55 protein-coding genes, 1 pseudogene and 1 riboswitch (1 of these 57 only partly in view) are annotated in these 54750 nt (G+C 71.0%); of the genes and pseudogenes, 34 read left to right on the plus strand and 22 right to left on the minus strand.

All coding sequences use genetic code 11. From position 1 onward, the window contains the following. The 12 genes and pseudogenes from infB to H8B08_RS13510 all read left to right on the plus strand — a co-directional run. A partial coding sequence (infB, locus tag H8B08_RS13455) for a translation initiation factor IF-2 (RefSeq protein WP_187450715.1) occupies positions 1–2047 on the plus strand: 2047 nt, incomplete at its 5' end. Between the two features lie 105 nt (positions 2048–2152). After that, entirely contained in the window at positions 2153–2332 is a 180-nt protein-coding gene (locus tag H8B08_RS13460) for a hypothetical protein (RefSeq protein WP_187450716.1), read from the plus strand. An 88-nt stretch (positions 2333–2420) separates the two neighbouring features. Next, a complete protein-coding gene (locus H8B08_RS13465) occupies positions 2421–2972 on the plus strand; it encodes a hypothetical protein (protein ID WP_187450717.1) in 552 nt (183 codons plus the stop codon). Positions 2973–2991: 19 nt separating this feature from the next. Further along, positions 2992–3708 carry a DUF2459 domain-containing protein gene (locus tag H8B08_RS13470; protein ID WP_187450718.1) on the plus strand — a complete coding sequence of 239 codons (717 nt, stop codon included), beginning with the start codon at positions 2992–2994 and terminating at the stop codon, positions 3706–3708. Between the two features lie 133 nt (positions 3709–3841). After that, entirely contained in the window at positions 3842–4270 is a 429-nt protein-coding gene (gene rbfA, locus H8B08_RS13475) for a 30S ribosome-binding factor RbfA (RefSeq protein WP_187450719.1), read from the plus strand. Beyond that, positions 4270–5229: a tRNA pseudouridine(55) synthase TruB gene (truB, locus tag H8B08_RS13480; protein ID WP_187450720.1), complete on the plus strand. Its 960-nt coding sequence runs from the start codon at positions 4270–4272 to the stop codon at positions 5227–5229. The genes rbfA and truB overlap by 1 nt, the downstream gene beginning before the upstream one ends. 10 nt (positions 5230–5239) lie before the next feature. Then, positions 5240–5509 (plus strand): 30S ribosomal protein S15, encoded by a 270-nt coding sequence (gene rpsO / locus H8B08_RS13485; protein WP_187450721.1) that lies wholly within the window; start codon positions 5240–5242, stop codon positions 5507–5509. Positions 5510–5821: 312 nt separating this feature from the next. Next, the gene (pnp, locus tag H8B08_RS13490) at positions 5822–8083 is read left to right on the plus strand and encodes a polyribonucleotide nucleotidyltransferase (RefSeq protein ID WP_187450722.1); all 2262 of its coding nucleotides are present in this window, start codon (positions 5822–5824) and stop codon (positions 8081–8083) included. 99 nt (positions 8084–8182) lie between these two features. Then, a complete protein-coding gene (locus H8B08_RS13495; protein WP_187450723.1) occupies positions 8183–8398 on the plus strand; it encodes a hypothetical protein in 216 nt (71 codons plus the stop codon). A gap of 253 nt (positions 8399–8651) precedes the next feature. After that, positions 8652–8861 (plus strand): cold-shock protein, encoded by a 210-nt coding sequence (locus tag H8B08_RS13500; RefSeq protein ID WP_163262547.1) that lies wholly within the window; start codon positions 8652–8654, stop codon positions 8859–8861. Then, positions 8862–9077: pseudogene (gene infA / locus H8B08_RS13505) on the plus strand (translation initiation factor IF-1); the annotation flags it as partial. It abuts the gene before it with no gap. Positions 9078–9147: 70 nt separating this feature from the next. Further along, the gene (locus H8B08_RS13510) at positions 9148–9363 is read left to right on the plus strand and encodes a hypothetical protein (RefSeq protein WP_187450724.1); all 216 of its coding nucleotides are present in this window, start codon (positions 9148–9150) and stop codon (positions 9361–9363) included. Between the two features lie 74 nt (positions 9364–9437). Here the strand turns inward: H8B08_RS13510 and H8B08_RS13515 are convergent, their stop codons facing one another. Together H8B08_RS13515 and H8B08_RS13520 are read right to left on the minus strand one after the other, a co-directional pair. Then, complete coding sequence (locus H8B08_RS13515; protein ID WP_187450725.1) at positions 9438–12242, minus strand: [protein-PII] uridylyltransferase; 2805 nt, start codon at positions 12240–12242, stop codon at positions 9438–9440. Between the two features lie 31 nt (positions 12243–12273). After that, on the minus strand, positions 12274–12693 hold the full coding sequence (locus tag H8B08_RS13520; protein WP_187450726.1) for a helix-turn-helix domain-containing protein: 420 nt from the start codon (positions 12691–12693) through the stop codon (positions 12274–12276). A gap of 74 nt (positions 12694–12767) precedes the next feature. On the opposite strand from H8B08_RS13520, the gene H8B08_RS13525 reads away from it, so the two are divergent. Continuing rightward, the gene (locus H8B08_RS13525) at positions 12768–13613 is read left to right on the plus strand and encodes a class I SAM-dependent methyltransferase (RefSeq protein ID WP_187450727.1); all 846 of its coding nucleotides are present in this window, start codon (positions 12768–12770) and stop codon (positions 13611–13613) included. A gap of 69 nt (positions 13614–13682) precedes the next feature. After that, the gene (locus H8B08_RS13530) at positions 13683–14048 is read left to right on the plus strand and encodes a VOC family protein (protein ID WP_187450728.1); all 366 of its coding nucleotides are present in this window, start codon (positions 13683–13685) and stop codon (positions 14046–14048) included. Positions 14049–14051: 3 nt separating this feature from the next. Here the strand turns inward: H8B08_RS13530 and H8B08_RS13535 are convergent, their stop codons facing one another. Both H8B08_RS13535 and mutS read right to left on the minus strand, forming a co-directional pair. Continuing rightward, a complete protein-coding gene (locus tag H8B08_RS13535) occupies positions 14052–14489 on the minus strand; it encodes a hypothetical protein (RefSeq protein ID WP_187450729.1) in 438 nt (145 codons plus the stop codon). 58 nt (positions 14490–14547) lie between these two features. Next, on the minus strand, positions 14548–17229 hold the full coding sequence (mutS, locus tag H8B08_RS13540) for a DNA mismatch repair protein MutS (RefSeq protein ID WP_370545476.1): 2682 nt from the start codon (positions 17227–17229) through the stop codon (positions 14548–14550). Positions 17230–17343: 114 nt separating this feature from the next. Then, positions 17344–17578, plus strand: a riboswitch (cobalamin riboswitch). A gap of 138 nt (positions 17579–17716) precedes the next feature. Between mutS and H8B08_RS13545 the strand changes: the two genes are divergently transcribed. Beyond that, a complete protein-coding gene (locus tag H8B08_RS13545; RefSeq protein WP_187450731.1) occupies positions 17717–19585 on the plus strand; it encodes a TonB-dependent siderophore receptor in 1869 nt (622 codons plus the stop codon). Here the strand turns inward: H8B08_RS13545 and H8B08_RS13550 are convergent. Then, on the minus strand, positions 19569–20480 hold the full coding sequence (locus H8B08_RS13550) for an aldo/keto reductase (protein WP_187450732.1): 912 nt from the start codon (positions 20478–20480) through the stop codon (positions 19569–19571). The two genes, H8B08_RS13545 and H8B08_RS13550, sit on opposite strands and share 17 nt — an antisense overlap. Beyond that, on the minus strand, positions 20480–21592 hold the full coding sequence (locus tag H8B08_RS13555) for an aminotransferase class III-fold pyridoxal phosphate-dependent enzyme (protein WP_187450733.1): 1113 nt from the start codon (positions 21590–21592) through the stop codon (positions 20480–20482). The genes H8B08_RS13550 and H8B08_RS13555 overlap by 1 nt, the downstream gene beginning before the upstream one ends. Before the next feature lie 317 nt (positions 21593–21909). Here H8B08_RS13555 and H8B08_RS13560 point away from each other — a divergent pair, with 317 nt between their 5' ends. From H8B08_RS13560 to H8B08_RS13570, 3 genes are all read left to right on the plus strand, one after another. Next, the gene (locus H8B08_RS13560; RefSeq protein WP_187450734.1) at positions 21910–23859 is read left to right on the plus strand and encodes a methyl-accepting chemotaxis protein; all 1950 of its coding nucleotides are present in this window, start codon (positions 21910–21912) and stop codon (positions 23857–23859) included. Between the two features lie 277 nt (positions 23860–24136). Beyond that, entirely contained in the window at positions 24137–26047 is a 1911-nt protein-coding gene (locus tag H8B08_RS13565) for a methyl-accepting chemotaxis protein (protein ID WP_187450735.1), read from the plus strand. A 7-nt stretch (positions 26048–26054) separates the two neighbouring features. Then, positions 26055–26624 (plus strand): hypothetical protein, encoded by a 570-nt coding sequence (locus tag H8B08_RS13570; RefSeq protein ID WP_187450736.1) that lies wholly within the window; start codon positions 26055–26057, stop codon positions 26622–26624. Between the two features lie 37 nt (positions 26625–26661). On the opposite strand, the gene H8B08_RS13575 is transcribed toward H8B08_RS13570, so the two are convergent. After that, the gene (locus H8B08_RS13575) at positions 26662–26835 is read right to left on the minus strand and encodes a hypothetical protein (protein WP_187450737.1); all 174 of its coding nucleotides are present in this window, start codon (positions 26833–26835) and stop codon (positions 26662–26664) included. Between the two features lie 183 nt (positions 26836–27018). Here H8B08_RS13575 and H8B08_RS13580 point away from each other — a divergent pair, with 183 nt between their 5' ends. The 4 genes from H8B08_RS13580 (at position 27019) to H8B08_RS13590 (ending at position 31762) form a co-directional block, all read left to right on the plus strand. Then, positions 27019–28521, plus strand: a complete 1503-nt coding sequence (locus H8B08_RS13580; RefSeq protein WP_187450738.1) for a CoA-acylating methylmalonate-semialdehyde dehydrogenase — start codon at positions 27019–27021, stop codon at positions 28519–28521. Then, positions 28521–28649: a hypothetical protein gene (locus H8B08_RS19295; RefSeq protein ID WP_255500840.1), complete on the plus strand. Its 129-nt coding sequence runs from the start codon at positions 28521–28523 to the stop codon at positions 28647–28649. Before H8B08_RS13580 ends, H8B08_RS19295 begins: the two co-directional genes overlap by 1 nt. A gap of 87 nt (positions 28650–28736) precedes the next feature. Then, a complete protein-coding gene (locus H8B08_RS13585; RefSeq protein WP_187450739.1) occupies positions 28737–29807 on the plus strand; it encodes a hypothetical protein in 1071 nt (356 codons plus the stop codon). A 113-nt stretch (positions 29808–29920) separates the two neighbouring features. Next, positions 29921–31762: a DUF885 family protein gene (locus H8B08_RS13590; RefSeq protein WP_187450740.1), complete on the plus strand. Its 1842-nt coding sequence runs from the start codon at positions 29921–29923 to the stop codon at positions 31760–31762. Positions 31763–31829: 67 nt separating this feature from the next. On the opposite strand, the gene H8B08_RS13595 is transcribed toward H8B08_RS13590, so the two are convergent. Further along, complete coding sequence (locus tag H8B08_RS13595; protein ID WP_187450741.1) at positions 31830–33038, minus strand: multidrug effflux MFS transporter; 1209 nt, start codon at positions 33036–33038, stop codon at positions 31830–31832. 127 nt (positions 33039–33165) lie between these two features. Between H8B08_RS13595 and H8B08_RS13600 the strand changes: the two genes are divergently transcribed. Further along, on the plus strand, positions 33166–34671 hold the full coding sequence (locus H8B08_RS13600) for an MFS transporter (protein WP_187450742.1): 1506 nt from the start codon (positions 33166–33168) through the stop codon (positions 34669–34671). 87 nt (positions 34672–34758) lie between these two features. Here the strand turns inward: H8B08_RS13600 and rplS are convergent, their stop codons facing one another. The 3 genes from rplS to htpX all read right to left on the minus strand — a co-directional run bounded on the left by rplS (position 34759) and on the right by htpX (position 37040). Beyond that, a complete protein-coding gene (gene rplS / locus H8B08_RS13605; RefSeq protein WP_187450743.1) occupies positions 34759–35151 on the minus strand; it encodes a 50S ribosomal protein L19 in 393 nt (130 codons plus the stop codon). 10 nt (positions 35152–35161) lie between these two features. Beyond that, positions 35162–35887: a tRNA (guanosine(37)-N1)-methyltransferase TrmD gene (gene trmD / locus H8B08_RS13610; RefSeq protein WP_187450808.1), complete on the minus strand. Its 726-nt coding sequence runs from the start codon at positions 35885–35887 to the stop codon at positions 35162–35164. Between the two features lie 223 nt (positions 35888–36110). Next, on the minus strand, positions 36111–37040 hold the full coding sequence (htpX, locus tag H8B08_RS13615) for a zinc metalloprotease HtpX (protein ID WP_187450744.1): 930 nt from the start codon (positions 37038–37040) through the stop codon (positions 36111–36113). A 98-nt stretch (positions 37041–37138) separates the two neighbouring features. Here htpX and H8B08_RS13620 point away from each other — a divergent pair, with 98 nt between their 5' ends. Then, positions 37139–37369, plus strand: a complete 231-nt coding sequence (locus H8B08_RS13620; RefSeq protein ID WP_187450745.1) for a DUF1674 domain-containing protein — start codon at positions 37139–37141, stop codon at positions 37367–37369. Positions 37370–37546: 177 nt separating this feature from the next. Next, positions 37547–37936, plus strand: coding sequence for a hypothetical protein (locus tag H8B08_RS13625; RefSeq protein WP_187450746.1), 390 nt, complete (start codon positions 37547–37549; stop codon positions 37934–37936). 27 nt (positions 37937–37963) lie between these two features. Here H8B08_RS13625 and H8B08_RS13630 read toward each other — a convergent pair whose 3' ends face one another. Further along, positions 37964–39247 (minus strand): hypothetical protein, encoded by a 1284-nt coding sequence (locus H8B08_RS13630; RefSeq protein ID WP_187450747.1) that lies wholly within the window; start codon positions 39245–39247, stop codon positions 37964–37966. Positions 39248–39379: 132 nt separating this feature from the next. Here H8B08_RS13630 and H8B08_RS13635 point away from each other — a divergent pair, with 132 nt between their 5' ends. Beyond that, positions 39380–39883, plus strand: coding sequence for a DUF2267 domain-containing protein (locus H8B08_RS13635; protein ID WP_187450748.1), 504 nt, complete (start codon positions 39380–39382; stop codon positions 39881–39883). On the opposite strand, the gene H8B08_RS13640 is transcribed toward H8B08_RS13635, so the two are convergent. From H8B08_RS13640 to H8B08_RS13665, 6 genes are all read right to left on the minus strand, one after another. Then, on the minus strand, positions 39880–40827 hold the full coding sequence (locus H8B08_RS13640) for a retropepsin-like aspartic protease (RefSeq protein WP_187450749.1): 948 nt from the start codon (positions 40825–40827) through the stop codon (positions 39880–39882). The genes H8B08_RS13635 and H8B08_RS13640 overlap by 4 nt on opposite strands. Positions 40828–40904: 77 nt before the next feature. Next, positions 40905–41138, minus strand: a complete 234-nt coding sequence (locus H8B08_RS13645) for a hypothetical protein (protein ID WP_187450750.1) — start codon at positions 41136–41138, stop codon at positions 40905–40907. A gap of 204 nt (positions 41139–41342) precedes the next feature. After that, positions 41343–42164 carry an enoyl-ACP reductase gene (locus H8B08_RS13650; protein WP_187450751.1) on the minus strand — a complete coding sequence of 274 codons (822 nt, stop codon included), beginning with the start codon at positions 42162–42164 and terminating at the stop codon, positions 41343–41345. A gap of 177 nt (positions 42165–42341) precedes the next feature. After that, the gene (fabB, locus tag H8B08_RS13655) at positions 42342–43553 is read right to left on the minus strand and encodes a beta-ketoacyl-ACP synthase I (protein WP_187450752.1); all 1212 of its coding nucleotides are present in this window, start codon (positions 43551–43553) and stop codon (positions 42342–42344) included. Positions 43554–43585: 32 nt separating this feature from the next. Beyond that, the gene (gene fabA / locus H8B08_RS13660; protein WP_187450753.1) at positions 43586–44104 is read right to left on the minus strand and encodes a 3-hydroxyacyl-[acyl-carrier-protein] dehydratase FabA; all 519 of its coding nucleotides are present in this window, start codon (positions 44102–44104) and stop codon (positions 43586–43588) included. 112 nt (positions 44105–44216) lie between these two features. Then, on the minus strand, positions 44217–44735 hold the full coding sequence (locus H8B08_RS13665) for an SH3 domain-containing protein (protein WP_370545480.1): 519 nt from the start codon (positions 44733–44735) through the stop codon (positions 44217–44219). Positions 44736–44796: 61 nt separating this feature from the next. Here H8B08_RS13665 and H8B08_RS13670 point away from each other — a divergent pair, with 61 nt between their 5' ends. Next, positions 44797–45786: a D-glycerate dehydrogenase gene (locus H8B08_RS13670; protein ID WP_187450755.1), complete on the plus strand. Its 990-nt coding sequence runs from the start codon at positions 44797–44799 to the stop codon at positions 45784–45786. A gap of 129 nt (positions 45787–45915) precedes the next feature. After that, positions 45916–46449, plus strand: coding sequence for a Smr/MutS family protein (locus tag H8B08_RS13675; protein WP_187450756.1), 534 nt, complete (start codon positions 45916–45918; stop codon positions 46447–46449). A gap of 4 nt (positions 46450–46453) precedes the next feature. On the opposite strand, the gene H8B08_RS13680 is transcribed toward H8B08_RS13675, so the two are convergent. Further along, positions 46454–47449 (minus strand): adenosine kinase, encoded by a 996-nt coding sequence (locus H8B08_RS13680; protein WP_222934484.1) that lies wholly within the window; start codon positions 47447–47449, stop codon positions 46454–46456. Positions 47450–47561: 112 nt separating this feature from the next. On the opposite strand from H8B08_RS13680, the gene H8B08_RS13685 reads away from it, so the two are divergent. After that, complete coding sequence (locus H8B08_RS13685) at positions 47562–47954, plus strand: hypothetical protein (RefSeq protein WP_187450758.1); 393 nt, start codon at positions 47562–47564, stop codon at positions 47952–47954. Next, positions 47954–48826: a RimK family alpha-L-glutamate ligase gene (locus tag H8B08_RS13690; protein WP_187450759.1), complete on the plus strand. Its 873-nt coding sequence runs from the start codon at positions 47954–47956 to the stop codon at positions 48824–48826. Before H8B08_RS13685 ends, H8B08_RS13690 begins: the two co-directional genes overlap by 1 nt. Here H8B08_RS13690 and nth read toward each other — a convergent pair. Next, positions 48772–49461: an endonuclease III gene (gene nth / locus H8B08_RS13695; protein WP_187450760.1), complete on the minus strand. Its 690-nt coding sequence runs from the start codon at positions 49459–49461 to the stop codon at positions 48772–48774. The genes H8B08_RS13690 and nth overlap by 55 nt on opposite strands. A gap of 63 nt (positions 49462–49524) precedes the next feature. Here nth and H8B08_RS13700 point away from each other — a divergent pair, with 63 nt between their 5' ends. Together H8B08_RS13700 and H8B08_RS13705 are read left to right on the plus strand one after the other, a co-directional pair. Then, positions 49525–50010 carry a DUF2244 domain-containing protein gene (locus H8B08_RS13700; protein WP_187450761.1) on the plus strand — a complete coding sequence of 162 codons (486 nt, stop codon included), beginning with the start codon at positions 49525–49527 and terminating at the stop codon, positions 50008–50010. Between the two features lie 49 nt (positions 50011–50059). Beyond that, complete coding sequence (locus tag H8B08_RS13705; protein WP_187450762.1) at positions 50060–50944, plus strand: bifunctional helix-turn-helix domain-containing protein/methylated-DNA--[protein]-cysteine S-methyltransferase; 885 nt, start codon at positions 50060–50062, stop codon at positions 50942–50944. A gap of 140 nt (positions 50945–51084) precedes the next feature. Here H8B08_RS13705 and hslU read toward each other — a convergent pair whose 3' ends face one another. Then, positions 51085–52386: an ATP-dependent protease ATPase subunit HslU gene (gene hslU, locus H8B08_RS13710; RefSeq protein WP_187450763.1), complete on the minus strand. Its 1302-nt coding sequence runs from the start codon at positions 52384–52386 to the stop codon at positions 51085–51087. Between the two features lie 7 nt (positions 52387–52393). Then, complete coding sequence (hslV, locus tag H8B08_RS13715; RefSeq protein WP_163263029.1) at positions 52394–52987, minus strand: ATP-dependent protease subunit HslV; 594 nt, start codon at positions 52985–52987, stop codon at positions 52394–52396. Between hslV and H8B08_RS13720 the strand changes: the two genes are divergently transcribed. Together H8B08_RS13720 and H8B08_RS13725 are read left to right on the plus strand one after the other, a co-directional pair. After that, a complete protein-coding gene (locus tag H8B08_RS13720) occupies positions 52980–53771 on the plus strand; it encodes a molybdopterin-synthase adenylyltransferase MoeB (RefSeq protein ID WP_255500841.1) in 792 nt (263 codons plus the stop codon). The genes hslV and H8B08_RS13720 overlap by 8 nt on opposite strands. Then, positions 53746–54750, plus strand: the 5' portion of a protein-coding gene (locus H8B08_RS13725; RefSeq protein WP_187450764.1) for an alpha/beta fold hydrolase. 63 nt of this gene lie beyond the right edge of the window; only the first 1005 of its 1068 coding nucleotides appear in the window; its start codon is at positions 53746–53748; its stop codon lies off the right edge, out of view. The genes H8B08_RS13720 and H8B08_RS13725 overlap by 26 nt, the downstream gene beginning before the upstream one ends.

Raw genomic sequence — 54750 nt, forward strand, 5'->3', positions numbered from 1 at the left:
CGCCAAGCCGTCGCGCGCCGCCGGCCCGCGTTCGGCCGACCGCAAGCCCGCGCACCTGGAAGAGGCCGACCGTCTCCGCCGCGCCCGCGCGGCCGGCGCCGAGGCGCCCGGCAAGGCCCTGTCCCGCACCCGCGGCGCGCCGCAGCGTCGTGAAGGCCGTCTGACCATTCAGGCGGTCGCCGGCGACGGTGAGACCGCCGAGCGCATGCGTTCGCTGGCCTCGGTCCGCCGGGCCCGCGAGCGTGAGAAGGAAAAGCGCAAGGGCGGCGTCGTCGAGCAGCCCAAGGTTGCGCGCGAGGTCGTGATCCCGGACGTCATCACCGTCCAGGAACTGGCCAACCGCATGGCCACCCGCGGCGTGGACGTCATCAAGTTCCTGATGCGTCAGGGCATGATGCTCAAGATCAACGACGTCATCGACAACGACACCGCCGAGCTGGTGGCCACCGAGTTCGGCCACACCGTGAAGCGCGTGTCGGAAGCCGACGTCGAAACCGGCTTCATCGCCGAGGAAGACGCGCCCGAGACCATGCAGCCCCGGCCTCCGGTGGTGGCGGTCATGGGCCACGTCGACCACGGCAAGACCAGCCTGCTGGACGCGCTCCGTTCGACGGACGTGGCGGCGGGCGAAGCCGGCGGCATCACCCAGCACATCGGCGCCTATCAGGTCCGCCTGCCGAACGGCGAGCGCGTGTCGTTCCTCGACACTCCGGGCCACGCGGCGTTCTCGGCCATGCGGGCGCGCGGCGCCAACGTCACCGACATCGTCATCCTGGTGGTGGCGGGCGACGACGGCGTCATGCCTCAGACGATCGAAGCGATCAGCCACGCCAAGTCGGCCGGCGCCCCGATCATCGTGGCCGTCAACAAGATGGACAAGCCGGGCGCCGACGCGACCCGGGTGGTCAACGAGCTGCTGCAGCACGAGATCGTGGCTGAAAGCCTGGGCGGCGACACCCAGATCGTCGAAGTCTCCGCCACCAAGCGGATGAACCTGGACAAGCTGATCGACGCCATCCTGGTGCAGGCCGAGATCATGGACCTGCGCGCCAACCCGAACCGGTCGGCCGAAGGCGTGGTCATCGAAGCCAAGCTCGACAAGGGCCGCGGCCCGGTCGCGACCGTCCTGGTCAAGCGCGGCACGCTCAAGCGCGGCGACATCGTCGTGGCGGGCGGTTCCTGGGGCCGCGTGCGCGCCCTGGTCAACGAGCGCAACGAACAGGTCCCGACCGCCGGCCCGTCCGAGCCGGTCGAGATCCTCGGCCTCGACGCCGCTCCGGATCCGGGCGAGACCCTGGCCGTGGTGGAAGACGAAGCCCGCGCCCGCGAGCTGACCGAGTACCGCGAGCGCGTGAAGCGTGAGAAGGCCGTCTCGCCGATGGCCGGCGTGTCCATGGCCGACATGATGTCGCGCCTGCAGGACAAGAAGCTCAAGGAGCTGCCGGTCATCATCAAGGCCGACGTCGGCGGTTCGGCCGAAGCTATCGCCGGTTCGCTGGCGAAGATTTCGACCGACGAAGTGCGCGCCCGCGTCATCCATTCGGGCGTCGGCGGCATCACCGAGTCCGACGTGCTGCTGGCCAAGGGCGCCAACTCGCCGATCATCGGCTTCAACGTCCGCGCCTCGAAACAGGCGCGCGACCTGGCCCAGCGCGAGGGCGTGGAGATCCGCTACTACGCGATCATCTACGACCTGATCGACGACATCAAAGGCGTGCTCTCGGGCATGCTGGCCCCGATCCAGCGCGAAACCTGGCTGGGCAACGCCGAGGTCCTGGAGGTCTTCAAGATCACCAAGGTCGGCATCGTCGGCGGCTGCCGGGTCACCGAAGGCGCGGTCCGCAAGGGCGCCAAGGTGCGTATCCTGCGCGACGACGTGGTCATCCAGGAGATGGGCACGCTGGTCACGCTCAAGCGCTTCAAGGACGAGGTCAACGAAGTCGTCGTCGGCCAGGAATGCGGCATGAACTTCGGCAGCTTCCAGGACGTCAAGAAGGGCGACCTGATCGAGTGCTTCACCGTCGAAGAGATCAAGCGTACGCTCTGATCCCTCACCTGATCGGTTGATCAACGTTGCGGCCCGCCTCCCCGGAGGCGGGCCGTTTTCGTTTGCGCGCGCCCGGTCTGCGGGCGAGGGCCACGAGGGGGCGGCGTGCGACGCCGCGCCCGCGCCGGACCTGCAGGGCCTCGCGAGCACGCCGCCACCGCGCGCGAGCTCGATCCGCCCGAGCTGACCCACGGCCGGCGCAGCGAGCTCGAGCCCCGCATCGCCCTGGCCGCCTTGCCGCTGGTCGTGGTGAGCGCGCTGGGCACGGTGTTCGGCGCGTTCTGACTTGCAGGCCGGATCCCTCGGGCCGAAGCTTGGCCTTCCACCGAAACTGCACTATTTCCTGTGGCCATTGCCTCGTCGGGGTGAAGTCATGGTCGGACGTGCTTTCAAGGCCGCGCTCGCGGCGCTCGTGGTCGCCGGGGCGGCCGCGCCCGCCTTCGCGGCGGACCGGCTCTACTACGTCTACGATCCCGACTCCGCGAACGCGAAGCTGTTCACCGGCGTCACCACCTTCGTCGTGAAGAAGGGCCTGTTCGGCAAGACGCCGCTGGAGATGTTCGGGCAGAACGGCAAGAGCGTCAGCCTGGGCGGCGACGCCGACCGGCCGTTCTCGATCGACGAGGCGGCGGACCTGGTGAAGGCCGGCAAGAACGATCCGATCAGCCTCTACGCCGTCGGCGGCGCGGACGGCGGCAAGGGCTTCGCCAAGGCGGCCTGCGCCGGCGCGGAGCGGGCCTGGCTGGTGACCACGCCGTTCGAGCCGCACACCAAGCTGAAGGTCCAGGTCATCGGCTGGAACGCCGAAAAGAAGGCCGCCTTCTTCTGCACCCAGCTCGACTTCCGCTACCGCGGCGAATACGCCGCGCCGAAGTTCGGCCGCGTGCCCGTCAACGACGGCAACGGCGCGGCCAAGGGCTGGTGAGCCGGACGCGGGCGCGACCATGACCGGACGTGCTCGCGCCCTGCCGATCCGCCTTCTGGTCGCTTTGGGCGTCGCGGGCCTGCTGCTATTGGCCCTGCTGAGCTATCGGCGCCCTGGCGATCCGCAGCTGTATCCGGTCGCGCCCGGCCAGCCGGCGGTCGTCGTCTATGTCGTGGACAACGGCATGCACACCAACCTGGCGCTGCCGACCGAGGCGCTGAAGGCGCACGGCGGGCCGTCGGCCCAGGCCCTGGCCAGGCTCAAACCCTCGCCGTGGGTGCTGGTCGGCTGGGGCGACGCGCGCTTCTATGTCGAGAGCGGGATGTCGCCGGCCCGGGCCCTGGACGCGCTTCGCGCCCTGTTCGCGCCGGGTAACCGCTCGGTGGTCATGCTGGGGCCGCTCCACGCCTCGCCGGACAAACTCTATTCCACCGGCGTGGTGAAGCTTCGGGTGTCGCCGGAGGGCTTCGAGCGGCTGGCCGAGCGGCTGGACCGCTCCTTCGCGCTCCGGGACGGCGCCCCTCAGGGCGGGCCGGTCCGCGGCTGGGGCGACGCGCACTTCTTCGAGAGCGTCGAGACTTTCTCCTACCTCCATCTCTGCAATCACTGGATCGCCGAACTGCTGAACGCGGCCGGCCTGCCGGTGCGCCCGGGGATCTCCACCGTGCCGGCCGGCCTGGTCCACGACCTGAAAACCCGCGCCGGGGCGCTGGACACCGCGGCCCCCGCCCGGTAAGCCCCGCGCCTTCCGGGTCCCGCCCGGCGCCGACGGCTCGGTTGAGACCATCGCCCCGGCGCGCGGGTTGACCGCCCGGACCCACACACCCCCGCCCGCCGCGTCCGATCCGCGGCTGCGGGACGGAGACGACATGAAGCGACATCACGACAACGCCAAGGGCGGCCCCGCGGCCGGGCCTTCGCAACGCCAACTGCGCGCCGGCGAACTGATCCGCCACGCCCTCGTCGAGGTCCTCCGCGAAGAGGAGCTCCACGACGACGACCTTCGCGGCGTCTCGGTGACCGTCACCGAGGTGCGCATGAGCCCCGACCTGAAGCACGCCACCTGCTTCGTGGAGCCGCTGGGCGGCGGCCACGCGCCGGAGGTGGTGGACGCGCTGAACCGGCACGCCCGCTTCTTGCGCGGATCGCTCGGCCGGCACATCGACATGAAGTTCACCCCCGACCTGCGCTTCCGCCACGACGAGAGCTTCGACAAGGCGGCGCACATGGACGCCCTGTTCAACGATCCGCGCGTCCGCCAGGACCTCGAGCGTGAAGACGACGAGGACGAAGGCTGATGGGGCGCAGGAAGAAGGGTGATCCCGTCCACGGCTGGGTGTGCCTGGACAAGCCGCTGGAGGTCACCTCCACCGAAGCCGTCTCCAAGGTGCGGCGCCTGTTCAACGCCCAGAAGGCCGGCCACGCCGGCACGCTGGACCCGCTGGCCACCGGGGTGCTGCCGATCGCGCTCGGCGAGGCGACCAAGACCGTGCCCTTCCTGATGGAGGCGGAGAAGGTCTATCGCTTCTCGATCGAGTGGGGCGCGACCACCACCACCTTCGACCGCGAGGGCGAGAAGACCGCCACCTCCGACGTGCGCCCGAGCGCCGACGCGGTGGCGGCCGTGCTGCCGCGCTTCGTGGGCGAGATTCAGCAGGTGCCGCCCGCCTTCTCGGCCATCAAGGTCGGCGGCGAGCGCGCCTACGACCTGGCCCGCGACGGCATCGAGGTCGAGCTGGCGGCCCGTCCCGTGGTGATCCACGAGGCGGCGGTCACCGCCGCGCCGGACGCCGACCACGTCGAGATCACCATCCGCTGCGGCAAGGGCACCTACGTCCGCTCCCTGGTGCGCGACATCGCGCTGGAGGTCGGCGCCTGCGGCCATGTCTCGGCGCTGCGGCGCGAGCGGGTGGGGCCGTTCAGCGCGGAGAACGCGATTACACTGGATAAATTGCAGGAGTTGGTGCATAGGGGCGACGGCTTGGAGGCCCTGCTTCCGGTCGAGACGGCGCTGGACGACATCCCGGCGCTCGCCGTGACCGACGAAGACGCTTTCTGGCTCAAGCAGGGACGCCCCGTCGTCCTGCTCCCCAGACAGGTCGAAACGCTTCGCCCGCGTCTGAGACCGCGCACTGTCGCGGGCCAGGATGCGAGCCGGACCGTTCTGGCCACGACCGGGGGCAAGGCGCAGGCGCTCTGTGAAATGCGGGCCGGGAAGCTCAATCCCGTCCGCGTGTTCCATCTCGATCTCGCTTAAGGAAATCCCGATGTCGATCACCGCTGAGCGCAAGGCTCAACTGATCCAAGACCACGCCCGTTCGACGGGCGACACCGGCAGCGCCGAAGTCCAGGTCGCGATCCTGTCCGAACGGATCTCGAACCTCACCGAGCACTTCAAGACCCACAAGAAGGACAACCACTCTCGCCGCGGGCTGCTGAAGCTCGTGTCGCAGCGTCGTCGTCTGCTCGACCACCTGAAGAAGTCCGACCAGGGCCGCTATCAGACCCTGATCGAGCGTCTGGGCCTGCGCCGCTAAGCGCTAGACCAAATCGCGGGCGCCCCTCGGGGCGCCCGCTGCCTATCCGATGTCGCTCCTCTTGCAAGCTCAGGAGCGCCGTCGTCGGGTTCCGAGGGGAACCCCAGTACGTGAGGGCGCGATCATCGTCCTCGACCAGAGCCTGACCAGGCCTTTCCGCCGAAGCTGCGAGGAAGACCTGAACCACCAAGTGGGCGTGACGCCGGCGAGGCCGGACGACGCCCGGGAGAGGACCCGAAGGGCCGACCGGCCCCCACCGCCTGTCCACCCCCGCGCGCAATGGGGCCGCGGGTACAGAGAAGACAAACCGAAATGTTCGATATCAAACGCAAGACCATCGAGTGGGCCGGCCGGCCGCTGACCCTCGAGACCGGCCGCATGGCCCGCCAGGCCGACGGCGCCGTGCTCGCCACCTACGGCGAGACCACCGTGCTGGCCACCGCCGTGTTCGCCAAGTCGCCGAAGCCGGGGATCGACTTCTTCCCGCTGACCGTGAACTACCAGGAAAAGACCTTCGCCGCCGGCAAGATCCCGGGCGGCTACTTCAAGCGTGAAGGCCGTCCGACCGAGAAGGAGACCCTGGTCTCCCGTCTGATCGACCGTCCGATCCGCCCGCTGTTCGTCAAGGGCTTCAAGCACGAAGTCCAGGTGGTCGTGACCGTGCTGTCGCACGACCTGGAGAACGATCCGGACATCGTCGGCATGGTCGCCGCCTCGGCCGCCCTGACCCTGTCGGGCGTGCCGTTCATGGGCCCGATCGGCGCCGCCCGCGTCGGCGTGATCGACGGCCAGATGGTGCTGAACCCGACCCTGGAGCAGATGACCGAGTCCAAGCTGGACCTCGTCGTCGCCGGCACCCAGGACGCCCTGATGATGGTCGAATCCGAAGCCAAGGAGCTGCCGGAAGAGACCATGCTCGAGGCGCTGATGTTCGCGCACCGCGGCTTCCAGCCGGTGATCGACGCGATCATCGAGCTGGCCGAGCACGCCGCCAAGGAGCCGTTCGACTTCCAGCCGGAACCGACCGACCACATCGAAGCGGCCATTCGCGACCTGGTCGGCGACGAGCTGCGCGCCGCCTACGGCCTGACCCAGAAGGCCGAGCGCCGCGCCGGCATCGACGCCGCCAAGAAGCGCGCCGCCGAGGCCCTGGTGAAGTCCGAGGCCAACCCGGAAGGCTTCGACCCGACCAAGTTCGGTTCGGCCTTCAAGGAAGTGGAAGCGGGCGTCCTGCGTCGCGACATCATCGAGAACGGCCGCCGCGTGGACGGCCGTCCGGTCGACAAGGTCCGCCAGATCGTCTCGGAAGTGTCGGTCCTGCCGCGCACCCACGGCTCGGCCCTGTTCACCCGCGGCGAGACCCAGGCCCTGGTGGTCGCCACCCTGGGCACCGGCGAGGACGAGCAGTGGATCGACGCGCTGGAAGGCACCTACAAGGAGCGCTTCCTGCTGCACTACAACTTCCCTCCTTACTCGGTGGGTGAGACCGGCCGCATGGGCTCGCCGGGCCGTCGCGAGATCGGCCACGGCAAGCTGGCCTGGCGCGCCATCCGTCCGATGCTGCCGGCCGCGGACGAATTCCCCTACACCGTCCGTCTGGTGTCGGAGATCACCGAGTCCAACGGCTCCTCGTCGATGGCCACGGTCTGCGGTTCGTCGCTGGCCCTGATGGACGCCGGCGTGCCGCTGAAGCGTCCGGTGTCGGGCATCGCCATGGGCCTGATCCTGGAGCCGTCGGGCGAATACGCCGTCCTGTCGGACATTCTGGGCGACGAGGACCACCTCGGCGACATGGACTTCAAGGTGGCCGGCACCGAGGTGGGCGTCACCTCGCTGCAGATGGACATCAAGGTCCCGGGCATCACCGAAGAGATCATGCGCAAGGCGCTGACCCAGGCTAACGCCGGTCGCCTGCACATCCTCAACGAGATGGCCCAGGCCATGACCGCGCCGCGCGCCGAGCTCGGCGAGTTCGCCCCGAAGATCGAGACCATCAAGATCCCGACCGACAAGATCCGGGAAGTGATCGGCTCGGGCGGCAAGGTGATCCGCGAGATCGTCGAGAAGACCGGCGCCAAGGTCGACATCGCCGACGACGGCACCATCAAGATCGCCGCCTCGGAGCAGTCGAAGATCGACGCCGCCCGTGATTGGATCAAGTCGATCGCCTCGGAGCCCGAGGTCGGCACGATCTACACCGGCAAGGTCGTGAAGGTCGTCGACTTCGGCGCCTTCGTGAACTTCTTCGGCGCCAAGGACGGCCTGGTCCACATCAGCCAGCTGGCCCCGCACAAGGTGGCCAAGACCACCGACGTCGTGAACGAGGGCGACACCGTGAAGGTGAAGTTCCTGGGCATGGACGACCGCGGCAAGACCAAGCTGTCGATGAAGGTGGTCGACCAGGAGACCGGCGAAGACCTGTCCGAAAAGCTGGCCGCCGAACGCGCCGCCCGGGGCGAAGCCCCGGAGGAAGAGCGTTCGGAGCGCCGTGAGCGTGGCGAAGGCGGCGAGCGCCGCGAACGTGACGGCGGCCGCGGCCGTCGTCCGCGCCGCGAACGCAGCGACGCCGAGTGATCCTGCGGAGCTTTCGCTCCGGAGATCGTGACTGAGAGCGGGCGGGCCGGCGACGGCCCGCCCGTTTTCGTTCGCGCTGATCGTGCTACGCTCCGGGCCATGAGCGAACCGGAACGCAAGGCCGAGGTGGTGTCGCTGCGCGACGTGCGCCGGCGCAAGGAGCAGGCGGCCAAGGCCGCCAGGCCCAAGCCCGTGGGCGCCGTCCCGCGGCAGGGCCGCGAACCGATCGTGAAGTCCTGGCGCAACCTCGCCGTCTTCATCGCCGTGCTGGTCGCCCTGGCCCTCGTCGAGGCCCTGTTCCGCCGCCTGTTCTAAGGCGAAGCCTTCTCCCGCAAGGGCGGGGCGCAAGATTCGATTTTGTTCCGTTCGCCGCCGCGACTTTTTAGCCCCGGTCAAGCTGGACTCCGCGCAAGCGGCGGCCCATGTTCCGACCCGTCGAGCCTCTGTCGCGTATCACTGCGCCTACTACCGTCCGCGACGCGCGCTCGGGTTACCAGGACGCCTTATCTGCAGACCTCGACGCTACCTGCCGTCCCTCGGGGCGGCTTCGATCCCTATGGAGGCCTACATGGCGACTGGGACTGTGAAGTGGTTTAACGCGACCAAAGGCTATGGCTTCATCCAGCCGGACGACGGCGGCAAGGACGTGTTCGTGCACGTCAGCGCCGTGGAGCGTTCGGGCCTGGGCCGCATCGACGAAGGCCAGAAGCTCTCCTACGAACTGGAGCGCGACCGCCGCAGCGGCAAGGAATCCGCCGTCAATCTGCAAGCGGCGTAAATGGCCAAGGAAGAGTTCATCGAGTTCGAAGGCGAAGTCATTGAACTTCTGCCCGAGGGACGCTTCCGCGTTAAGCTCGACAACGAACACGTCATCCTGGCCTACACGGCCGGGCGAATGAAGCGGAACAAAATCCGGTCGCTGGTCGGCGATCGGGTGACCGTCGAGATGACTCCGTACGATCTCGACAAGGGCCGCATCACCTTCCGCCACAAGACCGAGGGCGCTCCGCGTCCTCCGGGCGCGCCGCCGCGCCCGCCGCGTCGCCGTTGAGGAGAGACCGCCCGTGCATATGACCGAACGTCTTCCCGGGATGGACTTGAAGGACCTCGCCACCCTGCGCGCGAACGCTGTTCGCCTGCAGTCCAGCGGGGTTCCCAGCCAGCAGGCGGCCGCGACCGACCTGCTGCCGCTGATCGACGCCGAACTGGCCGGCCGCAAGGCCGCCAAGGCCCCGGCGGCGACCAAGTCCACGCGAAAGACCAAGGCCAAGGTCGGGTGATCGTCCGCGCGTGACGAAATAAGGGACCGGGCGGGCCTAGCGCCCGCCCGGGACCTGCCTCAAAAATCCAAGCGCTAGCGCGCCCGACCCGCCCGGATGCGGATCGGGGCCGTCGGCGCGCGCGTCTCGGTCTGCTCCAGCACACCTTCCAGCGCCGCCTTCAGGGCGGTGATCCGGCGCGGCTCGGCGAGCCGTTCGCCGTTCTCGTCGTGCACGTAGAAGGCGTCGACGGCGCGCTCGCCGTAGCTGTCGACGTGGGCGGACTGGATCGACAGGCCGGCGTCGGCCAGCACCCGGGCCAGGTCGGCCAGCAGGCCCGGCCGGTCGCGGCCCGAGGCCTCGACCACGGTGGCCGCCTTGGTCGCCTCGTTGTCCACCGCCACCGCCGGCGAGATTGCGAAGGCGGCGCTGCGCCCGGTGATCGGTCGCGCCGGGGTGCGCGTGGCCACGCCCTCGCCGCGGGCCGCGGCTTCGATCTCGTGGCAGACCTTGCCCAGCACCGCCGGATGGCCCGAGCCGTAGGGCTCGCCGCGGGCGTCCTGCACGTGGAAGACGTCCAGCGCCAGGCCGGTCCTGGAGGTGAACACCCGCGCGCCCACCACGTCGGCGCCGGCCGCGGCCAGGGCGGCGGCGACGTCGGCGAACAGCCCCTTTCGGTCGCGCGCGGCCAGCACCAGCTCGGCGGCGTTGCGGGCCACCCGGGTGCGGGCCGAGGCCGCCGCGCCGGTCGTCTCGGCGCGGCGCACCAGGTCGGCGTGGGCGGCCTGCTCGCCTTCGCTGAAGACGGCGAAGTAGGCGTCTTCCATGGAGGCGGCCCAGTCGGCGGCGGCCGGATCAACCTCGATCAACCGTCGACGCGCGGCCTCGGCCAGCTCGGCCTGACGGGTGCGCACGCCCGCCGCCGGATCGGCCCCGCGGCCGCCGCGGAAGGCGGCCTCGGTGGCGGCGTAGAGGTCGCGCATCAGCTGGCCCTTCCAGCCGTTCCACACGCCCGGCCCGACCGCGCGCACGTCGGCGACGGTGAGCACCAGCAGCAGGCGCAGGCGCTCCGGGTTCTCGACGATGCGGGCGAAGGCGGCGACCGTATCGGGGTCGGCCACGTCGCGCTTCTGGGCGTAGTCGGACAGCACCAGGTGGTGCTCGACCAGCCAGCTGACCAGTTCGCCCTTGTGACGCGACAGGCCCAGCCGCTCGCAGGCGCGCCGCGCCGCGATGGCCCCGTCCACCGCCTGGCCGCGCGAGCCGCCCTTGCCGGTGTCGTGCAGCAGCATGGCCAGGTACAGCGCCTCGCGGTCGGCGATCATCGGCAGGATGGAGGCCGACAGCGGGTGCTCCTCGGCCAGGCGACCCTGCTCGATGTCCTTGATGATCCCGACCGCCCGCAGGGTGTGATCGTCCACCGTATAGGCGTGGTACATGTTCAGCTGGGTCTGGGCGACGATGCGTCCGAACTCCGGCAGGAAGCGGCCCAGTAGGCCCGCGTCGTTCATCAGCGTCAGGATGCGGTAAGGCTGGTTCCCCCGCGCCAGGACGTCCAGAAAGGCCCGCGCGGCTTCCGGATCGCGCCGCAGCCTGGGCGTGACCAGGGCCAGCGACCGGCTGACCGCCGTGAAGGCGTCCGGGTGCAGGTCGAGGTCCATCTGGTCGGCGGTGCGGAACAGCCGCAGCAGGTTGACCGGGTCCTGCTCGAACACCTTGGGGCCGGCGATCGACAGGCGCCCGTCGTCTTCGACGAAACCCTCGACGTCCAGCTTCTTCTTGCGCCGCTTGCGGCTGGGCAGCAGGCGCGACAGGCCCTGCGGGGCCTTGATCCGGTCGGCCTCCAGCTTGGCGCAGAAGGTGCGGGTCAGGGCCCCCACCTCCTTGGCGGTCAGGAAGTAGCGGCGCATGAACCGTTCGACCGCTGGGGCCTCGCCGCGGCCGGCATAGCCCATCTGGGCGGCCAGCTCGGCCTGGCGGTCGAAGCCCAGCCGCTCCTCGGCCCGGCCGGCGGCGAAGTGCAGGCGGATGCGCACCGCCCACAGGAAGTCGAAGGCCTGCTCGAAGGTCCGCTGCTCCTTGCCGGAATACAGGGTCGTCAATGTCTTCAGGCCCAGCGGGCTCTCCGGCGCGAAGTAGCGGGCGATCCAGAACAGGGTGTTGAGGTCGCGCAGGCCGCCCTTGCCGTCCTTGACGTTGGGCTCGACCTGGTAGCGCGAGGCGCCGGTCTTGGCGTGGCGGGCGTCGCGCTCCTTCAGCTTGGCCTCGACGAAGGCCGCCGCCGTGCCCTTGATCACGTCCTTCACGAAGCGGGCGCGCAGCTTTTCCGAGAGCGCCGCGTCGCCGGCCAACGGGCGCATTTCCAGCAGCGCCGTGCGGATGGTCATGTCCTCGCGGGACAGCTTCACGCACTCGTCGATCGAGCGCGACGCCCAGCCGACCTTCAATCCCAAGTCCCACAGGGCGTAGAGCATGAATTCGATCAGGCTCTCGCTGAATGCGGTCTCCTTCCAGGGCCGCAGGAACAGGAGATCGAGGTCGGAATAGGGGGCCAGGACGCCGCGCCCGTAGCCGCCGGTCGCCACCAGGGCCAGCCGCTCGCCGGCGGTCGGATTGCGGGTGCGCAGCACGTGCACATGGGCGAAGTCCCACAGCGCGCGCACCACCACGTCGGCGGCCCGGGCCAGGTCGCGGGCCACCTCCACTCCGCCGGCGCCAGCGTCCAGCCGGGCCTTCGCCGAGGCGCGGCCCTGCTCCAGCGTCTCCCTCAGGACTGAAAGGGCCAGCCGGCGCCGCTCGACGTCGTCGCCTTCGGTCGCCGCCGCGATCATCTCCAGGCGCGCGGAGACCTCGGCCGGATCGGGCGCCAGGGCGCGGGCGGGGCGGGGCAGGGCGGACATGGGGGAAAGCTAGGGAGCCCGGGCGAGTTCGTCACCCGTTTCGTGCGCGACGGCTCGCGGACTTACGGCCCACGGTCGCTACGATCCTCACAAAGCGCGGACATTCCGTCAGGCTCGGCGCCGAGCAGGCGGCCGCGTGGCGCAGCCCGTCGCGCATCCGGGTGAGATGCTCGATGCGCCGGTCGAGCTCCTCGGCCTTGGCGCCGAGCTGCGCCTTGTCGATCTTGGGCCCGCTCGGACCGCCGATCATCCGCGCGATCTCTTCGAGCGAGAACCCGGACGTGCGTCCGAGCCCGATCAGCGACAGCCGCTCGAGCGTGGAGGGCGCGAACAGCCGCTTCCGACCCCGGCGACCGGTCGAGGCGATCAGACCCTTTTCCTCGTAGAAGCGAAGGGTCGAGGCGGGCACGCCCGACTGCCGCGCCAGTTCGGAAATGTCGATGTCGAACACGCTTGACCTCAAGTGCACTTGAACTTGCATGCTCAAGGAACGGGGCGGGTCCCGCAAGTTGGATGGAGGCGCGCATGAGGAAAGGCGCCGCGGGAGCCGCGATGACGGCGGCCTATTGGGATGAGGCCGGGGCGGCCTGGGCGGAGCTGCAGGCCCTGTTGGACCGCCTTTACGCACCGATCGGCGAGGCGATAGAGGCGGCGGCCTTTCCCGGACCCGGAGGCCGGGTGCTCGACGTCGGATGCGGCGCCGGCGCGACCACCCTGGCGATGGCGCGTCGCCTCAGCCCGGCCGGGCGGTGCGTGGGCGTCGACGTCTCGTCGGCGCTGCTGGACCTGGCCCGCGCGCGTGCCCGGGCCGGCGGCTTGGAGCCACAGGTCGACTTCGTCCTTGCGGACGCCCAGACCCACGACTTCGGCGAGGCCTCATTCGACGCGGTCATGTCGCGCTTCGGGGTGATGTTCTTCGAGGATTCCGTCGCCGCCTTCGCCAATCTTCGCCGATCCGTGCGGACCGGCGGCGGATTGGTTTTCGCCTGCTGGCGCGGCCCGGCAGACAATCCCTTGTCGCAGATCCCGGTGCAGGCTGCGTACCCCTATCTGGGGGAGATTCCGCGTCCCGCGAGGGACGCGCCGGGACGGTTCGCCTTCGCAGACGCCGATCGCGTTCGTCGGATCCTGAAGGACAGCGGCTGGCGCGATGTCGAGATCACCCCGCTCGACATTCCGACGCCGGTCACTTTTGAGGAACTGATGACCCTGAGCCTGCGGCTCGGCCCGCTCGGCTCGCTGCTGCCGAAGCAGACCGACGCCGTCCGGCGCCAGGTCCACGACGCCGTCGCCGCGGCTCTGGAGCGTTACGTGGAAAATGGGTCCATCCCGATGAGGGCGGCTTGTTGGCTCGTCGCGGCGAGGGCCTGAGCCGTTCACACCGTTTCGTGGGGGACTGGCCCCCGCTAGCCTGCCGATCATCCGCAGGGGAGACGCCCGATGTTCCGGAAGGTCGCTTTCACCATGTACCCGGTCCGCGACGTGGCGCGGGCCCGCCGGTTCTACGAGGCGACCCTGGGCCTTAAGCCCGGCGCGGTCGGCGGCGAAGGCGAGCGCGCCTGGATCGAGTACGACCTGCCCGAGGGCGGCTGCCTGGCCATCACCAACGTCACCGGCGACGAGCCGAGCGCCTCGTCCGGCGGCACGATCGCGCTGGAGGTCGAGGATCTCGACGCCCTGATCGCCGACCTGAAGGCCAAGGGCGTCACCTTCCGGAGCGACGTCATCAAGGGCCCGCACTGCCGGATGGCCGTGTGCCTGGACAGCGAGGGCAACGCCCTGCTGCTGCACCAACGGGACAAGTAGGGCTCAGCCGCCGCTGATCGCCACGTCAGGGATCTCGAACCGCTCGGCGCCGATGCTCACCTGGTAGAGGTCGATGTCGCGCTTGAAGGACAGCTTCGTGTCGGCGTCGCCCGGTGCGACCGGTTCGAAGCTGGTCGGGGCGCCGCCGGTGAAGACGATCACCCGCTCGCCGCCGTCCGGCCAGGACACCGTCACCCGACCGCCGCCGGCGCCCTGGCGCACCACGCCGAAACGGCACTGCTTCATCGGTTCGTCGGCGTGCCGGGCGCAGGGCATGACCCCGATCACCGGCGAGGTCGAGACGATAGGCTTGGCGCCGCTCGTGACCGCCGCCGGCGCGGGGCTGGCCTTCATCGGCGCTTCGGTCTGCGCCAGGACGGGCGGGGCGGCCAGGACCGCAACGCAGGCGAAGGCCAGGGCGCGCGGCAGGGAATGGGACATGGGGAGCTCCTTCAGCCCCCGGTGAAGTCCCGGCCTCCAGCGCCTGTTCCCGAAACCGTCAGCTCAGCCCCTTCAGCCGGTACAGCGCGTCCAGCGCCTCGCGCGGGGTGAGCTCGTCCGGGTCGATGGCGGCCAGCGCCCTGTCCACCGCCGACGGCTCGACGACCGGCGCGGGCCGGGCGGCGGCGAACAGCGGCAGGTCGTCCAGGCGCGCGGGCGAGGCCTCCTCGGCCTCGAGCGTCTCCAGCACCTCGCGGGCGCGGGCGACGACCTGCGGCGGCACGCCGGCCAGGCGGGCCACCTGCACGCCGTAGGAGCGGTCCGCGGCGCCCGGGCCGGCCTCGTGCAGGAAGACCAGCTCGCCGTTCCACTCCTTGGCGCGCATCGACAGGTTGCCGACGTGGTCCAGGCGTTCCTCCAGCCGCGCGAGCTCGTGATAGTGCGTCGCGAACAGGGTGCGGGCCTTGTTGACCTCGTGCAGGGCCTCGGCGCAGGCCCAGGCGATGGCCAGACCGTCGTAGGTGGCGGTGCCGCGGCCGATCTCGTCCAGCACCACCAGCGAGCGGTCGGTGGCCTGGGTCAGGATGGCGGCGGTCTCGACCATCTCCATCATGAAGGTCGAGCGGCCGCGGGCCAGGTCGTCGCCGGCGCCCACGCGGCTAAACAGCCGGTCGACCACGCCGAGCGTCAGCTTGCGCGCCGGCACGAAGGCCCCGGCCTGGGCCAGCACCGCCAGCAGCGCGTTCTGGCGCAGGAAGGTCGACTTACCGGCCATGTTCGGGCCGGTGACCACGGCCAGGCGTGGCCCGGCCTCGCCGAGCCCGTCCAGCGCGCAATCGTTGGGGGTGAAGGCCTCGCCCGAGCGGCGCACGGCGGCCTCGACCACCGGGTGGCGGGCGCCCTCGACCAGGAACTGTCGAGATTGATCAACCATGGGCCGGACGGCCTGGGCCTCTTCCGCCCATTCGGCCAGGGCCGAGGCGACGTCCAGACGGGCCAGCGCCTCGGCGGCCAGCTGAATTGGCGCGGCGAGACTGGCGGCACGGGCGCGGAAGCCCTCGAAGGTCTCGGTCTCCATGGCTAGGGCGCGTTCGCCGGCCTGGGCGATGCGGGCGTCCAGGTCGGCCAGCTCCACGGTTGTGAAGCGCACCTTGTCGGCCAGGGTCTGGCGATGGATGAAGGTGGCGTTCAGCGGCGGGCGCATCAGCGGCTCGCCCTGCTTGGCGCTGGTCTCCAGGAAGTAGCCCAGCACGGCGTTGTGCTTGACCTTGAGGGCCACGCCCGACTGGGCCTGCACCTCGGCTTCCAGGGTGGCGACCACCTTGCGGCTGTCGTCGCGCAACGCGCGGGCCTGGTCCAGCTCGGGGCGGAAGCCCGGGGCGACGAAGCCGCCGTCGCGCGCGGACAGCGGCAGCTCCTCGACCAGCCCCTGGCGCAGGTCCTCCAGCAGGGCCGACAGCTCGGCGTCGGGGGCCAGGGCGGCCAGGGCTTCGGCCAGTTCGGCCGGAGGGGCGGCCAGCGGCTCACGGGCGGAGGCGAACAGGGCGCCGAGTTCGAGCCCGGCGGTCAGGCCCTGGCGCAGGGCGCCGAGGTCGCGCGGGCCGCCGCGGCCCAAGGTCAGGCGGGCCAGCGCGCGGGCCATGTCGCCGGACCCTTTGAGTACGTCGCGGGCCTCGCGGCGCAGCGGGCGGCGCTCGACGAAGTACTCGACCGCGTCCAGGCGCGCGTCGATGGCGGCCGGGTCCAACAGCGGGCGCGACAGGCGCGCGCCCAGCAGGCGGGCGCCGCCGGAGGTGACGGTGCGGTCGACGGCGGCCAGCAGCGAGCCTTCGCGCGCGCCCGACTGGGCCCGGTCGATCTCCAGACTGGAGCGCGTGGCCGGGTCGACGGCCATGAACTCGGCCTCGGCCCCGCGGCGGGGCGCCTTCAGAATCGGAGCTTTGCCGGCCTGGGTGGTCTCGATGTAGGCGGCGATCAGGCCCAGCGCGGCGATCTCCGCCGGGGCGAAGTCGCCGAAGCCGTCCAGGGTGTCGACGCCGTACAGCCGCTTCAGACGCGCCTCGGCCCCGGCCGGCTCGGACAGGGCGGCGGCCATGGGCTGTACCGCGCCGCCGGCCTGCTTGAGGGCGGCGTTGACCAGCTCGTCGGCGAACAGCCGGTCGGCCGCCAGGGTCTCGGACGGGCGCAGGGCGCCCAGCGCAGCGGCCAGGTCCTCGCGCGCGACCAGCAGGCTCTCGACGTCGCCGGTCGACAGCTCGACGCTGGCCACCGCCGCGCGGCCCGAACGCACGGCCACCGCGGCCAGGCGGTTGGAGCCGCGGGCGTCGAGAAGGCTGTCCTCGGTCAGGGTGCCGGGCGTGACCACGCGGACGATGTCGCGGCGGACGATCGACTTCGAGCCGCGCTTCTTGGCCTCGGACGGGTCCTCCATCTGCTCGCAGACCGCGACCTTGAAGCCCATGCGGATCAGCTTGGCGAGGTAGGCCTCGGCCGCGTGCACGGGCACGCCGGCCATGGGGATCTCCTCGCCGCCGGCCTTGCCGCGGCGGGTCAGGGTGATGCCCAAGGCCTCCGCGGCCTTCACCGCGTCGTCGAAGAACAGCTCGTAGAAGTCGCCCATGCGGAAGAACAGCAGGGCGTCGGGCTGGCGCGCCTTGGCCTCGAAGAACTGGGCCATGACGGGCGTCGCATCCGGCGGAACGACGGGGACGGCGGGGGTCGAGGGCGCGTTCATCGGCAATCGGGGGGACTTGAAGCCCGGGGAATCGCCCCGGCGACGTGTGGCTTCCTTGTCGCCGAGCGGGGCTTTCGGCTCAAGCGTGGGATGCGGGACTTGCCGTCGCGGACGGCCGGGGATACGGCCAAGCTAGGTGGTTGCCCCTGAGAGGGGGCTGAAAAGGGAACGCGGTGCGGGCTTACGCCCCAATCCGCGGCTGTGCCCGCAACTGTGAGCGGCGAGGGCCGTGTCCGCCCGCCCTTCCGGATCTGATCCGGGGAGGGCGGCGCCACTGGGGTGACCCGGGAAGGCGAGGGCGCGTCGGACCTATGACCCGCGAGCCAGGAGACCTGCCGCCGACGTCGCTCGTCCTCGGCCCGGGATCAGGCATGAGGCGCGGGACTGCTCCGTCGCAGCGACACCGGTCCGGCGTCGTCCCCTGAACAGGGGCGGACCGTGTCGCCCACAGCCCCCGCGCGCGCCGCGCTTGGGGCTTCGGAGACGAGCGCCAATGAAGCGCCTCCTGCTCTCGACCGCGACCCTCGCGGTCCTTTCCGCCGTGACCCCCGCGGCGGCCGAAACCACCGATGCTGCTGCTGACGTCGACGAGGTGGTGGTCACCGCCACCCGCCTGGCCACGCCCGTGGAGCTCGCGCCAGGCGCGCGGGTGATCGACGAGGTCGAGATCGAGCGCAGCGGGGCGGTGTTCGCCGCCGACTTGCTCGACACCGTGCCGGGCCTCAGCGTCTTCGAGAACGGCGCCTATGGCGGCGTCGCCTCGGTGCGCATGCGCGGGGCCAGCGCCGACAAGACCCTGGTGCTGGTCGACGGCGTGCCGCAGAACGACCCGTCGCAGCCGGCCGGCAGCTTCGACTTCGCCGCCTTCGACCTGGGCGACGTCAGCCGCATCGAGATCCTGTCGGGACCGCAGGGCTCGCTGTGGGGCTCGGACGCCATCGGCGGGGTGATCAGCTTCACCACCCGCGAGCTGGACGGGGCGCGCGCCGACCTCGAGGTCGGTTCCTATGACACCGTCCACGTCTCGGCCGCGGCCGGGCGCAGCACCGAGCGCTGGGCCTTGGCGGTCAACGCCGCCAGCTTCACCACCGACGGCATCTCCAAGGCCGACGCGGCCGACGGAAACACCGAGCGCGACGGTCTGGTCTCCCGCACCGCCGGCCTGAAGGGCCGTTTCACCGTCAATGAAAAAGTCCGGCTGGACGCCGCCCTGCGCTACGCCCGGGCCGAGGCCGACATCGACGGCTATCCGGTGTTCAGCCTGGAGGACACGCCCGAGACCTCCGACAGCGAGAGCTGGTCGGGCCTGGTGCGCGCGGTGGTCGACGGGCCGCTCGACTTCCAGCACCAGCTCAGCTTCAACCGCTACACCATGGACCGGGCCAGCGAGGGCGGGGCCTTCCCTTACGCCTATTCGGCCGATCGCGACCTGTGGCGCTGGACCGCCGAGCGGGCCCGCCCGGACGAGCGCTGGGCCGCCACCTTCGGGGTCGAGCAGGAGGACGTCCGCGCCGACCTCAGCGACGGCTCCAGCGCCGAGCAGGGCGCCTTCTCAGCCTTCGGCGTGGTGCGGGTGAAGCCGGTCGAGCGGCTGACCGTCACCGGCAGCCTGCGCCGTGACGATCCGGAGACGATCAAGGCGGTCGTCACCGGCCGGGCGTCGGCCACCCTCGACCTGGGCTGGGGCGTGTCGCTGCAGGGCTCCTGGGGCCAGGGCTTCAAGACCCCGACCATCAGCGAGGCGATGTGCGACTTCTGCTCGCCGCCGGGGCCGTCGCTGGGCCTGAAGCCGGAGCGGGCGGAGGGCTGGGACGTCGGCCTGGCCTGGCGCTCGGCCGACGGTCGCTTCGACGCCTCGGTCACCGGCTATCGGCTGGCGGTGCGCGACCAGATCGACTTCTTCTTCGACCTGTCGGACTTCTCCTTCCGGTATCGCAACATCGACCGCACCCAGACGCGAGGGCTGGAGGCCGAGGCGTCGGCCGAGCTGTTCGCGGGTCTGACCCTGCGGGCGGCCTACGCCTACACCGACGCCGAAGACGCCACGACCGGCGAGCGCCTGCTGCGGGTGCCTGAGCATCAGGGCTCGGTCGGGGTGGACTGGACCGGCGACCGGGCGCGGGCTTCGCTGACTGTGCGCGGCGAGAGCGAGCAGATGGACGCCGACCCGACGGGGACGGTGTTCACGCCGGTGCCGCGCGACGGCTTCGTGGTCGCCGATCTGACCGGCGGCTGGAAGCTCACCGACAAGGTCGAGGCGACGGTCCGGCTGATGAACCTTAGCGACCAGCGCTGGCAGCAGACCCTCGGCTACGGCGAGCCTGGCCGTTCGGCCTATGTGGGGCTCAGGCTGCGGTACTGAGCCGGGCCGGCGGCGGCGGGGCGCTCGCCCACAGGCGCGGGTCCAGGGCCCGCGGGTGGTCGAGCGCCAGGGCGCTCCAGTCCAGCTTCGGCGAAGGCGCGCAGGCGGCGGCCAGCACCGCCCGCAGCTCCGCCGCGGACGTGACCCCCACGATCGCGGCGGAGGCCTCCGGCCGGTCCAGCGCGAAGGCCAGGGCGGCCTGCATCGGGTCGGCCCCGGCCTCGGCCAGGGTCCGGCGGATGCGCGACAGGCGCGGGCCCGCGTCGGCCAGGCCCACGGGCAGGCCGTCGCGCGGCAGGAACAGCAGGCCCTGCAGGAAGACCGAGCGCAGGTGGATCTCCACCCCCATGCCGGCCAGGGTCTCCAGCGTGCCGTCCTTGACCAGGCGCTGGTCCAACAGGCTGACCGGCAGCTGCATCAGGTCGGGCTTGTAGCGGCGGGCCAGCAGCACCGGCTCCTCGGCCGCGTAGGCCGAGATGCCGATCTTCTGGAACAGGCCCTCGTCCTTCAGCTTCTGTAGCCGGGCCCACAGCTCGCGGCCTTCGGGCCCGAGCAGGTCCTCGGCCGAGTGCACCAGAAGCGCGTGGGCGCGGGCCAGGCCCAGGCTCTGCAGCGAGCGGCGCGCGCGCGCTTCCAACCGGTCCAGGCCCTCGGACAGGCGCACCGTCTTGGTGACCACCTTGAACGGGCTCGGGAAGGGCCAGCTCTTGCCCAGCACCCGTTCGGCGTCGCCGTACTGGGCGGCGGTGTCGATCAGGCCGACCTGCGAGCAGGCGGCGTCGTCGAGCAGCTGGCGCACCTCGTCCTCGGGCACGCGGCCACGGGCGTTGGACACGCCGTAGTCGAGACCGAATTGGGCCGTTCCCAGCCCCAGTTCCGCGCGTCGCACCACCATCAGGCCACTGTCCGCCGGCGAGCGGGTTTGTCAAAGCGACCGTTCAGCACCTGGGCGGCGAGCTCGGGCAGCACCGCGTCGTAGGCGGCCAGCACGCGGGCGATCTCGGCCTCGCCCAGGGCCAGCGACGGCACGTGGGCGCCCAGGCTGAGCACGCCCTGGTCGTAGAGGCGGCGGGTCAGGGCTTCGAGCACGGCCTTGGCGTCGCGGCCCACCCGGGCGCGCACGTTCAGGCAGCTCCAGGTCGGGTCGCCGACGATCTCCAGGAATGAGCCGGCGCCCGCGGCGTGCAGGCGGGCCTCCACCTCGGCGGCGATCTCGGCCCCGCGCACGCGCAGCGCCGCGGGAACGTCGGCGCGCTCGACCGTGTCCAGGGTCGCGCAGGCGGCGGCCAGGGAGGCCGCGCCCGGGCGCGGGCCGGAAGCCGGCAGGGTCTTCATCAGCTCGATCGCGCCGGCCACGGCCCCCAGCGGGCGGCCGTTGGCGAGCGAGGCGCCGACCACCGCCAGGTCCGGGGCGACGCCGTGCAGGGCCTGCGCCCCGCCGGCGTGGACGCGCAGCGCCGTGCGGCTCTCGTCGAACACCAGCACCACGCCGTCGCGGCGGGCCAGGCGCTTGGCGGCCAGCAGGAATTCGCGCGGGGCGTCGAGCGGGCGGATGATCAGGGCGGCGACCTCGCCGGCGTGGGTGTCCAGCGCCTCGCCGACGCTCTCGACGTCACCGGCGGCGGCGACCGCGTCGTCGCAGAAGAAAGCGCCGTCGCGCCCGGTGACCGTCTTGGCGGCGACCAGGGCGTCGGCGAGGGCCAACTGCACCGAGGTGCGGAAGCCGACCGCCTCGGCGCAGGGCAGCACGTCGGCCAAGCGTTCGGCCGCTTCGGCCTCGGCCGCGCCGACCGAGGGGGCGGCGGCCACGGCGATCTCGACCTGCGGGTCGTTCCAGCCGAGCAGCACAGCCCCGTCGTCTCCGTGGAGGTCGATGCGTTCGATGCCGGCGGCGTCGGTCACCAGGGCGCCGTGCAGGCGCCGGGCGGTCTTCACCACCGTCGCGTAGGCCGGCGGGCCGGCCGGTCGCGGGGTGGTCTGTCTTAGGCGGGCCTGAGCCTGCGCCATGGCGTCTCCTCCCAGACTGCACTGGGTTGAGTCGCACCCTAAGGGGGAAAGCTTAGGAAGCCCTGAACGCCGGTCCGCGAGCGCGCCTTCGGGCTCGGCCGCCGCGAATTCGTCCCGAAAAGAATAACGCCGGTATTCCTTCACCTCGCGAACTGCGGGGATTCGGCGAACGTGATTTATGCAGGTTTTTACAAAGGTTAGCTCGACACGAGCATTACCCAGTCAACGGGGCGTTAACCAATGCAATTCGACAAGAACCGCAGCCAATAAAGCATTCGCGCGGTGTCCGGAGCCTTACGGACACAGGAGTTCCACCGATGTCGCTCGCCAATCTTTCGGTATCGCGCAAGTTGACCGCGGCGTTCGCCGCCGTGGTCGTCACCATCGCCGCCATGGGCGCCACGGTGGCGATGAATCTGTCGACCGTGGAGAAGCTGAAACGGCAGGACGCCGAGATCGCCCAGGTGCTGGCCGCGGTCGATGGCGCGAGCTACGCCCTGGCGCGCCAGGAGAACAGCTATCGCGGCTTGCTGCTGTCGGGGGATTCTTACTACGTCAGCCGCATCGACAAGCATCGCGCGACCTTCAAGGCCCGCCTGGCCGACCTGCGCCGCCTTTATGTCGGCGATGCGGAGGCCCTGGCCCGTGTGGATCAGGCCGAGCAGGGCGCGGACGCCTGGTTCAAGGGCGTGGTCGAGAAGGGTGAGGCGCAGGTCGCCGACCCGGTCGGTCGGGCTGAGGCGGCGGCCATGATCGGGCCGAAGGGCGCCGCCGACGGCCTGATGGCGCCGGCCGAGGACGCCATCGGTGAAATGGTGAAGCTGGAAAGGGCGCGCGAAGCCGCGAACGGAGCTGCTCACGAGCGGGCGGTCAAGACCGCCGACCTGGTACTCTATGTCGGTCTGGCCGGCACGGTGGCGATCGCCGCGGCCATGGGGTGGCTGCTGGCCCGCGCCATCGCGGCGCCGATGGCCGGCATGACCGGCGTCATGCGCCGGCTGGCGGCCGGCGACAACGCCGTGGACGTGCCGGCCCGCGACCGGCGCGACGAGATCGGCGCCATGGCGGAAGCGGTGCAGGTGTTCAAGGACGCCGCGATCGAGAAGCTGCGGCTTGAACAGGACGCGGTCGCCAACCGCGCCGCCGCCGATGCGGAACGCCGCCGCGCCGAAGCCGCCCGTGAGGCGGCCGCAGCCGAGCAGGCGGCCGTCGTCGCCACCCTGGCCCAGGGGCTGGAGCGGCTGTCGGCGGGCGACCTGACCTGCCGCCTGACCCAGGGCTTCCCCGCCGACTACGAAAAGCTGAGGACTGACTTCAACGCCGCCATGGGCCAGTTGCAGGCGGCCCTGCAGACGGTCGTCGCCAACATTCACGGCCTGCGCAGCGGCACCGGCGAGATTTCCGCCGCCTCCGACGACCTGTCGCGCCGCACCGAGCAGCAGGCCGCCAGCCTGGAGGAGACGGTCGCGGCGCTGGACGAGATCACCGTCACCGTCCGGCGCACCGCGGCCGGCGCCAAGCAGGCCGCCCAGGTGGTGAGCGCCGCGCGCGGCGACGCCGAGCAGAGCGGCGTGATCGTGCGCGACGCGGTCGCGGCCATGGGCGAGATCGAGCGCTCGGCCGGCCAGATCGGCCAGATCATCGGGGTGATCGACGAGATCGCCTTCCAGACCAACCTGCTGGCCCTGAACGCCGGGGTCGAGGCCGCCCGCGCCGGCGAAGCCGGAAAGGGCTTCGCGGTGGTGGCCTCCGAGGTCCGGGGGCTGGCCCAGCGCTCGGCCGAAGCCGCCAAGGAGATCAAGGCGCTGATCACCACCTCGACCGCCCAGGTCGGCTCCGGCGTGGATCTGGTCGGCCGCACCGGCCAGGCTTTGGCCCGTATCGTCGAGCGGGTGGCCGAGATCGACGGCCTGGTCGGCGAAATCGCCGGCTCCGCCCAGGAGCAGGCCACCGGCCTGCAGCAGGTCAATGCGGCCATGACCCAGATGGACCAGGCCACTCAGCAGAACGCCGCCATGGTCGAGGAGACCACCGCCGCCAGCCACGCCCTGGCTCAGGAGGCCGAGGTGCTGGCCGGCTCGGTCGCTCGCTTCCGCCTTGGCGAGCGGCGGGCGGAGGCGCGCGTCGCCCCGGCCCGCCCGGCGGCGCCGGCGCGGCCGCAGCCGGTCGTCCCGGCCGCCCGCCCGGCCCTCAAGCACGTGGGCCGCGGCGGCGCGGCCCGGGCCTGGGCGCCCCAGCCGGACGCCGACGGCTGGGAAGAGTTCTGATCGGGCCCCCGGCCTAGGTAGCTTCCCGGAGTTTCGCTCGCCGCCCGCGACCGCCACGGTCGGGCGCGCGTCCGTGCGCGTTCGCGACGGTTGGGGGGAAGCAATCGGGAACGATTGTACCCGCGTTCGTTGAACGCGATCTTGTCAAGTATTCACATCAGTTCTCGCGGCGCGTTTACCTCGCCCGCAACGGACCGTTTACCATTCAAGACTGATACGAGCTCAGAGCCCGAGGTCGGCGACCTCACCGATCCGCGGGCGAGCCGAGGATTCACCCATGTCGTTCGCCGACCTTCCGATCTCGCGCAAGCTGACGGCCGCCTTCGCCGCCGTGATCCTGGCCTGCGGCGCGGCGAGCGCGTTGGTGTTCGTCAACATGCGGGCCATCCAGACGGCCGCCGCCGAAGACGCGGAGAGCCGGGAGGTGCTGGCCGACGCGGCCGAGGTGAAGCTGGTCCTGCTGGAAGAGCAGAACGCCATGCGCGGCTACGTCGCCTCCGGCGACGCCCAGTTCCTGAAGAAGTTCGAGGATCACCGCGCCGACTACGCCAAGGCGGTCGAGGCCCTGCGGACCGCCGACGACCACCCGGACCACGTGAAGCGCATGGCGGCGCTGGACGAAGCTGAAGCGAAGTTCGAGACGGAAGCCAGGGCCATGCTGGCGATCGCCGGCGACCCGGCCACCCGCCTGCAGGCCGAGGCGGTGATCGGCGAGAAGGCGCGCCTGACCGCCGTGCGCGAGGCCCTTAAGGCCACCACCGACACCCATGAGGCCCTGTTGGCGCAACGCAAGGTCGCCCAGTCCAAGGCCTTCGCCTCCGCCTATCTCGGCTTCTTCGTCGGCGGCGGGGTCGCCCTGGCCATCGCCCTGGCCATGGCCTGGGTCCTTACACGCTCGATCGCTCGCCCGATCGTCGGCATGACCGGCGCCATGGGCCGGCTGGCGGCTGGCGACAACCAGGTGAACGTGCCCGCCGTCGGCCGCCGCGACGAGATCGGCGCGATGGCCCAGGCGGTGCTGCACTTCAAGGACGCCGCCGTCGAGAAGGCCCGGCTGGAAGGCCAGACCGAGGCCCAGCGCCGCGCCGCCGAGGACGAGCGCCGCCGCCACGAGGCCGAGCGCGCCGCCGCCGCCGAAGCCCAGGCCGCGGTGGTCGCCGCCGTGGCCGGCGGCCTGGCCCGTGTCGCCGAGGGCGACCTGACCGAGCGGCTGGAGAAGGCTTTCCCGGCCGACTACGAGGTCCTGCGCCGCGACTTCAACCGGGCCATGGATCAGCTGCAGGAAGCCATGGTCGCCGTGGCCGAAGCCACCGACGGCATCCGCACCGGCACCACCGAGATTTCCAGCGCCGCCGACGACCTGTCGCGCCGCACAGAGCAGCAGGCCGCCAGCCTCGAAGAGACCGCCGCGGCGCTGGACGAGATCACCGCCACGGTGAAGCGCACCGCCGAGGGCGCCGCCACCGCCCGCGACGCGGTCGGCCGGGCCGCGGCCGACGCGGAGACCGGCGGCAAGGTGGTCCGCGACGCGGTCGCCGCCATGGGCGAGATTGAAGGTTCGGCCAAGCAGATCGGCCAGATCATCGGGGTGATCGACGAGATCGCTTTCCAGACCAACCTGCTGGCGCTCAACGCCGGCGTGGAAGCCGCCCGCGCCGGCGACGCCGGCAAGGGCTTCGCGGTCGTGGCCTCGGAAGTGCGCGCCCTGGCCCAGCGCTCCGCCGAGGCCGCCAAGGAGATCAAGACCCTGATCTCGGCGAGCTCCGACCAGGTGGCCGCCGGCGTGGCGCTGGTCGGCCGCTCCGGCCAGGCGCTCTCGCGCATCGTCGAGCAGGTCGGCCGGGTGCGCGGCCTGGTGGGCGAGATCGCCGCCTCGGCTCAGGAGCAGGCGGTGGGCCTGCAGCAGGTCAACACCGCGGTGAACCAGATGGATCAGGTCACCCAGCAGAACGCGGCGATGGTGGAGGAATCCACCGCCGCCAGCCACACGGTGGCGCGTGAGGCCGAGGAGCTGGCCCGCCGCATCGGCCGCTTCCGCCTGTCGACCGAAGCCGCCCGCCCGAGCGCCCGGCCGGCTCCGGTGCGGCCGGCGCCCTCCCGCAATCCGGTGGTGGCCGCCGCCTTCCGCGGGGCTGCGGCCCGCAAGCTCGACCTTCAGGTGGACGAGGACGGCTGGACCGAGTTCTGATGGGCGCGTGGACGCGCGCGCACCCCGGCTGAGGACCTTTGCTGCGGCCGCCTTCCTGTGGGGGGCGGCCGAAGCCTTTCTGTTCTTCGTGGTGCCGGACGTGCTGCTGGCCTGGGTGGCGCTGCGGCGCGGTCTGAAGGCGGCGCTCATCTGCAGCCTGTTGGCCGCCGCCGGCGCGACCCTGGGCGGGGCGGCCATGTACGGCTGGGCCGCGCGCTCGCCGGAGACGGCCGCGCGAGCGGTCGAGGCGGTGCCGGCCGTGCAGGACGGTTCTACGGATCGCGCCGTCGAGGCCATGCGCCGCGAGGGCTGGTTCCGCGCGGCGGCGACCGGCGCCTTCGCCGGGCGGCCCTACAAGCTCTACTCGGCCGCCGCGCCGCGCGCCGGCGTGAAGCCGGCGGCCTGGGTCGCGGGGGCGGCGCCGATCCGGCTGCCGCGCTTCCTCATGATGAGCGTAGGGTTCGCCGCGCTGGGCGCTCTGCTGCGCGAGCGCATGGACCGGCGGATGATGCTGGCCGTCTACGGGACGGGCTGGGCCCTGTTCTACGCGGCGTTCTGGACCGTCACGCCGGGATGAGAGACCGGCCGGCGCGCGCCGACCGGTCCTTACGCAATCAGCTCTTCTTCATGCCCATCATGGCTGCCAGGCCCAGCACCACGCCGGCGCCCATCGAGGCCTTGTCCGCCCACTTGGGCATGCTGGCTTCGAACGGCAGCATGTCGGTGAACATCATCGCCGCGCCGACGCCGACCAGAACGATCGCGATCAGGAACATCAGGTTTTTCATGGTTCGCCCCCTCCCCAGGGCGGATCGAGGGTAAGCCTGATCCGCGCGATCTGGCAAACCGACGGTATTTGCGATGGAACGGGACGCCGCGACGTGAAGCGGCGCCGAGACCGCTAGCCTGACGCTGCGCCAAGGCGTAAGACGCCGCCCGAAAGCCCAACAAGAACCAAGAGGGAGACGCGCGTGCGCGACATCCGCCATTTCATCGACGGGGTTTCCGTCGAGGGTAAGTCCGGCCGCTTCGGCGACGTGTTCAACCCCAACACCGGTGAAGTGCAGGCCCGCGTGGCCCTGGCCACGCCCTCCGAGCTGGACGCCGCCGTGCAGTCGGCGCAGGCCGCCTTCGAAGGCTGGGCCGCGACCAACCCGCAGCGCCGCGCCCGCGTGATGTTCGAGTTCAAGCGTCTGGTCGAACGCGACATGAACGAGCTGGCCGAGATGCTGTCCTCGGAGCACGGCAAGGTCATCGCCGACTCCAAGGGCGACGTTCAGCGCGGCCTGGAAGTCATCGAGTTCGCCTGCGGCATCCCGCACGCCCTGAAGGGCGAGTACACCATCGGCGCCGGTCCGGGCATCGACGTCTACTCCATGCGCCAGCCGCTGGGCGTGGTGTCGGGCATCACCCCGTTCAACTTCCCGGCCATGATCCCGATGTGGATGTTCGGCACGGCCATCGCGGCCGGCAACACCTTCATCCTGAAGCCGTCTGAGCGCGACCCGTCCGTGCCGGTGAAGCTGGCCGAGCTGATGATGGAGGCCGGCGCGCCGAAGGGCGTGCTGAACGTCGTGCACGGGGACAAGGTGGCGGTCGACGCCATCATCCAGCACCCGCAGATCCACGCGATCAGCTTCGTGGGCTCGTCCGACATCGCCCACTACATCTACTCGAACGGCACGGCCAACGGTAAGCGCGTCCAGGCCTTCGGCGGCGCCAAGAACCACGGCATCGTCCTGCCCGACGCCGACCTCGGCCAGACCGTGAAGGACCTGACCGGCGCGGCCTACGGCTCGGCCGGCGAGCGCTGCATGGCCCTGCCGGTGGTGGTGCCGGTCGGCAAGAAGACCGCCGACGAGCTGCGCGAGCGCCTGGTGGCCGAGATCCCGACCCTGAAGGTCGGTGTCTCGACCGACGCCGAGGCCCACTACGGCCCGGTGGTCACCGAAGCGCACAAGCAGCGCGTGCTGGGCTGGATCGACACCGCCGTCCAGGAAGGCTCGGAGCTGGTCGTCGACGGCCGCGGCTTCAGCCTGCAGGGCCACGAGAAGGGCTTCTTCGTCGGCCCGACCCTGCTGGACCAGGTCAAGCCGACCATGAAGTCCTACCACGAGGAGATCTTCGGCCCGGTGCTGCAGATCCTCCGCGCGGAGACCTTCGAGGAGGCGCTGGCCCTGCCGTCGCAGCACCAGTACGGCAACGGCGTCGCCATCTTCACCCAGAACGGCCGCGCCGCCCGCGACTTCGCCGCCCGCGTCAACGTCGGCATGGTCGGCATCAACGTGCCGATCCCGGTGCCGGTCGCCTACCACACCTTCGGCGGCTGGAAGCGTTCGGGCTTCGGCGACATCAACCAGCACGGCATGGAAGGCGTGCGGTTCTGGACCAAGACCAAGACCGTCACCGCCCGCTGGCCGGAGAGCGCCCTGGAGCACCAGGACTCGTCCTTCGTCATCCCGACGATGCGCTGATGAACGAGACGGAGGCGGGCCGCGAGCGCCACACGCGCGCACCCAAGCGGCCCGCCGCCTTCTTCGTGCTGTTCGCCCTCGCCGGCCTGATTTTGGCCGGCGGTGTGGCCTGGATGCTCACCCGCTAGTTGATTTCGCAGGCGCCCCCTTCGAGTAACGCCGGTTTCGCTGTAAAGGTTAACCTGCGCGGTAACGATCCGCGCGGGGAGGCCCTTATGGCGGCGGCGTCGCATCATCGGTTTCTGCTTTACAGCCTGCTGGCGGCCGTGCTCGGCCTGTCGCTGGCTGGCGGCGGCTATTGGGGCTACTGGAACTACTACGCCCGCTTCCAGCCGGTGCTGATCACCAAGAACCAGAGCGACATCCAGAAAATCCTGGACGAGAGCGGCTGGGTCTCGCCCGGCGACCGCACCGGTCCGTGGCTGTACGTGGTGGGCTGGCGCAACTGCGACGCCTGCACGACCTACGAGCGCGAGGAATTCCCCAAGCTGCGCGCCGCCGGCGTCGACACCCGCGTGATCGTCTTCGCCCGCGAAGAGCGCGAAGGCCTCGTCCAATCCACCCCTTCGGAACGCGCCACGGTCGCGGCCCTGTGGCTGGACCGCGACTGGGCCCTGTACCAGCGCTGGAAGACCGTCAGCTCGCGGGCCTGGACGGCCGAGGGGCTGAAGGCGGCCGACGGCGACATCGCCCGCACGGCGGTGGTCGACGCGACCGGCGCCACCGCGACCCAGCTGCAGACCTACCTGCGCGGGAACAACGTGGACGGCGCCTATCCGATGGTGCTGTGGCGCGATCCGGACGGCTACCTGAAGGCCTGCGCCTGCGCCGACAAGCGCAGCTGGCACTTCATTCGCAAGGACCTGGGCGCGCCGGACAAGGCCCCCAAGACCACCGACGAGAACGCCGTGGTGCCGCCGCCGGTCGCGCCGAGCGCCGCGCCAGCCGCCGTCGCGGCTCCGGCCCTGCCGCGGGAAGCCCTGCCGGCCGAAGAAGCCGCGCCGGGAGAGGCCGCGCCGGCCCCGGCCGCGAACGCGACCACGACGGTCGCCGCGCCGGCTCCGGCCCAGACTCAGGCCCAGACTCAGGCCCAGACGCAGGCCCCGACCGCGGTCGCCGCCCAGGCCGCGCCCTCGCAGCCGGCCGCGGCCAAGCCCGCCGCCGTCAAGCCCGCCCCCGCCAAGGCCGCTCCGGCGAGGCCCGCCCCCGCGCCCAAAAAGGAGCAGGGGACCGGCGAGACCCTGCTGGCCTCCGCGAAGGCCAAGCTGGAGAACCTGTTTCTCTGAGCCTTGAGCGCTCCGTCGTCGGGAGCCGGGCCGGTTCTGTCGAAAGTTTCATGACCAGCGGTCGAGATTGCGCCTAAGCTCCCGCCCGATTTTCATCGGGAGGGGCCCGTCCAATGCTCAAGTCCGCCGCGTCCGCGCTCGCCATCCTCGTCAGCCTGTCCGCCGCCCACGCCTGGGCCGCGGCCCCGGCCGCCGCGCCCGCCGCCAAGGCCGCGCCGGCGGCGCAGACCGAAGACCAGCGGCTCGCCGCCTTCTTCGACGCCACCTTCAAGGAGCAGCTGGCGCTCAGCCCCGAGGGCCTGACCCAGCTGGGCTCCAAGGACCGCTACGGCGAGCTCGGCGACTACACCCTCGCCGGCGAACAGCAGCAGCTGGACCTCACCAAGGCGCAGCTGGAGCGCATGAAGCGCGAGTTCGACTACGCCAAGCTGTGCGACAGCGGCAAGCTGTCCTACCGCCTCTACGAGCACCAGGCCGAGACCTCGATGCGGCTGGCCAAGTGGCGCTGGCAGAACTACGCGGTGTCCTCGAACGGCAGCGCCCTGAACGGCCTGCCGGTCATGTTGATCAACAGCCATCGCGTGGACAGCGTCGCCGACGCCGAGGCCTATATCTCGCGGCTGAAGGCGATGGAGCGGGTGGGCGGCGAGATCGCCGACGACCTGGACGCCCGCACCGCCAAGGGCTTCGTCTCGCCGAGCTTCGTCTACAAGCCGGTGATCGGCGACACCCGCTCGCAGATCGAGGGCGCGCCCTTCACCGCCGGCCAGGACGTGGCCGTGTGGGCCGACTTCAAGAAGAAGGTCGAGGCGCTGAAGGTCGACCCGGCCGCCAAGGCCAAGCTGCTGGCCGACGGCGAAGCGGCCATGAAGGGCCCCTACAAGCGCGGCTTCGACCGCGTGATCGCCTCGCTCGAGAACGCGTCCAAGTCGGCCAATTCGACCGACGGCGTGTGGCGGCTGCCCGACGGCGACGCCTACTACGCCGACACGGTACGCTTCTACACCACCACCGACCTGACCCCGGCCCAGATCCACGACATCGGCCTGTCGGAAGTCGCCCGCATCCACAAGGAGATGGAGGCGATCAAGGACAAGGTCGGGTTCAAGGGGACGCTGGCCGAATTCTTCACCTACGTGAAGACCGATCCCAAGTTCCACTACCCGAACACGCCCGAGGGCAAGCAGCAGTACCTGGCCGACGCTACGGCCATGGTGGCGACCTACATGAAGGACGCCGCCGGCAAGCAGTTCTCGAACCTGCCGAAGGGCCCGCTCGAGGTGAAGGCGGTCGAGCCGTGGCGCGAGGCGACCGCGTCGGTGGCCTTCTACAACCCGGGCACGCCAGACGGTTCGCGGCCGGGCATCTACTACGTCAACCTGTCCGACATGAACCAGGTGCTGAAGCCGCAGATCGAGGCGATCACCTACCACGAGGGCACCCCGGGCCATCACTTCCAGCTGGCCCGCAGCCTGGAGCAGGCCGACCTGCCGATGTTCCGTCGCCTGAGCTACCAGGGCGCCTACATCGAGGGCTGGGGGCTGTACGCCGAGAAGCTCGGCAAGGAAGCCGGCTTCTACCAGGACCCGTATTCCGACTTCGGCCGGCTGTCGCTGGAGCTGTGGCGCGCGGGCCGTCTGGTGGTCGACACCGGCATCCACGCCAAGCACTGGTCGCGCGACCAGGCGATGCAGTACTTCCGCGACAACACCCTGCTGTCCGAGCGCGACGTCGCCAAGGAGATCGACCGCTACATCACCAACCCGGGCCAGGCGACCAGCTACAAGATCGGCCAGCTGAAGATCCTGGAGCTGCGCGAGAAGGCGAAGGCCGCCCTGGGTCCGAAGTTCGACCTCAAGGCCTTCCACGAGGTGGTGCTGGCCAACGGCGCCCTGCCGCTGGACGTGCTGACCGAGCAGGTCGACGCTTACATCGCCAAGACCAAGGGCAGCTGAGCTCTCGGCGCCTGATCCAAGACGAAGCCCCGGCCGGCGACGGCCGGGGCTTTTTCTTTGGCGGACGTCAGGGCTTCGGCGCCAGCCGCAGCGCCGCCACCGCGCCCATAGTGCAGACGGCGATGACCGTCGCCATAGGTACGGCGCTGCCGTCATGGAACACGCCGACCAGGGCCGCGCCGGTCGCGCCCAGGCCGAACTGCACCGCCCCGAACAGGGCCGACAGCGAGCCGGCCCGGGCCGGGTCGAGCGCCAGGGCCGAGGCCACCGCGTTGGGGGCGCTGAAGCCCTGGGCGGCGATGGCGAAGAACAGCGGGACCAGGATCCTCAGGAGGCCGCCGACCTCGGTCAGGGCGGCGGCCAGCAGCAGCAGGGCGGCGGCGCAGGCGCACAGCGCCGAGGCGCGTAGCACCTGGTCGGGCGCGTGCCGGCGCAGGACCAGCCGGTTCAGCTGCGAGGCGCCGATGATGCCCACCGCATTCGCCCCGAACACCCAGCCAAAGCGGGTGGCCGGCACGCCGTAGGTCTCGATCACCAACTCCGGCGACGCGGCTATGTAGGTGAACATGGCCGCCGAGGTCAGGCCGCCGGCCAGGATGAAGGCCATGACGCCCCGGTTCTTCAGCAGGGCCAGGTAGGCGGCCAGCGGCGTCTCGGCCCGGGCCCGCGCGGCGGTGGCCTCCGAGCGCGACTCCGGCAGGCCGAACAGCACGGCGACCCCTGTGGCCGCGCCGAAGGCGAACAGGGCCCAAAAGATGGTCCGCCATCCGGTCGCGGCCATGATCCAGCCGCCGGCCAGCGGAGCCAGGATGGGGGCGACGCCCATGATCAGCATCAGCACGGAGAATACCCGCGCCGACTCCTGGTGGTCGAAGCGGTCGCGCACCACCGCGCGAGCCACCACCACGCCGGCGCAGCCGCCCAGCGCCTGCACGAAGCGCAGGCCGACCAGGGCCGGCATGGTGGGCGCGAAGGCGCAGCCGACGGTGGCGACCAGATAGAGCGCGATCCCGGCCAGCAGCGGCCCGCGCCGCCCGATGCGGTCGGACAGCGGCCCGTAGATCAGCTGGCCCAGCGCCAGGCCGACGAAGAAGGCCGCCACCGTCTGCTGCGCGCCGGTGGCCGTGCCGTGCAGGTCCCGCGCGATCGCCGGCAGGCTGGGCAGGTACATGTCGATCGACATGGGCGAGAAAGCGGTCAGCGCGCCCAGGATCAGCAGCAGGGAAAACGGCGCGCCGACGGCGCGCGGCGCGGAGGCCGCGGCGGGGGAGGTCATGGCGGCCACCTAACGCGACCGGTCCGGCCCCCACAAGGCTTGTTGGTCGCCCAACGACTGACGGCGCCGGCGCCGGGAACCTCCGCCACGGGGCGGGGTTGCGACCGCTCGGGGGCGCGGAGGCGTGATGTTCCTCGGCCCGCAGGCCACGGTCAGCGAAGCGGAGCGGGAGCGCGGCCTGCGCTCGCTGGTGACCGACGCCATGTTCGCCTCGACCACGGCGGCGCTGAACGGCGGCGTGGTGCTGGCCGCCTACGCCCTGTGGCTGGGCGCGTCCAACGCGGTGATCGGCCTCTTGGCGGCGCTGCCCTTTCTCAGCCAGCTGCTGCAGGCCCCGGCCGTGGCCCTGGTCGAGCGGCTGCAGGCCCGGCGGATGATCTGTGTGGTGGCGGCCTTCCTGGCCCGGCTGCTGCTGCCGTTGATCGGCCTGTTGGCCTTTCTGCCCGACCGCAAGCTGGCGCTCGGCCTGCTGGTCGGGCTGCAGGCGGCGCACGCGGGGCTGAACGCGGTGTCGACCTGCGCCTGGAATTCGTGGCTGCGCGACCTGGCCCCGCCCGAGCGGCTGGGCCGCTTCTTCGCCCGCCGCACCGCCAACGTCACCGCCTTCACCCTGTTCGCCACCCTGGCCGCGGGCCTGACGGTCGACCGTGCGAGCGAGTACGGCCGCACGGCCGAGGCCTTCGTGTTCGCCGGGGTGTTCATGACCGCCTTCGCCACCAGCCTGGCCTCCAGCTGGCTGATCGCGCGTGCGCCCGAGCCGCGCATGGCCCCGCCCGTCAGCGCCGCGAGCCTGCTCGAGGTGCTGCGCCGGCCGTTCCGCGACGTGAACTTCCGCCGGCTGATCGTCTTCCTGTCGAGCTGGCAGTTCGCCGTGAACCTGGCCACGCCCTTCATCACCGTCTGGCTGCTGGGCCAGCTCGGCTTCTCCATGGGCTTCGTGGTGTCCTTGAGCGTGGTCAGCCAGGCCGCCAACCTCGCGGTGCTGGGCGGCTGGGGCCGGCTGTCGGACCGGTTCGCCAACAAGTCGGTGCTGGGCGTGGCCGCGCCGCTGCTGATCGCCTGCATCGCCGGCCTGGTGCTGGCCTCGCAGATCCAGGACCAGCGCCTGGCCGCGGCCTACCTGCTGGTCCTGCACGTGCTGATGGGCGCCGCCACCGCCGGGGTCGGCCTGGCCACCGGGGCGATCGCCCTGAAGCTGGCCCCGTCCGGGCAGGCCACGCCCTATGTGGCGGCCAGCGCCCTGACCAGTTCGCTGGCGGCGGGGATCGCGCCGGTGATCGGCGGCCTCGGGGCCGATTTCTTCGCCGTGCGACGGCTGACGCTGGACGTGCGCTGGTCGGACCCGGAGGGCGTGCGCTCGCTCCTGGCCTTCCAGCTGGCCCACTGGGACTTCTTCTTCCTGATCGCCGCCCTGGTCGGGCTCTACGCCCTGCATCGCCTGACCCTGGTTCGCGAGGAGGGCGAGATCGAGCAGGGCGAGATGGCCCGCCAGATCCTGCTGGGCGCCCGGCGCACCGTGCGCAACCTCTCGCCGGTCGCGGGCCTGCGCGTGGCCGCGGCGTTTCCGGCCGGGGCGTTGATCGAGTTGCGGCGGCGGGGCCGAAATTCTCGTCCTTCGACAGGCTCAGGATGAGGAATTCTACTGGCGGCTCAGGGCGGACCAACGAAAAAGGCCCCGGTCGCGAAACCGGGGCCTTCTCGAATTCCGTGGAGGCTAGGCTCAGCCTTCCGAGGCTTCCGTCTTGCCGGCGGTCATCTGACGCTCGGCGATACGGGCCGACTTACCGCGGCGGTCGCGCAGGTAGTACAGCTTGGCGCGACGGACGACGCCGCGACGCTTCACCTCGATCGACTCGATCGACGGCGACAGCAGCGGGAACACGCGTTCCACGCCTTCGCCGAAGGAGATCTTGCGGACGGTGAAGTTCTCGTTGATGCCCTCGCCGGCGCGGGCGATGCAGACGCCTTCGTAGGCCTGGACGCGCGCGCGCTCGCCTTCCTTGATGTGCACGTTGACGCGCACGGTGTCGCCCGGGGCGAATTCCGGGTGGCTGGCGCGCTTGGCGGCCTGCTTTTGAGCTTCTTCGCGCTCGATCTGCTGCAGGATGTTCATCCGGCGGCTCCTATTTGTTTCGGGCTTGATCGCCCTTTGCCTGTAATTTGGCGAGATGCGCCGACCAGAGGTCGGGACGCCGCTCGCGGGTCGTCTCTTCGCGTTTCCGGGCGCGCCACTCGGCGATCTTCTTGTGATCGCCCGACAGCAGCACCTCCGGAATGTCGAGCCCTTCGAACGTCCGCGGTCGCGTGTACTGCGGATGCTCGAGGAGCCCGTCCTCGAAGCTCTCTTGCTCGAGGCTTGCGGTCTCGCCCAGGACTCCCGGGACCAGACGCACGCACGCCTCGATCGTGACCAGGGCCGCGGCTTCGCCTCCAGCGAGCACGGCGTCCCCGACCGAAACCTCTTCGAACCCGCGGGCGTCGAGCACCCGCTGATCCACCCCTTCGAACCGGCCGCACAGGACGATCACGCCCGGCCCGGCGGCCCATTCCTTTACGCGCGCCTGGGTCAGGGGTCGACCCCGGGCGCTCATGTACAAAAGCGGCCGCCCGGCTGCGTCCACGCTGTCCAGCGCGCGAGCCACGACGTCCGCCTTGAGGACCTGGCCGGGCCCGCCGCCGGCGGGGGTGTCGTCCAGGAAGCCGCGCTTATCGCTGGAAAAGCCCCGGATGTCCACCGTGTCCAGGGACCACAGCCCGCGCTCCTTCCAGGCGGTGCCGATCAGCGAAACGCCGAGCGGGCCGGGAAAGGCCTCGGGGAACATGGTCAGGACGGTGGCGGAAAACGGCATGGCCGGGGATGAAGCGCAGTCGGGCGCGCGACGCAAGGCCGCGATCATCCTTCTCCCCTTGAGGGAGAAGGACGGAGCCCGCGCGCCGGAGCGGCAGCGAAGGCCTACGCGGGAGGATGAGGGGTCGCGCGTCGGTGGCCGAGCAAGAAAAAGGGGTCACGCGGACCGGCCGGCGCGACCACCCCTCATCCTTTCGTCCTTCTCCCTCAAGGGGAGACGGATCTCACCCCCACGGCCCGTTCGCGCTGCGGCGTTCGCCGCCGGTCGGCACGGCGGTGACGGGGCGGGGCTTCACGCCCATGCGCACGCCCAGCTCCATCAGCGCCTTCACCCGGTTGGCGGTGGCGGGGTGGGTGGAGAACAGGTTGTCGGCGCCGCGCCCGGACAGCGGGTTCATGATGAACAGGTGGGCGGTCGCGGGATTGCGCTCGGCCTCGACGTTCGGGATGCCCTTGGCGTAGCGCTCGATCTTCTCCAGGGCCGAGGCCAGGGCCTGCGGGTCGCCGGCGATCTCGGCCCCGACGCGGTCGGCCTCGTACTCGCGCGAGCGGCTGATCGCCATCTGCACCAGGGCCGCGGCCAGCGGGGCCAGGATGGAGATGGCCAGCACGCCGATGATGCCGCCCGGGCGCTCGCGGTCGTTACCGCCGCCGAAGAACATGGCGAAGTTGGCGATGGCCGAGATGGCCCCGGCGAGGGTCGCCGTGATGGTCATGGTCAGGGTGTCGCGGTTCTTCACGTGCGCCAGCTCGTGCGCCATCACCCCGCGGATCTCCTCGCGGCTGAGCATTTCCAAGAGGCCGGTGGTGGCGGCCACGGCGGCGTGGGCCGGGTCGCGGCCGGTGGCGAAGGCGTTCGGCTGCGGGTTGTCGATCACGAACACGCGCGGCTGCGGCAGGCCGGCCTTGAGGGCCAGGGCCTGGATGTCGGCCACGTAGGTGCGGATCACCGGGTGCGGGTCCGACGCGTCGGCCGGGCGCGCGTGGTACATGCGCAGCACGATCTTGTCGGCGTTCCAGTAGCTGAACAGGTTCATGCCCGCGGCCAGCACCAGGGCGATCAGCATGCCGCCGGTCCCGCCAATCAGATAGCCGGCGCCGACGAACAGGGCGGACATGGCCGCCATGAGCATGAAAGTCTTGAGGTGGTTCATCGCGAGTAGCTAAAGCGTCCCCTTGCCGCCCTGGCGTTTCCGGGGCGCACGCCTAGCTATCTGGGTTCTGTTCGCTTCGCCCTCAAGGGATCGTCCACATGACCGACACGCCCGAGCCCGAAATCGCCAAGGCCGAGGTCGCCGAAGTGGAAGGCGCCGCGCCCGGCAAGACGCTGACCCCGGCCGCCCGCCGCGCCCTGGAGGAAGCCGCCGCCCGCCGCGCGGCCGAGCCCGCGCCCGAGCTGCCGCCCGAGGACGGCGGCCCCAGCGGCCTGGAGCCGACCCGCTTCAACGACTGGGAGCGCAAGGGCCTGGCGGTCGACTTCTGAGCGCGATAGCCGAAAGTGGACGCCGGTTTCGGCGGCCATCGCGCTCCAATTTGGAAAGTTGGAGCCTTCTGATCCGTTTCGAATGGTTCCATTCGAAACGGGAAGGCTCCAGGCGCGGGAATTCCCCTGCCGCGCGCAGAGGGTTGCTTGTGCGCCGTCGGCGTCAACCATGGCGCCGTGACCCGTATCTTCGCCGCCAGCCTGATCCTCGCCGCCCTCGCGGCCGCGCCCGTGTCCGCGGGCGAGCGGACCGTGCGCTCGGGCGAAGCCCCGTGCGCGGACACCTTGGTCGGCCGCACGGTCTGCGGCGCGGACGTGCGCACGACCCGCTCGGGCGATCCGAGCGCCGAGGTGCCCGCTGACGCGGACCGCCCCGAGGACGTCGACGCCGTCGCGGTGGTCAGGCTCGAGCCCGGCTTCTTCGGCGGCGGCCAGGCCGGCGGGGTCGGCGGCGAACCGAACGCCTATGTCAGCCGCGGCCGGGTCGTGGTGATCGCCGGGGCGCGCGCGACCGCGTCGGCCCGAGCCGGCGTCACGGTCCGCGCCGGCGGCTGCGGCTGCCGCTAGGCCCCAAGGCTCCGGCTAAAGCTCCGGCTAGAGCTCCGACGGCAGGGCCGGATCGGAAAGCAGGGTCTCCATCGCCTTCCAGCGCGCGCTCTGGTCCGGCCCGGCCTTCTCGACGTGGGCGCGGACCATGTCCTGGCCCAGGCCGTAATTGATCACGTAGCTGCGGTAACCGTCGGTGAAGCTGACCCGCTGCTCGGCGCGGGCGCGCGACATCAGGTTGTACTTCCGGGTCAGGGCGATCGCCGTCTCGCGGTCGATCTGTCCGTCCAGGTACATGGCCGCGATGGTGGTGCGCGCGCCGTCGAGCTCGCGCATGGCGTCGCGCAGGGCTGCGTAGGCCTCGGCCGTCTTTGGATCGAGCCCGGCCAGCGGATAGAGCGCGTCGGCCTCGAAGCGGGTGCGCTGTTCCCCCGGGAAGGCCAGGTCGATGCCGTAGTTGCCGCTGCCTTCGGCGATGAAGGATTGCGGGCTGTAGAGCGGATAGACCGAGAACTCGACCCAGCCGCGGCCCTTGGTCAGGCGCTCTTCCAGCAGGGCGTTATAGGTGTGGTGGCCGGGATAGCCCTCGTGGCAGCCCAGGTCGACGGCCCGGTCGACGAAGATCGGCAGGTCGGTGTTGACCTGGATCAGGCTGTGGGCGTCGCCCTTGTACCAGTTGTAGCCCGACCAGGATTTGCCGGTGACGAACTCCAGGGTGAAGCTCTCGCCGGCGGGCAGGGCGATGTGCGCCAGGGTGCGCTTGCGGCACTCGGCGATGGCGGCGCGCATGACCGCGTCCAGCCGGTCGGCGGGAATGACGTAGCGGCTCTTGAAGGCGTCCACGCGCTCGGCCAGCGGCCCGGATCCGGGGACCAGGGCCTCGACCCTGGCCAGCACCGGGTCGTAGGCCGACAGCGGTTTCACCGGCGGCCGCACGCCGAACAGGGCCTGCGCCTCGTCCTGGAACGGCTTGCGCACGCCCTCGATCATGTCGAGCCGGAAGCGGGCGGCCTTCAGGTGGGCGATCAGGTAGGCGCGCCGACGGGCCTCCAGCGGGTCGAGCCCTGCCGGGCTCACCGCTTCGACCTCGGCCAGGATGCGGTCGGCCTCGGCCTTCAGCTGCGGCGCCGAGCGCTTGTTCGCCTTGGCCGCGTCGGCCCAGGCCTGCGGGCCGTAGTAGGCGTCGACATAGCCGGGCTCCAGCTCGCCGATCGCCAGCACCAGCTTCACATAGGCCTCGGCGGCCGGGTTCAGCGGATCGGCCTTCGGTTCGGCCGGACGCGTGGCGCAGGCGGCCAGCAGCAGGCAGACGGCGGTGAGGAGCGCGCGCATGGAACCTCCGGAGCGACGGCGGCGATCCTAGCGGGGCCGCAGGCGCAGGCCTAGGGAAGTCCCGTTCCGCTGAGGAACAGGCCCTCCGCCACCCCGGTTGCCGGGGGTCCACGGCGTACAGGAGGTGCGGTCATGAGCGCGAACGGGCTCGAGGTATTCGACAAGACGCTCCAGACCACCAACATCTGGCTGGACGAGATCATGGCCCGGGTCGGCCCAGACCGTAAGGTGGCCTGGAAGGTGCTGTCTGTGGTGCTGCACAAGCTGCGCGACCGCCTGCCGGTGCCGCTGGCGGCCCACCTCGGCCAGGAGCTGCCCATGCTGGTCCGCGGCGTCTATTTCGACCAGTTCCAGCCGGAAAAGCAGCCGACGCGCGTGCGCGACTTCGACGAGTTCGTGGACGAGGTGCAGAGCTGGCTGTCCGACACCCGCCCCGTCGACCCGGTCGAGGCGTGCCGCGCGGTGTTCTGCGTGCTGTCGCGCCACGTGCCGGAGGGCCAGATCTCCAAGGTGCGGGACAGCCTGCCCCACAGCATCCGCGACGCCTGGCTGGCGGCGGAGGAGGGGCCGGGCCCCGACGCGATCGCGCGCGCGGCACGACATGCAGGACCGCCGGCCCCACGCCTGACCGCTTAAGGGTTGAACACCACCTCGTGGCGGCCGAAGTCCAGGGTGACGGAGCCGAACAGGCTGAGCGTGTCGATCCCCAACAGCAGGGCGGGCGTGTCGTTCAGGCCCCAGAGGCCGAAGGTGTGCAGGTCGGAGAACACCACCGGCAGGTTGACCAGCTTGGTCTCGCCCAGCCTGAGCGAGCGCAGCACCGCGAACTCGCCGTAGGCGGTCTGGCTGGTCACGCTGAAGATCGGCACGACCCGGTTGAGGTCGGGAATGTCGAGCTGGCGGAGGCGCACCACGTCGCGCAGCGCGCTGTTGCCGACCGTCACCTGCGAGCCGGAGTCGATGAAGGCGGTCAGGTTGGTGGTCCCGGATCGGGCGTCCACGACCGTCAGCTGGCCGAAGCGGTAGCGCGCCGCAACGCTCAGGCCCGGGCGCTCGACCCCCTGGGTCAGGCGCGACACCCCGACCGTCTTCGGCCGGGAGCGGGCCAGCCGCAGGCGTCCGCGCCGGAAATCCATCTCGACCATGCGCTTGTCCAGGGCGTCGAGGCCGATCAGGCCGTCCACGCCCAGCCGCCGCCGCGGCAGCACCGGCATGCGCAGGTCGCGGGTGGCCAGCGCGCCGACCTCGAAGCGGTCCACCCGGACGGTCGGCACCGTCTCCACCCCGCCGATGCCGTGCAGGCTGACCAGGCCGGCCGGCGGCAGGCCCAGCTCGGCGGCCCGCTCTTCGGCGATCACCGAGCGGTTGGCTCCGGTGTCGACCACGAAGTTGAAGGGGCCGCGGTCGTTCACGCGCACCGGGCCGGTCATGCGAAGGGCCAGGTCGGTCCCGGTTTCGAGGCCGGGGTCGTCCTGCGGATCGGGCAGGCCGGCGGGTTGCGCGGCCTCCTGGCTCGCGCCGATCGACGGCGCGGCGGCCCACAGGCCGAGGCCCATGGCGATCTGCCGGCGCGACAGCATCCGGACGCCCTCCCCCTTAGGCGGGCATCCTAGCTCTGCTTTTCAGGATCGTCGAACCGGGTTCGTCGAATATCCGATCACGGACCAGGCGGATACGGATCGCCCGGCTGCCAGGCCACCCGCTTCTCGCCGCCGACCGAACAGAGCATGACCTCGGCGTCCGCGCCCTGTTCGGCCCGGGCGTGGGCGGAGTGGATGGCGGCGCGCAGGGCGCCCTTCTCGCTGTCGTAATCGCCGAAGCGGGCGCCTTCGCGCTCGACGCGCCAGGTGGCGTCCTCGTTGGGCCTCACCACGTACTCGACCCGGTTCATACAGCCCTCCGTTCACGGGGGCCTGAACACCGGTCGAGCAGGGCGGGTTCCGGTCCGGGGCCTTCCCAATTGGGAGGCCCCGGTTCTTGCGCCGGATCGCGATCGGTCGCCTGACTTAGGCGCCCCCGGGGCCTTCCCTCGGGAAGGCCCCAGATTTCGCTCAGGCGAGTGATGGCCGCCGAAACCGGCGACCACTTTCGGCTATCACGCGCCGACCTCTTCGTCGGGAAGGCCGATCATGTGGAAGCCGGCGTCGACGTGCACGACTTCGCCGGTGGTCGAACGGCCCAGGTCGGACAGCAGCCACAGGGCGCAGCCGGCCACGCCTTCCATCGAGGTGTCCTCCTTCAGGGCGCTGAAGGCGCGGCCCTGGGAGATCATGCCGCGGCCGCCGGAGATGCCGGCCAGGGACAGGGTGCGCATGGCCCCGGCCGAGATGGCGTTGACGCGGATGCCCTTGGGACCCAGGTCGCGGGCGACGTAGCGGGTCGCCGCTTCCAGCGCCGCCTTGGCCACGCCCATGGTGTTGTAGTTCGGGATGACCCGCTCGGAGCCGAGGTAGGTCATGGTGACGATCGAGCCGCCGTTCGGCATCAGCTCGGCGGCGCGGCGGGCGCTGTCCACGAAGCTGAAGGCCGAGACGTTCATCGCCGTCAGGAAGCCCTCGCGGGTGGTGTTCTCGACGAACGAGCCCTTCAGCTCGTCCTTGTTGGCGAAGGCCACCGAGTGGACCAGGAAGTCGATCGTGCCCCACTTGTCCTTGATCGCCTTGAAGGCGGCGTCCATCGAGGCGTCGTCGGTGACGTCGGCCGGGATCAGGGTGTCGGCGCCGATGCTCTCGGCCAGCGGGCGCACGCGGCGCTCGAGCCCCTCGCCGAGATAGGTGAAGGCCAGCTCCGCGCCCTGCGCCGCCAGCTGCGTGGCGATGCCCCAGGCGATGGAGTTGTGGTTGGCGACGCCCATGACGAGGCCCTTCTTGCCCCGCAGCAGCTCGCCCTTCGGCATCGTCCAGCCGTCTTCGGCCATGTGCGTCCTCCCGGTTTGCGGCCGGTGGTTAGCAGGGGAGCGACGCTGGGGAAAGCTTTCTGAACCCTCTCCCCGCTTGCGGGGAGAGGGCAGGGTGAGGGGGCGTTCCGCCGTCACGACGATCGACGTCGCGTCTGCCCTCTCCCGCCTTAGGGCGGGAGAGGGTTCAGGAGAGTGTTAGACCCGGCTCATGATCAGGCAGCCGTTGGTGCCGCCGAAGCCGAAGCTGTTGGACATCACCGTCTCGAGCTGGACGTCCTTGCGCTCGCGCAGGATCGGCATGCCCTCGAAGGCGGGGTCCAGCTGCTCGATGTGGGCGCTCTCGCAGGCGAAGCCGTTGTTCAGCATCAGCAGCGAGTAGATCGCCTCCTGCGCGCCGGCCGCGCCCAGCGAGTGGCCGGTCAGCGACTTGGTCGAGGAGATCATCGGCATGTCGGCGCCGAACACCTTGCGCACCGCCTCCATCTCCTTGGCGTCGCCGACCGGGGTCGAGGTGCCGTGCGGGTTCAGGTAGTCGATCTTGCGGCCGCCGGCCTGGGACAGAGCCAGCTTCATGCAGCGCTCGGCGCCCTCGCCCGACGGGGCGACCATGTCGTAGCCGTCGGAGTTGGCGGCGTAGCCGGTGATCTCGGCGTAGATCTTGGCCCCGCGCGCCTTGGCGCGCTCCAGCTCCTCCAGAACCACGATGCCCGCGCCGCCGGCGATGACGAAGCCGTCGCGGTTGGCGTCATAGGCGCGCGAGGCGACCTCGGGGCGGTCGTTGTAGCCGGTCGACATGGCGCCCATGGCGTCGAACAGGTTCGACAGCGACCAGTCGATCTCCTCGGTGCCGCCGGCGAACATCACGTCCTGCTTGCCCATCTGGATCTGCTCGGCGGCCGCGCCGATGCAGTGGGTCGAGGTCGCGCAGGCGGAGCTGATCGAGTAGTTGATGCCGCGGATCTGGAACCAGGTCGACAGCACCGCCGACGGGCCCGAGCTCATGGTCTTGGGCACGGCGAACGGGCCGATGCGCTTGGGGCCCTTCTCGCGGGTGATGGCCGCCGCCTCGATGATGGTCCGGGTGGAGGTGCCGCCGGCGCCGACGATCAGGCCGGTGCGCTCGTGCGAGATCTCGCCCTCGGTCAGGCCGGAGTCGGCGATCGCCTGCTCCATGGCGATGTGGCCGTAGGCCGTGCCCGGGGCCAGGAAGCGGGCCGCGCGCCGGTCGACCAGCGCCTCCCACTCGATCTGCGGCCGGGCCTCGACCTGGCAGCGGAAGCCGAGTTCGGCGTAGTCCGGCGCGGCGCGGGTGCCTGACCTGGCCTCCCGCAGCGAAGCCAGCACCTCGTCGGCGTTGTTGCCGATCGAGGAGACGATGCCGATGCCGGTGATGGCGACGCGACGCATGCGGTGCTTCCTAATTCAGGCTAAGGCCGAACTCAGGTCAGGTCCTTGGGGTCGAACAGGCCGACCCGCAGGTCCTCAGCCGTGTAGATGGGCTTTCCGTCGGCTTCGAGAACCCCGTCGCCCACGCCCATCACCAGCTTGCGGTTGATCACCCGCTTCAGGTCGATCTTGTAGACGACCCGCTGCACGTTCGGGGTCACCTGGCCGGTGAACTTCACCTCGCCGACGCCGAGCGCGCGGCCCTTGCCGGGGGCGCCCGACCAGCCGAGGAAGAAGCCGACCAGCTGCCACATGGCGTCCAGGCCCAGGCAGCCCGGCATCACCGGATCGCCGATGAAGTGGCAGGCGAAGAACCAGAGGTCGGGGCGGATGTCGAGTTCGGCCTCGACATAGCCCTTGCCGTACTTGCCGCCCTCCTTGCTGATCTGGGTGATGCGATCGAACATCAGCATCGGCGGGGCGGGCAGCTGGGCGTTGCCAGGCCCAAACATCTCGCCGCGGGCGCAGGCGAGAAGGGCTTCGTAGTCCAGTCCGGTTTCGGCGACCGACATGCGGCGGAGCTCCGTGCGACGCAAAAACGCGTCGGCGGTTGAAAAGGGTGCGTGCCGGTTACACGACACCGCGCCCCGTCTCAACTGTGCGGTCACTGAGCGCGTTCATCTGCTAGCGGCAGTGAGCGGCGTCCTGGGCGCCCCAGAGCGCCTGCGCCGGGGCCCAGGCCTTCACGTCGCCGGCCTTGAGCTTGCACCAGCCGTTCTCGCATTCCTCCAGGGCGGCGATCGAGCGGGGGGACATGTAGGCGCGGGTGGCGGCCTCGTATTTCGGCTTGGCGCGCAGGGCCAGCGGCTTGGCCGAAGGCTGGAAGGCGGTGCGCCGGCCGTCGACCGTGCGTCGGTGCACCCAGGCCGAGCCGCCGTCCGGGTCGCAGACCTTCCGCCACTCGGCGGTCTCGGCCACCACCTGCAAGGGCAATCCCTTGGAGCGATAGACCCAGACCAGCTTGTAGTCGTCGCCGGGTCCGGAGCGGGCGTTGACCTCGCCGAACTTCAGCGACACCCAGCGGGGCACCGGCAGGCCGGACGGCGTGGGCTTGTCGGCCGGCCGCGCCTGGACCGAACCGGCCAGCACGCCGAGCGTCAGAACCAGCGCCGCCACCGCCTTGGGCTTCACCGACCTTTTCACCGCTTCCCGCCTCTTGCTACACACCCGGGTCCTCAATCGAAGGCCCGAGCCGCCCGCCGCGATGTCCGTCCGCAGCAAGCTGAAAATCGTCGTCACGCGCCGACTGCCGGACCCGGTCGAGCTTCGCATGCGCGAGCTGTTCGACGCGAGCCTCAACCTCGACGACCGGCCGATGACCCGCGACGACCTGGCCGCCGCGGTCCGGACCGCCGAGGTGCTGGTGCCCACCATCACCGACCGAATCGACCGCGAGATTCTGGCTCAGGCCGGGCCGCAGCTGAAGATGATCGCCAATTTCGGCGCCGGTGTGGACCACATCGACGTGCCCGCGGCGATCGAGCGCGGCCTGATCGTCACCAACACGCCCGGCGTGCTGACCGAAGACACCGCCGACATGACCATGGCCCTGATCCTGGCCGTGGCGCGGCGGATCGTGGAGGGCGCCGAACTGGTCGCCCGCGGCGAGTTCGCCGGCTGGACCCCGACCTTCATGCTGGGCCGGCGGATCTGGGGCCAGCGGATCGGCATCGTCGGCATGGGCCGCATCGGCCAGGCGCTGGCTCGCCGCGCCAAGGCCTTCGGCATGTCGGTGCACTATCACAACCGCAAGCCGGTCAGCTCCGCGGTCGAGGCCGAGCTGGACGCCACCTACTGGGAGAGCCTCGACCAGATGCTGGCGCGCATGGACTTCGTGTCGGTGAACTGCCCGCACACGCCGTCCACCTACCACCTGCTGTCGGCCCGCCGCCTCGCCCTGCTCCAGCCGCACGCCGTGCTGGTCAACACCGCCCGCGGCGGGGTGGTCGACGAAGCCGCCCTGGCCGCCCTGCTCAAGCGGCGCGCCATCGCCGGCGCCGGCCTCGACGTCTACGAGAACGAGCCGGTGATCCACCCGGACCTGATCGGCCTGCCCAACGTCGTGCTGCTGCCGCACCTGGGCTCGGCGACGGTCGAGGCGCGCGTCGACATGGGCGAGCGGGTGATCCTCAACATCAAGACCCTGCAGGACGGCCACCGCCCGCCCGACCGGATCATCCCGGCGCTGCTCTGAGGCGGCGCCGTAAGTCCCTCTGGCGTCGGGCGGGCGCCTCGCCTATCGGGGAGGCGTTCGTTGGTTTCGCGGGGCCGCGCCCATGACCGCACAGTTTGTCGGGTCGCCCGGAAAGGCCAGGGGGCGGGCGTGAAGCGCGTTCCCACCCGTGAAGAGCTGCGCCTGTGGGCCGAGGTGCTGAAGAGCGTCGCGCCCCGGCCCGGGCGTACGGCGCCGGTCGTGGAGGACGAGCCGCCGACCCCGCCGACGGCGGTCGCGTCGGGGCCGATGATGACCGCCGCGGGGCTGACCCCGCCGCCGCAGACGCCCCGGCCCAAGGCGCCTCGCTGGGAGGCGGAGCCGATCGAGCCCGGCCGTCATCGCCGCATCAGCCGCGAGCGGGATCCGATCGACGCGCGGCTGGACCTGCACGGCTACGGCTGGTTCGAGGCCGAGGACCGGCTGAAGCGCTTCGTGCGCGAGGCGCAGGCGCGCGGCTATCGCGCCGTGCTGGTGATCACCGGCAAGGGCTCGCGCGGCGGCGGCATCATCCGCGACTGGGCGCCGACCTGGCTGGCGGACAGCTCCCTGCGCGACGTGGTCGCCGGCGTCAGCCAGGCCCACGGCCGCCACGGCGGCGAGGGCGCGCTCTACGTGGCGCTGAAGCGGAAGGTGGAGAGCTAGCGGCTCAGACCAGCTCCGCCTGTTCCGCCAGCGTGCGCAGCGACACCTGCGGGCGGGGCCCGTAGTGGCCGATCACCTCGGCGGCGGCCAGCGAGCCCAGGCGGGCGCAGGTCTCGAGCGGCAGGTTGCGGGCCAGGCCATAGAGGAAGCCGGCGGCGTACTGGTCGCCGGCCCCGGTGGTGTCGACCACCGCCTCGACCGGGCAGGCTTCGACCCGCACGGTCTCGGACCCGCGCAGGATCACCGAGCCCTTTTCGCTGCGGGTCACCGCCGCGATCTCGACCAGCGGGCGCAGCATCTCCACCGCCGCGTCGAAGTCGTCGGTCTGGAACAGGGCCTTCAGCTCGTTCTCGTTGGCGAAGACGATGTCGACCGACTGCTCGGTGAAGGCCAGCAGCTCCTTGCGCCAGCGGTCGACCACGAACACGTCCGACAGGGTGATGGAGATCATCCGTCCCGCCTCGCGCGCGATGACGGCGGCGTGCTCGAAGGCGGCGCGGGCCGGCGGCGGGTCGAACAGATAGCCTTCCATGTAGACGATGGCGCTGTCGCGGATCAGCTGGGGATCCACGTCGTGCCAGGTCAGCTGGTTGGCCGCGCCGAGGAAGGTGGACATGGTCCGCTGGCCGTCCGGCGTGACGTTGATCAACGATCGACCGGTGGCCTCGCCGTTCTCCAGGTAGGGCGTGTCGAAGCGCACGCCGATGGCGCGGATGTCGTGGGAGAACACCTCGCCCAGCTGGTCGGCGGCGACCTTGCCGATGTAGGCGGCCTTGCCGCCCAGCGAGGCCACGCCGGCCACGGTGTTGCCGGCCGAGCCTCCCGAGGCCTCGAGCCCGGCGGCCATGGCCCCGTACAGGCTGGCGGCGCGGGCCTCGTCGATCAGCATCATCGAGCCCTTGGTCAGGCCCTCCTGGGCCAGGAACTCGTCGGCGGCGGGGGCGATCACGTCGACGATGGCGTTGCCGATCGCGACGACGTCGTAGGCGGCGGCGGACATGCGAAGGGCTCCGGTTTGGCTTGATAGTGCGGGGGGCATAGCAACACCCTGTCGCGGGGGGAAGGCAAGGCGCGGCCTTGCGCGTAGCGCGCGAGCGCCTTAGCCGTTCCGTATGCGCCGTCTGACCCTCGCCCTGACCGCCGGCCTCGCGCTCGGCCTCGTCGTCGCCGATCCCGCGCTCGCCGCCCGCAAGCCCCGCCGGGGCAGAGGCGAAGCGGCCCAGCCGGCAGAGCCGCCGAAACCCAAGGTCCTGACCGTCGCCGCCCTGGTCGGCGCCGACGAAACCGCGGTGAAGGGCAAGCTGGGCGAACCGGTGCTGAGCCGGGCCGAAGGGGCCGGGGCGCTGTGGACCTACCGCCTGCCCGACTGCGCCCTGTTCGTCTATTTCAAGCGCGAGGGCATGCAGCCGCTGAAGGTGTCCGGCGCCTCGTCCGGCCCGCTGGCGCGCGGCGGGACGACGCCCGAACCCGACGCCTGCCTGGCCCTGGCCGGAGTGAAGCCGTAATGAGCCGTGTCGCCATCCTGACCCCGAACCCGGCCGACGAGGCCTTTCAAGGCCGCTGGCGCGAGGTGTTCGACCGCATGGTCTCAGCCTTCGGGGCCGAGGGCGTCGAGGTCGAGGGCCGCACCTGGACCGAGGCCGGCGACCTTCACGACGTTCCGCTGGTCCTGCCGATGAACGTCTGGGGCTATCACCGCGAATACGACCGCTGGCTGGGCGCCGTGGCGGCGTGGGCGGAGCAGGGCGTGCGGCTGGCCAACCCCGCCTCGGTGCTGACCTGGAATTCCGACAAGCGCTATCTCGGCCGCCTCGGCGAGGCCGGCGCGCCGGTGGTGCCCAGCCTCTACGTCGACGAGGTCACGCCCGCGGCCATGGCTGATGCGGCCAGGGCCTTCGGCGTGGACCGCCTCGTGGCCAAGCCGCAGATCTCGGCCGGCGCCTGGCAGACCCTGCTGTGGTCGACCGGCCAGGGCGTCGAGGGCGGGCCGGACGGAGCGGCCATCCTGCAGCCCTTCCTGCCGTCGGTGGGCGCCACCGGCGAGACCTCGCTGTTCTACTTCGACGGCGTCTTCAGTCACGCCGTCTCCAAGGTGGCGGCCGAGGGCGACTTCCGCGTCCAGCCCGACTTCGGCGGGGCGGTCTCGACCGTGACGCCGTCGGACGACGAGCGCGCCGCGGCCGAAGCCGTGCTGGCCTCGGTGACCGAGCCGCTGCTCTACGCCCGGGTCGATCTGGTGCGCGATCTGTCCGGCAAGCCGGCCCTGATCGAGCTGGAGCTGATCGAGCCGGACCTCTACCTGGGTTACGCGCCCGACAAGGGTCAGGCCTTCGCCCGCGCCGTGCGCCGGGCTTTGGACGGCGTGGCCAGCATCTGACGCGAGGGGCACAGGTCTGCCACCGGGCAGATCTCGCACTTCGGCCGCTGCGCCACGCAGGTGTAGCGGCCGTGCAGGATCAGCCAGTGGTGGGCGCGGGTCAGCAGCTCTTCGGGGATGATCCGCTCCAGCTGCTTCTCGACCCTGTCCGGCGTGGTGGCGGTGGCCAGGCCCAGCCGGTGCGACACGCGATAGACGTGGGTGTCCACCGCGATAGCCGGCTCGACGCCCAGTTCGTTCAGCACCACGGAGGCGGTCTTGCGCCCGACGCCGGGCAGGGCCTGCAGCGCCTCGCGCTCCAGCGGCACCTGCCCGCCATGTTGATTGACGATCATCCGCGCCGCGGCGATCACGTTCCTGGCCTTGTTTCGGTAGAGACCGATGGAGTTGATCAACGGGATCAACCCCTCTTCGCCCAGAGCCAGCATCTTCTCCGGCGTGTCCGCGATGGCGAACAGCTTCTCGGTGGCCTTGTTGACCCCCTTGTCGGTCGCCTGGGCCGACAGGGCGACCGCCACCACCAGGGTGTAGGGGTTGGAGAAGTTCAGCTCGCACTTCGGGTGCGGGTTCAGCGCCTCGAACCGGCGGAACAGCTCTTCGACGCGATCGGGATCGGGCGGGTAGACGAGGGCCATGGCCCTCTTTGGCCCGCGCCGGCCCGGCTGTGAAGCGGCCTCGCCGCGTCCTACATTTCCCCCATGGAGGCCGTTTCGCCGCACCGGCTCTATTTCGACCGCCTGGTCACGCCCAGGCGCTCGCTGACCCGCTTGGGCGTGATCCTGCTGATGGTCCCGTTCGCGGTCGTGAACGTGTTCTTCGGCCTGCTGATGTACGCCAAGGGCGCGGTGGTGGTGCCGGTGTTCCTGGGGCTGGACGTGGCGGGTCTTTCCCTGGCGCTCTGGATGAACTTCCGCGAGGGCAAGCGCGGCGAGCGGGTCGTCGTCTCGGCCGAAGAGATCTCCGTGGCCCGGGTCGATCCGCCCCGGTCCAGGGAAGTGTGGCGCTCGTCCACCGCCTTCACCCGCGTGGAGTTGAAGGACCCCGGCAAGCACGCCAGCCGGCTCAGCCTGGCCACCCGCGGCCAGGAACTGGTGCTGGGCGCGCGCCTGTCGCCGGTCGAGCGCGAGGCTTTCGCCCACGACCTGGAGGCGGCGGTGAAGGCCGCCCGGGCCGAACGGTGGTGAGCGCAAGAAACGGGCGGCGCGTGCGTGCGGCCCCCGCTATCGTCCGCCCATGACCCAGTCCCTCCTTCTCTCCGACCCCCGCCCGGCCGACACGCTCGCCCGCCTGGACGAGCAGGCCCGGGATTACGCCCGCATGGGCGAGGCGCTGACCTGGCTGGCTGAGCGCTGGCGCGACCGGCCCAGCCTTGACGAGGCCGCCGCCGCCGCCGGCCTGTCGCCCTTCCACTTCCAGCGCCTGTTCACCCGCTGGGTGGGGGTCAGCCCCAAGACCTTCAACGCGGCCCTGATCCACGCGGAGGCCCGCGCCCTGATGGACGACGGCGTCGGCCTGCTGGACGTGGCCTACGACGTGGGCCTGTCGGGGCCGTCGCGCCTGCACGACCTGTTCGTGGCCCAGGAGGCGGTGACGCCCGGTGAAGCCAAGCGCCGTGGCGAAGGCCTGGAGATCGTCTGGGGCGTGGCCCCGACGCCGTTCGGCCCGGGCCTGTTCGCCTTCACCGACCGCGGCCTGGCCGGCCTCGGCTTCACCGACGAAGGCGGGGAAAAGGCCGCTTTCGAGGACCTTCACCAGCGCTGGCCGGCCGCGCGCTGGCGGCGCGACGACCAGGCCGCCGGCGAATGGGCGGTCAGGGCCTTCGGCGAGCAGGCCGGGCCGGTGCCGCTGGTGCTGATCGGCCCGCCGTTCCAGGTGCAGGTGTGGAAGGCCCTGCTGCGCATCCCCTCGGGCCGCACCGCCACCTACGCCCAGGTCGCCGCCTGGGCCGGCAAGCCGGGCGCCTTCCGGGCGACCGGTGCGGCCATTGGGGCCAACCCGATCTCCTGGCTGATCCCCTGCCACCGGGCGCTGGCTCGCGACAACCGGTTGACTGGCTACCATTGGGGCCTGCCCCGCAAGGCGGCCATGCTGGCGCGGGAAGCGGCGCTGGCGTCGTAAGCGCTCGCGCCCTTGAGAACCGAATGTCCCGGCGAAAGCCGGGACCCAGATTCATCCGCCTGGGCCCCGGCTTTCGCCGGGGCCTACGGATTTGGGGTACGTGCGAACTTACGGCCGCTCCGCCACCCGAACACGGCCGTTTAGAGGATGAAGCGCGACAGGTCCGCGTTCTTGGCCAGCTCGCCCACCCGCTCGCGCACGTAGTCCGCGTCGATGGTGACGGTCTGGCCGGACAGGTCGGAAGCGCGGAAGCTCAGGTCCTCGACCACCTTCTCGATCACCGTCTGCAGCCGCCGGGCCCCGATGTTCTCGACGGCCGTGTTCACCGCCACCGCCACGTCGGCGACGGCGTCGATCGCGTCCTCGGTGAACACCACCGCGACCTCCTCGGTGGCCATCAGCGCCTGGTGCTGGCGGATCAGGTTGGCCTCGGGCTCGGTCAGGATGCGGCGCATGTCGTCGCGGGTCAGCGCCTTCAGCTCCACCCGGATCGGCAGGCGCCCCTGCAGTTCGGGCAGCAGGTCGGACGGCTTGGCCACGTGGAAGGCGCCCGAGGCGATGAACAGGATGTGGTCGGTCTTCACCGGCCCGTACTTGGTCGAGACCGTGGTGCCCTCGATAAGCGGCAGCAGGTCGCGCTGCACGCCCTCGCGGGAGACGTCGGCGCCGGCCCGCTCCTGGCGGGCGGCGACCTTGTCGATCTCGTCGAGGAAGACGATGCCCTCGTTTTCCGCCAGCAGCAGGGCCTCCTTGGTCAGGGCCTCCTGGTCCAGCAGCTTGTCGCTCTCCTCGGCGATCAGCGGGGCCCAGGCGTCGCGCACGGTAATGCGCACGTTCTTGGTGCGTCCCCCCATGGCCTTGCCCAGCAGGTCCGACAGGTTCAGCACGCCGATGCCCGGCTGGCCGGGGATGTCGAAGTTCTGGAGGGGCGAGCCGGTGTCGGCCAGGGCGATCTCGATCTCCTTGTCCTCCAGCTCGCCGTTGCGCAGCTTCTTGCGGAAGCTGTCGCGCGTCGTGGGACCCGAGCCGGGACCGACCAGGCCGTCGAGGATGCGTTCCTCGGCCAGCCCTTCCGCGCGGGCGCGCACGCCCGCTCTGCGCTTGTCGCGAACCATGGCGATGGCGGCTTCGACCAGGTCGCGCACGATCTGGTCGACGTCGCGACCGACATAGCCGACCTCGGTGAACTTGGTGGCCTCGACCTTCAGGAACGGGGCCTGAGCCAGGCGGGCCAGCCGGCGGGCGATCTCGGTCTTGCCGACGCCCGTAGGCCCGATCATCAGGATGTTCTTGGGCGTGACCTCGTCGCGCAGGTCCTCAGGCACGCGGCGGCGACGCCAGCGGTTGCGCAGCGCCACGGCGACGGCGCGCTTGGCGTCCGCATGGCCGACGATGAAGCGGTCGAGCTCGGAAACGATCTCGCGCGGGGAAAACTCGGTCATGCGCGGGTCAGCTCTCGATCGTTTCGATGGTCAGGTTGCCGTTGGTGAAGACGCAGACGTCCGCGGCGATGGCCATGGCCTTGCGCGCGATGGTCTCGGCATCCAGCTCGGTGTTGTCGTAGAGCGCGCGCGCCGCCGACAGGGCGTAGGCCCCGCCCGAACCGATCGCGGTGACGCCGTGTTCCGGCTCCAGCACGTCGCCCACCCCCGTGAGGGTGAACATGGAATCCCGGTTGGCGGTGATGATCATGGCCTCCAGCCGGCGCAGGTAGCGGTCGGTGCGCCAGTCCTTGGCCAGGTCCACGCAGGCGCGGGCCAGCTGGTCGGGGTACTGCTCCAGCTTGGCTTCCAGCCGTTCGATCAGGGTGAAGGCGTCGGCGGTGGCCCCGGCGAAGCCGGCGATCACCTTGCCGCCGGCCAGGGTCCTGACCTTGCGGGCGTTGCCTTTGATCTGGGTCTGGCCCATGGAGACCTGGCCGTCGCCGGCGATCACGGTCTTCCCGTTCCGGCGGACGGCGAGGATGGTCGTTCCATGCCAGTCCGGAAAAGCGTCTCGGTTCTGCATCCGGGCAGAAGTGGCGGGGCGAGGGCGCATGCGCAAGTCGGGGACCTCCATGGCCAGCTTCACTGACGACGAAGTCGAGCGCTACGCCCGCCATCTGATGCTGCGCGAAGTGGGCGGCCCGGGTCAGCAGCGGCTGAAGACGGCCTCGGTGCTGCTGGTCGGCGCCGGCGGGATCGGCGCGCCGGCGGCGCTCTACCTGGCCGCCGCCGGGGTGGGGCGCCTCGGCCTGCTGGATCCCGACACCGTGGCCCTGTCGAACCTGCAGCGGCAGGTGCTCTACGGCGTCGACGACCTGGGCGCCCTGAAGGCGGAGCGCGGGGCCGAGCGGCTGCGGGCGCTCAACCCGCACGTGGCGGTCGAGGCCCTGCCGCTGCGCCTGGACGACGGCAACGCGCGCGAGCTGGTGCGCGGCTACGACCTGGTGCTGGACGGCACCGACGATTTCGCCACCCGCTTCGCGGTCAACGCCGCCTGCGTCGCCGAGGGCCGGCCGCTGGTCTCGGCCGCGCTGGGACGCTGGAGCGGGCAGCTCAGCGTGTTCAGCGGGCGGCCCTGCTACCGCTGCCTGGTGCCCGAAATCCCCCCGGACGCGGAGACCTGCGCGGCGGTGGGGGTGATCGGCGCTGTGGCCGGGGTGATGGGCTCCATGGCCGCACTGGAAGCGATCAAGGTTCTCTCAGGAGCGGGTGAGGCCTTGACCGGACGGCTCTTCCTCTATGACGGTCTCGCCGGGACCGCGCGGGCTGTGGGGGTGAGCGCGGATCCGTCTTGTCCGGTCTGTGGGGGAGGCTGTGATGAAGGTGCTGGGAATCCTGATTAAGGCGACCTTGGCGATCGTGGCGCTGCTCACGGTCGCGGTGCTCGCGGTGTGGCTGTCGCTGCGCAAGGCCGACATCCCGTACGCCGAGCTCGAAAAGAAATACGCCACACCGGCGTCGCACTATGTCGAGCTGCCGAGCGGGGTGCGCGTGCACTTCCGCGACGAGGGCAAGCCGGACGCGCCGGTGATCGTGCTGGTGCACGGCTTCAGCGCCTCGTCGCACACCTGGGAGCCCTGGGTGAAGCAGCTGGGCGGCGACTACCGGCTGATCTCGCTGGACTTGCCGGGCCACGGCCTGACCCGCGCGCCGGCGAACTGGAAGCCCTCGATGCAGGCCTACGCCGCCGTGCTCGAGGAGTTCGCCGCGGCCGAGCAACTGTCCAAGTTCACCCTGGTCGGCCAGTCGATGGGCGGCAACGTGGCCTGGGAATACGCCCTGGCCCGGCCCGAGCGACTGGACGCCCTGGTGCTGGTCTCGGCCTCCGGCTGGCCGGTGACCCGGCGCGAAGGCGGCGACAGCGACAAGGTCATGAAGCTGATGGCGCATCCGTGGGGCCGCGCGGCCCTGCGCGACCTCGACGCCAGCCGGCTGATGCGCGAAGGGCTGGAGAAGGCCTACCAGAACAACGACCTGATCACCGAGGCGACCGTCGACCGCTATGTCGAGCTGAACCGCGCGCCCGGCCACCGGGACATCGTCATCGACCTGGCGCTGGGCTTCGACAAGCGCGACTTCGCCACGCCCGAGCGGCTGGCGGCGATCAAGACGCCGACCCTGATCCTGCACGGCCAGAACGACCGGCTGGTGCCGGTCGACGACGTCCAGAAGTTCGCCCAGGCGATCCCGGGCTCGAAGCTGGTGATCTACGCCAACACCGGCCACATGCTGAACGAGGAGCGGGCGGCGGAGTCGTCGGCCGACCTGAAGGCCTTCCTCGCCGCCCTGAAGCCCGCAGCGCCGCCGAAGAAGCGCGTGGTG

Origin of the sequence: Caulobacter sp. 17J80-11, from assembly GCF_014349105.1 — a bacterium.
In the GTDB taxonomy this organism is placed as follows: Bacteria; Pseudomonadota; Alphaproteobacteria; order Caulobacterales; family Caulobacteraceae; genus 17J80-11.

Bases quoted from the DNA above. Each gene is read 5' to 3' on its own strand.
- H8B08_RS13465 (WP_187450717.1), top strand. From the start codon at position 2,421: ATGGTCGGACGTGCTTTCAAGGCCGCGCTCGCGGCGCTCGTGGTCGCC.
- H8B08_RS13470 (WP_187450718.1), top strand. From the start codon at position 2,992: ATGACCGGACGTGCTCGCGCCCTGCCGATCCGCCTTCTGGTCGCTTTG.
- rbfA (WP_187450719.1), top strand. From the start codon at position 3,842: ATGAAGCGACATCACGACAACGCCAAGGGCGGCCCCGCGGCCGGGCCT.
- truB (WP_187450720.1), top strand. From the start codon at position 4,270: ATGGGGCGCAGGAAGAAGGGTGATCCCGTCCACGGCTGGGTGTGCCTG.
- rpsO (WP_187450721.1), top strand. From the start codon at position 5,240: ATGTCGATCACCGCTGAGCGCAAGGCTCAACTGATCCAAGACCACGCC.
- pnp (WP_187450722.1), top strand. From the start codon at position 5,822: ATGTTCGATATCAAACGCAAGACCATCGAGTGGGCCGGCCGGCCGCTG.
- H8B08_RS13495 (WP_187450723.1), top strand. From the start codon at position 8,183: ATGAGCGAACCGGAACGCAAGGCCGAGGTGGTGTCGCTGCGCGACGTG.
- H8B08_RS13500 (WP_163262547.1), top strand. From the start codon at position 8,652: ATGGCGACTGGGACTGTGAAGTGGTTTAACGCGACCAAAGGCTATGGC.
- H8B08_RS13515 (WP_187450725.1), bottom strand. From the start codon at position 12,242: ATGTCCGCCCTGCCCCGCCCCGCCCGCGCCCTGGCGCCCGATCCGGCC.
- H8B08_RS13525 (WP_187450727.1), top strand. From the start codon at position 12,768: ATGAGGAAAGGCGCCGCGGGAGCCGCGATGACGGCGGCCTATTGGGAT.
- H8B08_RS13530 (WP_187450728.1), top strand. From the start codon at position 13,683: ATGTTCCGGAAGGTCGCTTTCACCATGTACCCGGTCCGCGACGTGGCG.
- H8B08_RS13535 (WP_187450729.1), bottom strand. From the start codon at position 14,489: ATGTCCCATTCCCTGCCGCGCGCCCTGGCCTTCGCCTGCGTTGCGGTC.
- H8B08_RS13545 (WP_187450731.1), top strand. From the start codon at position 17,717: ATGAAGCGCCTCCTGCTCTCGACCGCGACCCTCGCGGTCCTTTCCGCC.
- H8B08_RS13550 (WP_187450732.1), bottom strand. From the start codon at position 20,480: ATGGTGGTGCGACGCGCGGAACTGGGGCTGGGAACGGCCCAATTCGGT.
- H8B08_RS13555 (WP_187450733.1), bottom strand. From the start codon at position 21,592: ATGGCGCAGGCTCAGGCCCGCCTAAGACAGACCACCCCGCGACCGGCC.
- H8B08_RS13560 (WP_187450734.1), top strand. From the start codon at position 21,910: ATGTCGCTCGCCAATCTTTCGGTATCGCGCAAGTTGACCGCGGCGTTC.
- H8B08_RS13565 (WP_187450735.1), top strand. From the start codon at position 24,137: ATGTCGTTCGCCGACCTTCCGATCTCGCGCAAGCTGACGGCCGCCTTC.
- H8B08_RS13575 (WP_187450737.1), bottom strand. From the start codon at position 26,835: ATGAAAAACCTGATGTTCCTGATCGCGATCGTTCTGGTCGGCGTCGGC.
- H8B08_RS19295 (WP_255500840.1), top strand. From the start codon at position 28,521: ATGAACGAGACGGAGGCGGGCCGCGAGCGCCACACGCGCGCACCCAAG.
- H8B08_RS13585 (WP_187450739.1), top strand. From the start codon at position 28,737: ATGGCGGCGGCGTCGCATCATCGGTTTCTGCTTTACAGCCTGCTGGCG.
- H8B08_RS13590 (WP_187450740.1), top strand. From the start codon at position 29,921: ATGCTCAAGTCCGCCGCGTCCGCGCTCGCCATCCTCGTCAGCCTGTCC.
- H8B08_RS13595 (WP_187450741.1), bottom strand. From the start codon at position 33,038: ATGACCTCCCCCGCCGCGGCCTCCGCGCCGCGCGCCGTCGGCGCGCCG.
- H8B08_RS13600 (WP_187450742.1), top strand. From the start codon at position 33,166: ATGTTCCTCGGCCCGCAGGCCACGGTCAGCGAAGCGGAGCGGGAGCGC.
- rplS (WP_187450743.1), bottom strand. From the start codon at position 35,151: ATGAACATCCTGCAGCAGATCGAGCGCGAAGAAGCTCAAAAGCAGGCC.
- trmD (WP_187450808.1), bottom strand. From the start codon at position 35,887: ATGCCGTTTTCCGCCACCGTCCTGACCATGTTCCCCGAGGCCTTTCCC.
- htpX (WP_187450744.1), bottom strand. From the start codon at position 37,040: ATGAACCACCTCAAGACTTTCATGCTCATGGCGGCCATGTCCGCCCTG.
- H8B08_RS13620 (WP_187450745.1), top strand. From the start codon at position 37,139: ATGACCGACACGCCCGAGCCCGAAATCGCCAAGGCCGAGGTCGCCGAA.
- H8B08_RS13630 (WP_187450747.1), bottom strand. From the start codon at position 39,247: ATGCGCGCGCTCCTCACCGCCGTCTGCCTGCTGCTGGCCGCCTGCGCC.
- H8B08_RS13635 (WP_187450748.1), top strand. From the start codon at position 39,380: ATGAGCGCGAACGGGCTCGAGGTATTCGACAAGACGCTCCAGACCACC.
- H8B08_RS13640 (WP_187450749.1), bottom strand. From the start codon at position 40,827: ATGCTGTCGCGCCGGCAGATCGCCATGGGCCTCGGCCTGTGGGCCGCC.
- H8B08_RS13645 (WP_187450750.1), bottom strand. From the start codon at position 41,138: ATGAACCGGGTCGAGTACGTGGTGAGGCCCAACGAGGACGCCACCTGG.
- H8B08_RS13650 (WP_187450751.1), bottom strand. From the start codon at position 42,164: ATGGCCGAAGACGGCTGGACGATGCCGAAGGGCGAGCTGCTGCGGGGC.
- fabB (WP_187450752.1), bottom strand. From the start codon at position 43,553: ATGCGTCGCGTCGCCATCACCGGCATCGGCATCGTCTCCTCGATCGGC.
- fabA (WP_187450753.1), bottom strand. From the start codon at position 44,104: ATGTCGGTCGCCGAAACCGGACTGGACTACGAAGCCCTTCTCGCCTGC.
- H8B08_RS13670 (WP_187450755.1), top strand. From the start codon at position 44,797: ATGTCCGTCCGCAGCAAGCTGAAAATCGTCGTCACGCGCCGACTGCCG.
- H8B08_RS13680 (WP_222934484.1), bottom strand. From the start codon at position 47,449: ATGTCCGCCGCCGCCTACGACGTCGTCGCGATCGGCAACGCCATCGTC.
- H8B08_RS13685 (WP_187450758.1), top strand. From the start codon at position 47,562: ATGCGCCGTCTGACCCTCGCCCTGACCGCCGGCCTCGCGCTCGGCCTC.
- H8B08_RS13690 (WP_187450759.1), top strand. From the start codon at position 47,954: ATGAGCCGTGTCGCCATCCTGACCCCGAACCCGGCCGACGAGGCCTTT.
- nth (WP_187450760.1), bottom strand. From the start codon at position 49,461: ATGGCCCTCGTCTACCCGCCCGATCCCGATCGCGTCGAAGAGCTGTTC.
- H8B08_RS13700 (WP_187450761.1), top strand. From the start codon at position 49,525: ATGGAGGCCGTTTCGCCGCACCGGCTCTATTTCGACCGCCTGGTCACG.
- H8B08_RS13705 (WP_187450762.1), top strand. From the start codon at position 50,060: ATGACCCAGTCCCTCCTTCTCTCCGACCCCCGCCCGGCCGACACGCTC.
- hslU (WP_187450763.1), bottom strand. From the start codon at position 52,386: ATGACCGAGTTTTCCCCGCGCGAGATCGTTTCCGAGCTCGACCGCTTC.
- H8B08_RS13720 (WP_255500841.1), top strand. From the start codon at position 52,980: ATGCGCAAGTCGGGGACCTCCATGGCCAGCTTCACTGACGACGAAGTC.